This is a genomic window from Gallibacterium genomosp. 3 (assembly GCF_001678475.1).
GTDB classification, from domain to species: domain Bacteria; phylum Pseudomonadota; class Gammaproteobacteria; order Enterobacterales; family Pasteurellaceae; genus Gallibacterium; species Gallibacterium faecale.
This window is the reverse complement of record NZ_JTJR01000044.1, coordinates 1-51,597: the sequence shown is the minus strand read 5'-3', so window position 1 is coordinate 51,597 and position 51,597 is coordinate 1. Positions and strand designations below refer to the sequence as shown.

Annotated in this window: 28 protein-coding genes and 3 tRNA genes; 12 read left to right on the top strand and 19 right to left on the bottom strand. The window is 37.5% G+C overall.

Translation table 11 applies throughout. The features are described 5' to 3' along the window. Positions 1-95 precede the first annotated feature (95 nt). From QV06_RS09965 to wecA, 4 genes are all read right to left on the bottom strand, one after another. Positions 96-172 (bottom strand) — tRNA-Pro (locus QV06_RS09965). Positions 173-181: 9 nt separating this feature from the next. Further along, a tRNA-His gene (locus QV06_RS09960) sits at positions 182-257 on the bottom strand. A gap of 48 nt (positions 258-305) precedes the next feature. Beyond that, a tRNA-Arg gene (locus tag QV06_RS09955) sits at positions 306-382 on the bottom strand. A 201-nt stretch (positions 383-583) separates the two neighbouring features. Beyond that, complete coding sequence (wecA, locus tag QV06_RS09950) at positions 584-1,660, bottom strand: UDP-N-acetylglucosamine--undecaprenyl-phosphate N-acetylglucosaminephosphotransferase (protein ID WP_065234499.1); 1,077 nt, start codon at positions 1,658-1,660, stop codon at positions 584-586. Between the two features lie 163 nt (positions 1,661-1,823). Between wecA and hemL the strand changes: the two genes are divergently transcribed. Continuing rightward, entirely contained in the window at positions 1,824-3,110 is a 1,287-nt protein-coding gene (hemL, locus tag QV06_RS09945) for a glutamate-1-semialdehyde 2,1-aminomutase (RefSeq protein ID WP_065238001.1), read from the top strand. Positions 3,111-3,293: 183 nt separating this feature from the next. Beyond that, positions 3,294-4,682, top strand: a complete 1,389-nt coding sequence (locus tag QV06_RS09940) for a DegQ family serine endoprotease (RefSeq protein WP_065238000.1) — start codon at positions 3,294-3,296, stop codon at positions 4,680-4,682. A gap of 33 nt (positions 4,683-4,715) precedes the next feature. On the opposite strand, the gene QV06_RS09935 is transcribed toward QV06_RS09940, so the two are convergent. The 7 genes from QV06_RS09935 to pntA all read right to left on the bottom strand — a co-directional run bounded on the left by QV06_RS09935 (position 4,716) and on the right by pntA (position 17,077). Continuing rightward, the gene (locus QV06_RS09935) at positions 4,716-6,131 is read right to left on the bottom strand and encodes a PLP-dependent aminotransferase family protein (protein WP_065237999.1); all 1,416 of its coding nucleotides are present in this window, start codon (positions 6,129-6,131) and stop codon (positions 4,716-4,718) included. A gap of 103 nt (positions 6,132-6,234) precedes the next feature. Further along, the gene (locus tag QV06_RS09930) at positions 6,235-7,662 is read right to left on the bottom strand and encodes an FAD-dependent oxidoreductase (RefSeq protein WP_065237998.1); all 1,428 of its coding nucleotides are present in this window, start codon (positions 7,660-7,662) and stop codon (positions 6,235-6,237) included. Positions 7,663-7,725: 63 nt separating this feature from the next. Beyond that, a complete protein-coding gene (gene gltB / locus QV06_RS09925; protein WP_065237997.1) occupies positions 7,726-12,192 on the bottom strand; it encodes a glutamate synthase large subunit in 4,467 nt (1,488 codons plus the stop codon). Positions 12,193-12,508: 316 nt separating this feature from the next. Then, a complete protein-coding gene (locus QV06_RS09920; RefSeq protein ID WP_065237996.1) occupies positions 12,509-13,048 on the bottom strand; it encodes a hypothetical protein in 540 nt (179 codons plus the stop codon). Positions 13,049-13,180: 132 nt separating this feature from the next. Further along, entirely contained in the window at positions 13,181-14,008 is an 828-nt protein-coding gene (gene dapD / locus QV06_RS09915; protein WP_065237995.1) for a 2,3,4,5-tetrahydropyridine-2,6-dicarboxylate N-succinyltransferase, read from the bottom strand. A gap of 152 nt (positions 14,009-14,160) precedes the next feature. Beyond that, positions 14,161-15,534 (bottom strand): Re/Si-specific NAD(P)(+) transhydrogenase subunit beta, encoded by a 1,374-nt coding sequence (gene pntB, locus QV06_RS09910; protein ID WP_065234507.1) that lies wholly within the window; start codon positions 15,532-15,534, stop codon positions 14,161-14,163. 10 nt (positions 15,535-15,544) lie between these two features. Beyond that, positions 15,545-17,077, bottom strand: coding sequence for a Re/Si-specific NAD(P)(+) transhydrogenase subunit alpha (gene pntA / locus QV06_RS09905; RefSeq protein ID WP_065237994.1), 1,533 nt, complete (start codon positions 17,075-17,077; stop codon positions 15,545-15,547). A gap of 324 nt (positions 17,078-17,401) precedes the next feature. Between pntA and QV06_RS09900 the strand changes: the two genes are divergently transcribed. From QV06_RS09900 to arcA, 4 genes are all read left to right on the top strand, one after another. Then, a complete protein-coding gene (locus QV06_RS09900; RefSeq protein ID WP_065237993.1) occupies positions 17,402-19,777 on the top strand; it encodes a TonB-dependent receptor in 2,376 nt (791 codons plus the stop codon). 214 nt (positions 19,778-19,991) lie between these two features. Further along, positions 19,992-21,179, top strand: a complete 1,188-nt coding sequence (gene tyrS / locus QV06_RS09895) for a tyrosine--tRNA ligase (protein WP_065237992.1) — start codon at positions 19,992-19,994, stop codon at positions 21,177-21,179. A 210-nt stretch (positions 21,180-21,389) separates the two neighbouring features. Continuing rightward, positions 21,390-22,979, top strand: a complete 1,590-nt coding sequence (prfC, locus tag QV06_RS09890) for a peptide chain release factor 3 (RefSeq protein WP_065234510.1) — start codon at positions 21,390-21,392, stop codon at positions 22,977-22,979. A gap of 207 nt (positions 22,980-23,186) precedes the next feature. Further along, positions 23,187-23,900: a two-component system response regulator ArcA gene (gene arcA, locus QV06_RS09885; RefSeq protein WP_065234511.1), complete on the top strand. Its 714-nt coding sequence runs from the start codon at positions 23,187-23,189 to the stop codon at positions 23,898-23,900. Between the two features lie 67 nt (positions 23,901-23,967). Here arcA and zipA read toward each other — a convergent pair whose 3' ends face one another. Continuing rightward, positions 23,968-25,029: a cell division protein ZipA gene (zipA, locus tag QV06_RS09880; RefSeq protein ID WP_065237991.1), complete on the bottom strand. Its 1,062-nt coding sequence runs from the start codon at positions 25,027-25,029 to the stop codon at positions 23,968-23,970. Positions 25,030-25,186: 157 nt separating this feature from the next. Between zipA and QV06_RS09875 the strand changes: the two genes are divergently transcribed. From QV06_RS09875 to cysK, 4 genes are all read left to right on the top strand, one after another. Continuing rightward, positions 25,187-26,032: a patatin-like phospholipase family protein gene (locus QV06_RS09875; protein WP_065235321.1), complete on the top strand. Its 846-nt coding sequence runs from the start codon at positions 25,187-25,189 to the stop codon at positions 26,030-26,032. A 12-nt stretch (positions 26,033-26,044) separates the two neighbouring features. Next, on the top strand, positions 26,045-26,785 hold the full coding sequence (gene cysZ / locus QV06_RS09870; protein WP_065237990.1) for a sulfate transporter CysZ: 741 nt from the start codon (positions 26,045-26,047) through the stop codon (positions 26,783-26,785). Between the two features lie 237 nt (positions 26,786-27,022). Continuing rightward, positions 27,023-28,987, top strand: a complete 1,965-nt coding sequence (gene acs, locus QV06_RS09865) for an acetate--CoA ligase (protein ID WP_065237989.1) — start codon at positions 27,023-27,025, stop codon at positions 28,985-28,987. Between the two features lie 188 nt (positions 28,988-29,175). Further along, complete coding sequence (gene cysK, locus QV06_RS09860) at positions 29,176-30,126, top strand: cysteine synthase A (protein WP_065235324.1); 951 nt, start codon at positions 29,176-29,178, stop codon at positions 30,124-30,126. 61 nt (positions 30,127-30,187) lie between these two features. On the opposite strand, the gene QV06_RS09855 is transcribed toward cysK, so the two are convergent. Further along, positions 30,188-30,586, bottom strand: a complete 399-nt coding sequence (locus QV06_RS09855) for a MerR family DNA-binding protein (protein ID WP_082985088.1) — start codon at positions 30,584-30,586, stop codon at positions 30,188-30,190. 73 nt (positions 30,587-30,659) lie between these two features. On the opposite strand from QV06_RS09855, the gene QV06_RS09850 reads away from it, so the two are divergent. Next, on the top strand, positions 30,660-31,265 hold the full coding sequence (locus QV06_RS09850) for a cation transporter (protein ID WP_065235326.1): 606 nt from the start codon (positions 30,660-30,662) through the stop codon (positions 31,263-31,265). A gap of 76 nt (positions 31,266-31,341) precedes the next feature. On the opposite strand, the gene QV06_RS09845 is transcribed toward QV06_RS09850, so the two are convergent. Both QV06_RS09845 and QV06_RS09840 read right to left on the bottom strand, forming a co-directional pair. After that, positions 31,342-31,803: an NUDIX hydrolase gene (locus QV06_RS09845; RefSeq protein WP_065237987.1), complete on the bottom strand. Its 462-nt coding sequence runs from the start codon at positions 31,801-31,803 to the stop codon at positions 31,342-31,344. Positions 31,804-31,817: 14 nt separating this feature from the next. Further along, positions 31,818-32,486 carry an rRNA large subunit pseudouridine synthase E gene (locus QV06_RS09840; protein WP_065237986.1) on the bottom strand — a complete coding sequence of 223 codons (669 nt, stop codon included), beginning with the start codon at positions 32,484-32,486 and terminating at the stop codon, positions 31,818-31,820. A 188-nt stretch (positions 32,487-32,674) separates the two neighbouring features. Here QV06_RS09840 and icd point away from each other — a divergent pair, with 188 nt between their 5' ends. Beyond that, positions 32,675-33,925, top strand: coding sequence for an NADP-dependent isocitrate dehydrogenase (gene icd, locus QV06_RS09835; protein WP_065237985.1), 1,251 nt, complete (start codon positions 32,675-32,677; stop codon positions 33,923-33,925). Between the two features lie 251 nt (positions 33,926-34,176). On the opposite strand, the gene QV06_RS09830 is transcribed toward icd, so the two are convergent. Genes QV06_RS09830 through QV06_RS09815 form a run of 4 tightly spaced genes read right to left on the bottom strand, consistent with a single transcriptional unit; the run spans position 34,177 to position 51,139 of the window. Continuing rightward, complete coding sequence (locus QV06_RS09830) at positions 34,177-36,909, bottom strand: YadA family autotransporter adhesin (RefSeq protein WP_065237984.1); 2,733 nt, start codon at positions 36,907-36,909, stop codon at positions 34,177-34,179. A 15-nt stretch (positions 36,910-36,924) separates the two neighbouring features. Then, on the bottom strand, positions 36,925-40,878 hold the full coding sequence (locus QV06_RS09825; protein ID WP_065237983.1) for a collagen-like protein: 3,954 nt from the start codon (positions 40,876-40,878) through the stop codon (positions 36,925-36,927). Between the two features lie 60 nt (positions 40,879-40,938). Next, positions 40,939-50,301, bottom strand: a complete 9,363-nt coding sequence (locus QV06_RS09820; RefSeq protein ID WP_065237982.1) for a hypothetical protein — start codon at positions 50,299-50,301, stop codon at positions 40,939-40,941. Then, the gene (locus QV06_RS09815) at positions 50,258-51,139 is read right to left on the bottom strand and encodes an ESPR-type extended signal peptide-containing protein (protein ID WP_065237981.1); all 882 of its coding nucleotides are present in this window, start codon (positions 51,137-51,139) and stop codon (positions 50,258-50,260) included. The genes QV06_RS09820 and QV06_RS09815 overlap by 44 nt, the downstream gene beginning before the upstream one ends. Between the last annotated feature and the right edge of the window lie 458 nt (positions 51,140-51,597).

The following is a 51,597-nucleotide window of genomic DNA, read 5'->3' as shown; positions in this document are numbered from 1 at the left end:
TCAATCTTTAAAACTTTTTTCACGTCTTAAATCATTAATCTATCAACGAATGCCCACACAGATTGTCTGATTTGGTTGTTAAAGAACAAAAAAAATGGTCGGCGAGATAGGATTTGAACCTACGACCCACTGGTCCCAAACCAGTTGCGCTACCAAACTGCGCTACTCGCCGTTAGAATAATGGGGTGGCTAATGAGACTCGAACTCACGACAACCGGAATCACAATCCGGGGCTCTACCAACTGAGCTATAGCCACCATTAAAATTTTGTTTGATATTGCGTTACCTTAGCAAATCTACCGAGCTGGCGCGCTCGACAGGATTCGAACCTGAGACCTTTGGCTCCGGAGGCCAACGCTCTATCCAACTGAGCTACGAGCGCTCATCGCGTCGTTGCGGGGCGTATATTAATGACTTTCATTTTGGCTGTCTAGTTTTTTTTTCATATTTTTTTTGTTTGTCGATAATTTGTGCTTTATTAATATTTTTTAGTCGTTTTTCTACTAATTAATGTTCAATTATGAACTTTACTGGTGCAATTCTTAAATTAATACAGCATAAATTTATCCTTATTCAGCCATTTTTATTTGATGATTACACCTTTCGCTTTACGCCAACGGCGTTGAATACGACGAATAAAGCGGGTTACACGCCATGCTCTCGTAATTGAATAGCCATATAAGAAAATTAGCGCAATAAACCCAAAAAACATTAGCCATTCATTTACATAATAAATTTCGCCTAATATTCCAAATCCAGCACAGATAGCTGCCATCAAAGTAATTGCTAAAAATGCTTGTCTTGAAGTTAAACCTGCTCTGACCATTAAATGATGTACGTGTAAGCGATCTGGTCTGAAAGGACTTTTCTTTTTCTTTAAGCGACGAATCACCACACAAATCATATCAATCAGTGGAATTGCAATTAACCATAATGCAGTAATCGGTTTAATTGGGTGTCCCTGACCTTGAGTACTTAGTAGTAAAATCCAGATCATGGTAAAACCGATCAATGTACTTCCAGAATCCCCCATAAAGACTTTATTCTTCACCCCAAAGATTGAGAGATTAAACAAAATATAAGGAATAAGGCAAAGAATTAATGCAAAGCACCATGCTCCCAAATCAACTTGTCCATCCAACATTAATAGGATACCAATCGCGGCAAAGGATACACTTGATAATCCACCTAGCAACCCATCAATACCATCAATCATATTAAATGCATTAACAATAGCAATTGTTGCAAACACTGTAATCACAACACCCGCAGTACCTAATGTTACTTGGAATGGACCAATAATTTCACCAAGATTATTGAGCGAGAGATCACCAATATAAATCATAGATAACGCTAATGCCGCCTGCACAATCGCGCGTAAGAATGGACTAAGGTCAAAGCGATCATCTAATACACCGATTATCAATAAAATTGTCACACAGGTTAGATAAAGATAAGGCAATCGCATATCATGCCATTCAAGGAAGTAATAACACGCATTACTAATAAAAAGTGCAATCCCACCAATTAATGGAATTAATCCTTGATGACGTTTACGATAATTTGGTTTATCTACAAGACCAATTTTGACTGCAACTGGACGCATTAAAATTAATGCAAGAAATGAGCTTAAAAACGTTAATAGAAAACTCAACCACATATAAAAAACACCCCTTAAATACGTGTCGTGACATTGATATATTGGGCTGGAATGGTTGCAGAGAATAGCATAAAGTAATTTCTAATACATTTGTTTTTTTTCATTATTTCTTGATTTCAAGTACAATACTGAGCACTTTTAACAATCATGAGAAAAATAAATTATGACATCTTCAACTACATTATTTGCACAAGCACAAAAAGTCATTCCTGGTGGTGTTAATTCACCCGTAAGAGCTTTTAATGGTGTAGGCAGTACACCTGTTTTTATTCATAAAGCTCAAGGTGCTTATCTCTATGATGAAGAGGGAAAACAATATATTGACTATGTAGGATCTTGGGGACCAATGGTACTAGGTCACAATCATCCCACTATTTTAAATGCTGTTATTGAAACTGCACAAAATGGATTAAGTTTCGGTGCCCCAACTGAACTAGAAATTAAACTTGCTGAGTTAGTCTGTAAACTTGTTCCTTCCATTGAGATGGTCAGAATGGTTAATTCTGGTACAGAAGCAACTATGTCTGCAATTCGTCTTGCCCGCGGTTATACAAAAAGAGATAAAATCATTAAATTTGAAGGGTGCTATCATGGACATGCTGATTCTTTATTAGTGAAAGCCGGGTCTGGTGCATTAACATTAGGCCAACCTAGCTCACCTGGTGTGCCTGCTGATTTTGCTAAACATACCCTAACCTGCACTTATAACGATCTTCATTCTGTTGAAGAAACCTTTAAACGCTATCCAGATGAGATCGCTTGTATTATTGTTGAACCCGTTGCTGGAAATATGAACTGTGTACCGCCAAAACCAGGCTTTTTACAAGGGCTTCGCCAATTATGTGATCAATATAATGCATTACTCATTATTGATGAGGTTATGACAGGATTCCGTGTTGCACTAGCTGGTGCACAATCTTATTATGGTGTACAGCCTGATCTTACTTGCTTAGGTAAAATTATTGGTGGTGGTATGCCTGTTGGTGCATTTGGTGGTAAAAAAGAGATTATGCAATACATTGCCCCTACTGGTCCAGTCTATCAAGCGGGTACTTTATCCGGCAACCCAATTGCTATGGCAGCAGGTATTGCTTGCCTCACAGAGCTAGCTAAACCAGGAAATGAAGCTTTATTAGCAGCAAAAACAAAAACATTAGCTGAAGGCTTAAAAGCACTTGCTGAAAAACACCATATTCCATTTGTTTTGAATTATGTTGGTGGTATGTTTGGAATTTTCTTCACCGAGAGTAAGACGGTCGAAAGCTATGCTGATGTGATGAATTGCAACATTGAGCGTTTTAAAACTTTCTTCCATCATATGTTATCACAAGGTGTCTATCTTGCTCCATCAGCCTTTGAAGCTGGTTTTATGTCACTAGCTCATACTGATGAAGATATTCAAAATACCCTCAAAGCTGCGGATATTGCTTTCCAAGCATTAAAAGCTTAATCACTCTTTATCAAGATACGGCATACTTAATAGTATGCCGTTTTCTTTACCTCAAATGAGGTAATTTGCTTATTTTTTGGCTAAACACACCTTATTTTGGGAACATTCTTTCTTACTTTGTTGTCTTAATCGTCGCAAAAATTATTTCGTAAGAAATTACTTTTATTCATTAGGGATATTTATATGACAAAGAAAAAATTTGTATTAACAAGTATTGCTCTGGGATTAAGTGTACTTTGTGCTTCATTACCTAGCCAAGCTAATGTCCCAGTACCTCTTTTAGAAAATACCGCTAATGCTACGCCAAGCTTAGCACCTGTTATTCAACAAGTATTGCCTGCCGTAGTCACTATTTCTGTAGAAGGCACCAGCGAAGATTCAGCATCCAACAATCCTTTTGCTGATTTACCACCAGAATTTCAATTTTTCTTCGGTGATCAATTCGGCGGACGTACACCTCGCCAATTTAAAGGTTTAGGTTCGGGTGTCATTATTAATGCTGATAAAGGCTATGTTTTGACTAATAATCATGTTGTAGATGGTGCAGATAAGATTACCGTAACCTTAAATGATGGCAGAGAATATAAAGCAAAACTATTAGGTAATGACGCTATGTCAGATGTTGCTTTATTAAAATTAGAAAATGCCAAAGATTTAACTCAAATCAAGATGGCCGACTCAGATAAAGTACAAGTTGGTGATTTTGTAATGGCAGTTGGTAATCCTTTTGGTTTAGGCCAAACTGTGACTTCAGGAATTATTTCTGCTTTAGGTCGTTCTGCTGATGATGGTACAGATAGTTACCAAAATTATATTCAGACCGACGCTGCGGTAAACCGTGGTAATTCTGGCGGTCCATTATTAAATCTCAAAGGTGAGTTAGTCGGTATTAATACGGCAATTATCGCCCCAAGTGGTGGTAACGTTGGTATTGCATTTGCTATCCCGAGCAATATGGCAAATAGTTTAGCACAGCAAATTATCGAGTTCGGTCAAGTAAAACGTGGTGTATTAGGTATTAAAGGTGGTGAACTCAATGCTGATCTTGCTCAAGCCTTTGATGTCAAAGCACAAAAAGGTGCTTTTGTTAGCGAAGTATTACCTGATTCTGCGGCTGCAAAAGCTGGCTTAAAAGCAGGCGATATTATTACTGGTTTAAATGGCCAAACGATTAATAGCTTCTCTGAATTACGTGCCAAAATTGCAACCACAGGTGCAGGAAAAGAAATGGAAATCACCTATTTGCGTGATGGAAAATCAAATACTGTAAAAGTGAAACTGCAAGCTGATAACGAAACTACAGCAAGTGGTAATACTGTAATCCCTGGATTAGATGGTGCAGACTTAAAAAATTACAATGAAAAAGATCTAAAAGGTGTTGTCATCGCTGAAGTTAAGCAAAACTCTAAAGCAGAACAGCTTGGCTTGAAGAAAGGTGATGTCATCGTTGGTATTAACCGTCATAAGATTAATAATCTTGGTGAATTACGTAAAATCCTAGATAGCAAACCATCTGCGGTAGCGTTAAATATCGTTCGTGGCACCAATAACTTCTACCTATTCATTCGTTAATATTCTCCTTAACAAACCAAGCCTATTCAGTTCCTACTGAGTAGGCTTTTTTATTTGCCAGCATTGACATAATGCTTCGATTCCTTCCAGCAATTCCTTTTCCGTGAAATTACCAAACCCTAAAACAAATAAACGACGTTGATAAAAATGAATTGGATACACTTTTATTTGCTGCTGTGTTGCTAACTCAGTAAGTTCTCCAATACTCCTAGATTCATCAAGCAATTCTATTAATAGATAAAATCCTGAACTTTCACCAAAAAAGCGTATTTTCCCAGCATACTGTTTTAAATATTGGCACAACACATCCATTTTACGTCGATAATGTTTTCGCATCCGATTAATATGTTTCTCAAACTGCCCTTGAGCCATAAAATCAGCCAAAACATTTTGATCCAGACGAGATACAGATGGATTAAAAAAATTAATGGCTTGTCGATAACTATGCAATAAAGACTCGGGTAACACCATAAAAGAGATACGAATAGACGGCATCATTAGTTTAGAAAATGACCCTAGATAAATAACTTTATCGTGTTGATCTAAGCTTTTTAATGCAGGAATAGGTTTACCTTGATAGCGAAACTCACTATCGTAATCATCTTCAATTAAATATCTCCCCGCTTTCTGGCTTGCCCAAGATAATAATTGTTGCCGCTCATTAACACTTAATACACTTGCAAATGGATATTGATGTGAAGGTGTAATATACAATAGATCAATATCTTGTTCAGATAAGACCGTTAGATCTACTTTTAACGTTTGATTATCAATAGGCAATTTCAAAACCTGATGAGCATAGCTGTGCCATAGTTTTTCTACTACTGGATAGCCAAATTCCTCCATCGCATATTGTGCTTGTTGATTCGGATAACGGTGTTGCCATAACAACATTAATTGAATAAGACAGAGTTCTACACCTGCATTAATCACGATCTGTTCCGCTGAACATTCCACACCTCGAGCAGAACGCAAATATTCTGCTATTTGTTGTCGCAAATTAAGTTCGCCTTGTTTATCGCCTAAACTTAATAAATAAGCATATTGTCGAGTAAAAAAGTGTTTCTGAATTTTTTTCCATTTATCAAATGGGAATTGCCGTTCATCAATAACATTCGGATTAAAGTCATAACGCCAATTCATTTGCTGCTCACGAATTGGTTGATGATTTATTTGGTTAATCGATACATTGATGGGTAATAATTGTGTTGTCACGAAATATCCCACTCGAGGCTTTGATTCTATGTAACCTTCTGCCAATAATTGGGAATAACAATTTTCTACTGTATTTTGACTAATTTTTAAATATTCACATAATTGTCTTTTAGATGGCAGGACTTCTCCTTGTACCAGTTTCCCTTGATGAATGGCATCTTTAATTTGTTGATAAAGTTGTAAATAAAGAGGTTGAGCTGATGATTTATCAAGTTTATATGCTAAATATTTCATTGAGTTATAAGAATGATTTCTCTAGAAACGTAACGAATAAGAAATAAAAAGAGTTGGCATCGACTAAGAAACCAACTCTTCAGATTGTTTATTAAATCATAATTTAAACATTTAAGTAATCTAAGATACTCTTCGCCGCATCTCGCCCTTCTGCAATGGCAGTCACCACTAAATCAGATCCTCTGGTCACATCACCACCCGCAAAAACTTTAGGGTTTGCAGTTTGTTGCTTAAAGTTACCTTTTACTTCAATACGGCCGCGGTTATCTGTTGTTACACCAATATCTGCTAAGAATGGCATAGCATGTGGTGCAAACCCGAATGCGACAATAATTGCATCACAAGGAATAACTCGTTCGCTACCCTCTACAATTTCTGCCCTACGGCGACCATTTTGATCTGGCTCACCCATCGTTGTTTCAACCACTTTAATTCCAGTTACGTGACCTTGTTCTGTTACTACTGCGATAGGCTCTGCCTCAATGGCAACAGGTTGAGCATTAAATTGGAATTTCACCCCTTCTTCTTTCGCATTAACAAACTCTTTTCTACTACCTGGCATATTGGCTTGATCGCGGCGATACACACAAGTCACTTCTGCGGCTTGTTGGCGTACTGAGGTACGAACACAGTCCATAGCTGTATCACCACCACCAAGTACAACAACGCGTTTTCCAGCCATCGACACATAATTTGCTGGATTTTGTCCTAGTAATTGTTGAGTATTTGCAATTAAGAATGGTAACGCTGAATGTACTCCTTCCGCATCTTCATTTGGAATATCCGCTTTCATCCCTTGATAAGTTCCTACCCCAAGGAATACCGCATCATATTGCTCCACTAATTCTGATAATTGAACATCTTCACTAATCGTTACGCCTAATTTAAACTCAATGCCCATTTCAGTAAAAATTTCACGACGGCGACTCATTACATCTTTTTCTAACTTAAATGCTGGGATACCGTAAGTAAGTAATCCTCCGATTTCTGCTTGACGTTCATAAACTGTTACTGCAACACCATTGCGGATTAAAAATTCTGCACAACCTAATCCTGCTGGACCAGCTCCAATCACGGCAACGCGTTTTCCTGAATGAGGGACATCTTTAACTTTTGGACGCCATCCCATTTCAAAAGCGGTTTCAGTAATATACTTTTCAATATTACCAATCGTCACTGCCCCAAACTCCGCATTTAATGTACAAGATCCTTCACATAAACGATCTTGCGGACAAACTCGACCACAAACCTCTGGTAAAGTATTTGTTTCATGGGCTAATTCTGCTGCCTCAATAATTCTTCCTTCATAAGTTAACTTTAACCAATCTGGAATATTATTGTGTAATGGACAACGGTGCTGACAATAAGGATTGCCACACGCTAAACAACGATCAGCTTGTGCTTTTGCTTGGGTTTCATCAAAAATTTGGTAAATTTCAATAAATTTAGTTTTCCGTTGCTCAAGTGATTTTTTCTGAGGATCAATTCTCGGCAAATCTATAAATTGATATATATTTCCTTGCTGGCTCATGTTCGTTTTCCTTTTATTTATCTTAATATTCGCCTTAACCATTAAGATTAAGGCGATGGAAAATTATTGGGTTACCACACCTAGTTCATTTACGGTACGACGTTGATGTCCTAGTAACGCATTTAGATCATTTGCTTTTGGCTTCACTAACACAAATTTATCTGCGTAATCAGCCCAATTATGCAAAATACGTTCTGCTAAAGGACTATGAGTTTCCTCATAATGACGTGTTAATAAACCACGTAAATGTTCTTGGTGGGTTGGTAAATCGGTAATTGTTAACCCTTCTACTAACTCTGGATTAATTCGACTACGGAATTTTCCATCAGTATCAAGAACATAAGCAAATCCCCCCGTCATACCAGCACCAAAGTTAATGCCAGTTTTACCGAGTACACAAACCACGCCGCCAGTCATATATTCACAACCGTTATCACCAATACCTTCAACAACCGCGGTTGCACCTGAGTTACGTACTGCAAAACGCTCACCAACTCTACCTGATGCAAAAAGATTTCCTCCCGTTGCACCATAAAGGCAAGTATTACCTGCAATCGTTGAAAATTCTGGTTGGAAACTTACCCCAGTATGTGGACGAATCACAATTTTACCGCCAGCCATACCTTTACCCACATAGTCATTTGCATCACCTGTAAGATATAGGCTAACACCACCGGCTAACCAAACACCAAAACTTTGTCCCACAGTACCATTTAAGCGAATATCTACTTTCTTACGTGCATGACCATTATTGCCATATTTATTGGCGATCATTCCTGAAAGTGTTGCCCCCACAGAACGATCGGTATTATTCACATCAAAGGTTAAGTCAAGGTGTTGCTCATCATTGTAATCAAACGCATCGCCAACTTCTTTCAAAATCGCTTTATTCAATAAACCTTGATCCATTGGCGGATTGCTTTGGGTGCAATATCTTGCACTACCCGCCGGCACTTGTGGTGCATAAAGTAATTTTGTTAGATCTAAACCACGTTGTTTTGCAGTTTGTCCTTCAATCACACTCAACAAATCGGTACGTCCAATTAAATCTGTTAATTTTTCTACACCCAATTTTGCTAACCACTCACGCACATCTTGAGCAATAAATTTAAAGTAATTCATCGCTTTTTCTGGTAAGCCGTGATAATGCTCATTTCTGAGTTTTTCATCTTGTGTTGCAATACCAGTCGCACAGTTATTAAGGTGACAAATTCTTAAGTAACGACAACCTAATGCAATCATTGGTCCTGTACCGAAACCAAAGCTTTCTGCACCTAAAATAGCCGCTTTAATCACATCTAAGCCAGTTTTTAATCCACCATCGACTTGTAAACGCACTTTATGACGAAGATTATTTTCAACTAAAGCTTGTTGTGCTTCTGCTAACCCTAATTCCCATGGAGAACCAGCATATTTCACACTGGATAATGGGCTAGCACCTGTACCACCATCATAACCAGCAATTGTAATTAAATCTGCATACGCTTTTGCAACACCTGTTGCGATAGTTCCCACTCCCGGTAAAGAAACTAATTTCACAGAAATTAACGCTTTTGGATTGATCTGTTTCAAATCAAAAATTAATTGAGCCAAATCTTCGATCGAATAAATATCATGATGTGGCGGCGGAGAAATCAAGGTTGAACCTGGCACTGCATAACGTAATTGAGCAATATATGGCGTTACTTTATCACCTGGTAATTGACCACCCTCACCCGGTTTTGCCCCTTGTGCCACTTTAATTTGGATCACATCAGCACTCATTAAATAAGCTGGTGTTACCCCAAAACGACCTGATGCAACTTGTTTAATTCGAGAAACACGTTCTGTACCATAACGACGTGGATCTTCCCCACCCTCACCAGAGTTTGAGTATCCTCCCAAACGATTCATCGCTGTGGCTAACGCTTCGTGAGCTTCTGGACTTAATGCGCCGATACTCATTGCTGCCGTATCAAAACGTTTATAAAGATTTTCTGCTGGCTCAACTTTATCCAATGTAATCGCTTTACTTTCATCAATGTTTAATTTCAACATATCACGAATAGTCGCAATTGGACGGTTATTCACAGTATCCGCATATTTTTGATAAATCTGATAATCACCACTATTTACCGCTTGTTGTAAATAATTCACAACATCTGGGTTATAAGCATGATATTCACCATCTGGCTTATATTTTAACAAACCACCGGTTGGTAACGCTTGACTTGCTCGCCATGCCTGACGTTGTAAATCCTGCATATCTTGATCTAAATCGGCAAATGATGCCCCTTCAATACGGCAAGTAATACGTTTAAAACAAAGTTCTACAATTTCACGGTTAAATCCAACTGCCTCAAATAAATGAGCACAACGATAAGAGGAAATTGTTGAAATCCCCATCTTAGAAATAATTTTGTATAACCCTTTATCAATACCTTTACGGAAATTTAGTAATACGGTGCGTAATGGTTTAGTAATTGCACCACTTGCCACCATTTCACTTAAACTTTCATAAGCAAGATATGGGTAAACTGCGGTTGCACCTAATCCCAACAATACCGCAAAGTGGTGCGGATTACGTGCTGAACCTGTTTCTACAATAATATTGGAATCACAACGTAAGTTTTTCTCGACTAATCGTTGTTGTACTGCCCCGACTGATAACGCAGCAGGAATTGGTACACGTTTTGCTGAAATTTGACGATCAGATAATACAACTAATACTGCACCTTGACGTGCTGCCTCTTCTGCTTGCTTCGCTAAATTTTCAATCGCTTGTTTTAATCCCATTTCTTCTGGGTTGTAAGTCGCATCAAGAATTTGATGTTTATAGTATTCTTGCGGTAACGCGAGTAATTGCTGCATATCTGAATAAAGCAAGACTGGGGATTTAAAATTAACCCGATGTGACATCCCTTCAGTTTCAAAGAACACACTCATTTCTTGCCCAATACTGGTATTTAAACTCATTACATGCGCTTCACGTAATGGGTCAATTGGTGGGTTTGTCACTTGAGCAAAGTATTGGCGGAAATAATCATAAATCACACGTGGACGAGTAGATAATACAGCAAATGGCGTATCATCCCCCATTGAGCCAACAGCTTCTTGACCATTTTCACCTAATACACGAATTAAACTTTCTAACTCTTCTTTATCGTATGCAAATTGTTTTTGGTAAGTTAATAATTGTTGCGCATCAAACTCAGCTTGCCCAATCTTATCATCAGGAATATTTTCAAACGGAATTAAACGATGAACATTACGATTTAACCATTCACGATATGGGTGACGTTCTTTTAATTCTTTATCAATTTCTTGTGAGTGAATTAATTTTCCTTGTTCTGTATCAATGACTAACAATTCCCCTGGTCCAATACGCCCTTTTTCAATCACTTCATCAGGTGCATAATCCCAGATCCCCACTTCACTGGCAATCGTAATTAATTTATCTTGAGTAATTACATAACGCGCTGGACGTAAACCATTACGGTCTAAGTTACACGCTACATGACGGCCATCACTTAATACGATACCTGCTGGCCCATCCCATGGCTCCATATGCATTGAGTTAAAATCATAGAATGCACGAAGATCATCATCCATATCTGGATTATGTTGCCATGCAGGTGGAATAAGTAAACGCATTGCTCGGAATAAGTCCATTCCACCATTTACAAACAGTTCTAACATATTATCTAATGAACTAGAGTCAGAACCCGTTTCATTAACAAATGGTGCGATTGTTTGTAAGTCTGGAATGAGTGGTGTGTGATATTTATAAGCACGCGCTCTTGCCCATGCACGGTTACCTGAAATTGTATTAATTTCACCGTTATGTGCTAAGTAACGGAATGGCTGCGCTAATTTCCATTTTGGCAATGTATTGGTAGAAAAACGTTGATGGAATAGACAAATTCCACTTTCCATACGTAAATCGGCTAAATCCAAATAGAATTTAGGCAAATCTTTTGGAATACATAATCCTTTATAGATAATAATTTGGCTAGAAAAGCTACAAATATAAAAATCAGGGTGATCAATACGATTTTCGATACGACGACGTGCCATAAATAAGCGACGTTCCATATCTTTAATTCCCCAACCAGCAGGCACATTCACAAATACTTGTTTAATGGCAGGTAAACTTGCTGCAGCGATAGATCCCAATACAGAAGGATTAATTGCTACATCACGCCATGCTGTAATCGTTAGCGTTTCTTTAGTTAACTCTTCCTTAATGATCGCACTATATTGTTCAATTAATTCAGGATCTGTTGGGAAAAAGATTTGTCCAACCCCAAAGTTTTTATTAAGCTTAAATCCTTGCTCTTCTGCAATAAAATGGAAAAAACGTTTTGGCATTTGTAAGTGTAATCCACATCCATCTCCCGTTTTACCATCTGATAATACAGCGCCACGGTGTTGCATTCTTGATAATCCCAAAATGGCTGTACGCACAACTTTATGGCTCTGCTCACCTTCAAGATGTGCAATTAAGCCAAAGCCACAGTTCTCCCGAACCTCATCTTTGTTATAAAGCATAATAGATTCCTTAAATGTTGTGTTTATTGTTTTATTATTTATTAGAAGAATTTGAACATACCAAAAAAGGCAAATATTAGTCAAAGCCTTTTTGATAGATTTTACTATTTTTGTTGTTTTATTAATCCTTATATGATTTTTCTCTTTTTTTCTTATACATCTATCAATAAATCTGCTTATATTTAGATGAGAATAATTCTCAAATTTAATAAAAATATTGTGGTTTCTAAAAAAGAAAACCTCATACTTTTTTGTTGAGTATGAGGTTTCTAGTATCAATTATGAATTAAATCTATTGCAGTATTATTGCAACCAATTATTTAGTTTCGCTTTTTAACTCTTCTGCTTTTTCAGATACTGCTTTTGATGCATCTTCTACTTTACTTGCTGCAGCATCTTTCGCTTCAGTAGCAGCTTGTTTTGCTTGTTCTACTTTTTCAGCTGTTGCCTCTTTTGCTGCTTCAACTTTTTCTGTTGCTGCATCTTTTACTTCAGTAGCAGCTTGTTTTGCTTGTTCTACTTTTTCAGCTGTTGCTTCTTTTGCTGCTTCAACTTTTTCTGCTGCTGCATCTTTTACTTCAGTAGCAGCTTCTTTCGCCTGTTCTACTTTTTCAGCTGTTGCTTCTTTTGCAGCTTCAACTTTCTCTGCTGCTGCTTCTTTCATTTCAGTCGCAGCTTGTTTTGCTTGCTCTACTTTTTCAGCTGTTGCTTCTTTTGCTGCGTCAACTTTCGCTGCTGCAGTATCTTTTACTTCAGCTGCAGCGTTGGTGACAGTTTCTTTGGTTTCTTTATCGAAACATCCCGTCAATGCAAGTGATGCAGTTAAAACTAAAGTAGCTAATAATGTCTTTTTCATTGTGACTCTCCTTATTTTTACAACATAAATTTCAACTAAATTTATTAATAATCATTAAATATAATAATTACAATTAAGCCTATTTCTTTTTTGAGAAATAGGCCTTTCATTAAGACGATGGATCAATAATCACTATTCATCAATCGTTCTTAATAACTCGTTGATCCCAACTTTCCTACGAGTTTTGGCATCAACTTTTTTCACGATAACAGCACAGTATAGACTATGAGATCCGTCTTTACTTGGTAAGCTACCAGAAACCACAACAGATCCTGCTGGTACACGACCATAGTGAATTTCACCTGTTTCACGATCATAAATTTTGGTACTTTGACCAATAAATACGCCCATAGAAATGACTGAACCTTCTTCAACAATGACACCTTCAACAATTTCTGAACGAGCGCCGATAAAACAGTTATCTTCAATAATAGTTGGATTCGCTTGTAATGGTTCTAACACCCCACCAATACCTACGCCACCAGAAAGATGAACATTCTTACCAATTTGTGCACAAGAGCCTACTGTTGCCCAAGTATCTACCATTGTACCTTCATCAACATAAGCACCAATATTCACGTAAGATGGCATCAATACTGTATTTTTTGCAATAAATGCACCTTGACGCACAGCTGCTGGAGGAACAACACGAAAACCTTCTTGTTTAAAACGTGCTTCATCATAATTCGCAAATTTCATTGGTACTTTGTCATAATATTTGGTTTCGCAACTTTCCATAACCTGGTTATCATTGATACGGAAAGAAAGTAATACCGCTTTTTTCAACCATTGATTTACGATCCACTCACCATTTACTTTCTCTGCAACTCGGCGCTTACCGCTATCGAGATCAAGAATAACTTGTTCAATTGCTGCTTTGGTTTCAGCATCAACTGTTGTTGGTGTAATTTCTGCACGTCTTTCAAATGCATCTTCAATAATTTGTTGTAAGTTTGACATGGTCTTCCCTAAATTAAACACTCAAAAAGAACCATAGTTTTATCATATTTTGCTAATAAGAAAAAGTCAGCGCACAAAATAAACGCTGCTTTATCGTGCAATTCTTTAGATTTTCTCAATAAAAAAAGGGCTGCTGTTGCAGCCCTAGATCACTAATTTAATGCTTTTAAGATATTATCAACACTCTCTTTTGCATCCCCAAATAACATTTGGGTATTTTCTTTAAAGAAGAGCGGATTTTGTACACCAGCATATCCTGTATTCATTGAGCGTTTAAACACAACAACATTTTGTGCTTTCCACACTTCTAATACTGGCATACCAGCGATTGGGCTGCTTGGATCATCCTGCGCCGCTGGATTCACTGTATCATTTGCTCCGATAACGAGTACCACATCTGTATCGGCGAAATCATCATTAATTTCATCCATTTCTAATACAATGTCATAAGGTACTTTCGCTTCTGCTAATAATACATTCATATGCCCTGGTAAACGACCCGCCACTGGGTGAATACCAAAACGCACTTGAACACCTTTCTCACGTAATTTTTGAGTGATATCTGCAACTGGATATTGTGCTTGAGCTACTGCCATACCATATCCTGGAGTAATGATTACAGAGCTTGCATTTTTCAACATTTCAGCCACTTCTTCTGCTTTAACTTCACGGTATTCACCTTGTTCTTCATCACTCTTCGCCACGACATCATTACCAAAACCACCAGCAATTACGCTGATAAAGGAACGATTCATCGCACGACACATAATATAAGAAAGAATTGCACCTGAAGAACCTACCAAAGCACCAGTAACAATTAATAAGTCATTACTTAACATGAAACCTGCTGCGGCAGCTGCCCATCCAGAATAAGAGTTCAACATAGAAACCACAACCGGCATATCTGCACCCCCAATAGATGCCACTAAATGCCAGCCAAACACTAAAGCAATAATTGTCATCAATACCAATGGGAACAATGCTGGTGAACCTAAGAAAACTAGCATTAATACAAACGATACAACTAATGCCAATAAATTCAATTTATGGCGATGTGGTAGCATCAACGCTTTTGAGTTGATAATGCCGCGTAATTTACCAAATGCCACAATAGAACCTGTAAAGGTCACCGCACCGATAAATACGCCTAAAAAGACTTCTACATTATGAATATTGGCTAAGGTTGGATCAGTGACTTCATGTGAAAGATAACTATTGAAGCCAACTAACACCGCAGCTAAACCAACAAAGCTATGTAGTAACGCCACTAATTCTGGCATCTCTGTCATTTCTACTTTGAGCGCTTTACGAATACCTAAAATTGCACCAATCACCATTGCAATGATGATCCAAATTTGTCCATGAGTATGCGGACCAAATACGGTAGTAAAGAGAGCGATTGCCATACCAACAATACCGTACCAACAACCCGCTTTAGCAGTTTCATGTTTAGATAAGCCTGCTAAACTCATGATGAATAACACCGCAGCAATAATATAGGCGGCATGAACAAAACTTTCAGACATGATCTACTCCTTAACCTTTTTTGAACATCGCTAACATCCGTTGAGTCACTTTGAAGCCCCCAAAGATGTTAATACTTGCGACTAAAATAGCGATAAATGCTAGAACACTCACAATAAAGTGACCATGTCCTATTTGTAATAATGCACCTACAATAATAATCCCTGAGATCGCATTAGTTACCGCCATTAAAGGCGTATGTAGCGCATGACTAACGTTCCAAACTACGTAATAACCAACTACGCAAGAGAGAACGAATACCGTAAAGTGAGATAAGAATGCTGCTGGAGCAACAGACGCTATACACATATAAAGAACAATCGCTGTAGCAATTAATCCATATTTACGGACTGGATTTACTTTAACTTCTTCTTTTTGTTCTTCTTTTACTGCCGCTTTTGGTTTTTGAGGCTGTGCTGAAACCTTAATAGGTGGGGCTGGCCAAGTAACTTCGCCATCACGAATTACAGTGACACCACGTTGTACAACATCCTCAAAATCAATATTGATCGTACCATCTTTTTCTTTACACAATAATTTGAGTAAATTCACTAAGTTAGTACCATATAATTGTGAAGATTGTGTTGGTAAACGACTTGGTAGATCAGTATAACCAATAATTTTGACTTGATTATCTGTAATCACAACTTCATCAGCTTTAGATAATTCACAGTTACCACCTGTTGCAGCAGCCAAATCAACAATGACGCTACCCGGTTTCATTGAAGCAACCATCTCTTTAGTAATTAAACGCGGTGCTGGTTTACCCGGAATCAATGCTGTTGTGATAATAATATCAACTTCTTTTGCTTGTTCAGCATAAAGTGCTAAAGCGCGACGGTTAAACTCTTCTGACATCACTTTTGCATAACCATCTCCGCTACCGCCTTCCTCTTGATAATTAATCTCTAAGAAAGACGCCCCCATACTTTCAACTTGTTCTTTTACTTCTGGACGAGAGTCAAACGCTCTAACAATTGCCCCTAAGCTATTCGCTGCACCAATTGCTGCTAACCCAGCAACACCAGCACCAATAACTAACACTTTTGCAGGTGGTACTTTACCCGCAGCAGTAATTTGTCCAGTAAAAAAGCTGCCAAATTCATGCGCAGCTTCAACAACGGCACGATAACCAGCAATATTTGCCATTGAACTTAATGCATCTAACGATTGTGCACGAGAAATTCTTGGTACTGCATCCATTGCTAATACATTAATTTTCTTAGCCGAAAGTTTTTGCATCAGTTCTGGGTTTTGTGCTGGCCAAATGAAGCTAATTAGCGTTGCACCTTCTTTAATCTGATTAATTTCTTCATCCGTTGGTGGATTTACTTTTAAAATGACATCTGCTTGCCATACTTGATCAGCTTGCCCAATCTTTGCTCCCGCTTCCGCAAAAGCATGATCTTCAAAACTTGCTCGAAAGCCAGCATTTTGCTCAATAATGACATCAAAACCGAGTTTCTTAATTTGTTGCACGGTTTTTGGCGTTGCCGCCACACGACATTCATTATCGAGCAGTTCTCTAGGTACACCAATTAGCATAATTATTCCTTAAAATCAGCTCGTAATTAAACACAAGGTAACATTATTACCCTACCCAAAATTTGAATCTTATATATTTATTTTCTAATAAGAAATCAAGTTCTCTAAATGTATCACTAAATTCAATAAAAAGAAGAAATTTTTATCGCTAAATACTAAATTTAAAATTATGGTAAAGATAGATAATAACTATATAAAAGCTATCATTCTTAATAACACTCTAATAAAAGTACATAATTATAAAAAATAATAATAATTACTATTTACAACATAAGAAACTTTCTCTAAGCTTAAAAATTTTTCACCATACTATCGGGACTAAATATGATTTGTTTAATAAATAAACAATATAAAAATAAAGTTTTCTTGTTGATCTTATTTTTCACAAATATCACTTTTGCTATGGAGTTAGAAGAAATCTCTGTTGTCGGTAATATACAAAATGAAAGCACTTTACTCAGTACAAGTATAAATAAAACACTAGATGGCTTTAAACTTCAACAATGGCAAGCTAATACTCTGGGAAGTACAGTTGATAAATTACCCGGTATTCATAGTAGCCATTTTGGTCCTAATAGTGGGACACCCGTCATTCGTAGCTTACAAGGTTCTCGAGTTCAAGTCTTGAATAATAACCTAAGTATGTCTGATTTAGCTGGAATAAGTGGGAATTTACCACTCCCAATCCAACCTAATTTGGTTCAATCTATTGAGGTGAAGAAAGCAGGAGCTTCTATATTATATGGTGGAAGAGCTATTGGTGGATCAGTGAATATTTATGATGGTCGTATCCCAAGAGAACCTATAGATAAGCCTATTACTGGAAAAGCAGAAATTAAAACAGGTTATAATAGTGGCAATAGCCAATTTATTACATTAAATGGCGGAAAAGGAAGAGTCGCTTGGCATATAGATAGCTCTAATTATTTTACCCCTTATTACCGTATTCCTGGAAATGCTAAGTTTCGAGGTTGTACTGATCCTAATATTATCTATACCTCTGGAGAATTCGCTGGTACAGATAGTACTTTAGCTAATTTATGCCAAGTTCGTGCATCTACGGTTTCAGTACAAAACCCAGCTTACTACCCTTATATAAAAGCCAATTATGATCCGACAAATTCAGAGGATAGCTACTATACATATACTCGTGAATACTTTGATGCCAACTTTAACCTTATACGAAATCAAAAAAACCCCGATTATATTCCAAACTCATCACCATATATCACAAAAACTATGCCGATCGAAAATCGTACTCCTAATAGTAAAGGGAAAATCCCTAATAGCCATCTTAAACGCCAACAATTTGCAGCTGGTGTCAGTTATTTTCTTCAAAATGGTTATATTGGCTTAGGATTTAAGCACTTTAATACTTATTATGGAGTACCAGGCTTTGCCTCATTAAGCACTCGAACCGGCATTGATAATGCTTTTAGTCCTATTAATATTAAAGCTAATGAAGACAAATTTACTTTAGATACTGGCTTTAATATAAAATCAGATTTTATTTCCAAAGTCCTACTCCAAGCTTCCATATCTAATACTAACAATGGTGAATATATTGGTAACGTTCTTTCTAGTAATCTAAAAAATAAAGCACAGCACATCCGCTTAACGACAGATCATCTATTTTGGAAATTTAATGGTACTTTAGGCAGTGAATATAAATCTAAAGATATTTCTGGTACTGGTATAGATCGTTATATGCCAGATATTCAGGCTAAAGAATATGCTCTTTTCTTAGTTGAAAGATTAGACTTAGATCCAGTAATCTTAGAGATTGGCGGAAGATTAGAATCCGTCAACTATAAGACAAATCTAAATAACTATACCCCATCACGTCGCTACGTTGCTGAAAAATATGGGCGACCTCGTCATTTTTATTTAAAAAATGGTTTTACTGGTATATCTTGGTCATTAAACAATCATCTAATACTCATTGCAAATTATACACATACAGAAAGAGCTCCAGAAGCAAATGAACTTTATGCATCTAATACCCATTTTGCTATTTGGGCTGTTGAACTTGGTAATTCTAATTTAAAAAAAGAAACATCATCACATATTGAGTTAGGCTTAAATTATGAGAATCAAGGATTTAATTTATCCGCTTCATGGTATCGAATGAAATTCAAAAATTATACTTATCTTAGTTTATCTAGCTCTGGAGAAGGAAGCGATTATAATTTTAGTATTCCAATTCGCTATTGGAGACAAGACGATAATTTAGTTTATGGAATAGAAGCCGAAGGTAGCTATACATGGTTAGATCACTATCATAATCAATGGACAATACGTTTATTTGGCGATCATGTCATTAATAAACCTACTTCTTCAAATACTCAACGCTCTCGTTTTGCTGGTAATTATCTTCCTGGACTACCGACAGACCGCATAGGGATCGGAATTGAATGGTCTAAAAATAATTGGAAATTTGGTTCATCTGCTACATATTATTTTAAACAGAAAAACAGAGGAAACTATTTCAGAGAATCGCAGGAACTTAGTATGCCAGCTTACACCTTAGTTGATGCCCTATTAAGTTATACTTACTCATTTAAACAACAAAATATAGAGATTTATCTAGATGGACGTAATCTATTAAATGAAGAGGCTCGACCATATAATTCACCAATCAAATACTTATCTCCTTTACCAGGACGATCTATTGCTATAGGAGTTAAATTTGACTTTTAAAGAAATTTTTTAAAATCCACCTTGACATGATAACAATTCTCATTTATATTTAACACATAACATTTTGATAATCACTCCAACACTTTAGCCTCTTCCCCCACAAAAGAGGCTTTTTTTTATCTCAAATCCAGCAATTTCCTGCGATTAGCTTTCCATTTAATGAATAATCCTTATAATGGATGAGTTTTGTATTTGACTAATGTAGGAACTAATTATGAGTGATATAAATCAAGTACTCGCCGAACTAAAACGAGGCGTAGATGAAATTCTTTCAGAAGAAGATCTTATTGAAAAACTTAAAGAAAAACGTCCACTAAAAATTAAACTCGGCGCCGATCCAACTGCACCAGATATTCATCTTGGTCACACTGTTGTATTAAATAAATTACGCCAATTCCAACAACTTGGCCATGAAGTTTATTTCTTGATTGGTGATTTCACTGGTATGGTTGGCGATCCATCAGGTAAAAATAGCACTCGCCCACCATTAACCCGAGAAGATGTTTTACGTAATGCAGAAACCTATAAACAACAAATCTATAAAATTTTAGATCCAGAAAAAACCCACGTAGTCTTCAACTCGTCTTGGTTAGGTGAGCTTGGTACTGAGGGAATGATTCGTTTAGCTTCTCAATATACTGTTGCACGTATGTTAGAACGCGATGACTTCAAAAAACGCTTTGCTAACCATCAATCTATTGCTATTCATGAATTTATTTATCCTTTATTACAAGGATACGATTCTGTTGCGTTAGAAGCCGATGTTGAGTTAGGGGGAACAGACCAAAAATTTAACCTGTTAGTTGGTCGAGAATTACAAAAAGCACGTGGACAAAAACCACAAGTAGCAATGACATTACCATTATTAGAAGGTCTTGATGGTGAGAAAAAAATGTCAAAATCATTAGGCAATTATATTGGTATCTCTGAATCTCCTGACGATATGTTCGGAAAAGTGATGTCAATTTCTGATGAACTAATGTGGCGTTGGTATGATCTACTTTCTTTCCGTTCCCTAGATGAAATCGCACAATTAAAACAAGATGTCGCTAATGGCCGTAATCCACGTGATGTTAAAATTTTATTAGCTAAAGAATTAATTGAACGTTTCCACGATAAATCAGCAGCAGATGCAGCGGAACAAACTTTTATTGAACGTTTCCAAAAAGGTGCGATGCCAGATGAAATGCCTGAATTCACTTTCACAGGTGAAATGCCTATCGCTAACCTATTAAAAGAAGCAGATTTAGTTGCCTCAACATCAGAAGCATTGCGTATGATTAAACAAGGTGGCGTAAAAATTGATGGTGAAAAAGTAGAAGATAGCAAACTCATTATTTCTGCCTCTACCGCAGTTTATCAAGTGGGTAAACGTAAATTTGCCAAAGTAACAATAAAATAATTTTTTACTCTATTAAGAAAACTACTCGCTGTTTGAAATGGTATCTACTTTTGTTCAGCCGTAAATACAGCATAACGATAATATCTGTTATTTCAAATTAGTGAGTAAATAGCGTAAAATAATCACCTATTTGAGTTCATTATAGAAAGAGTCTTATATAAGGCTCTTTCTTATTTATTTAACCACACAATTCAATCACAAAGTTATTTTATGACAACGCAAGCATTCTTAGAAGAAGTCAATAAACGCAGAACATTTGCGATTATTTCTCACCCGGATGCCGGGAAAACAACGATTACTGAAAAAGTTTTACTTTACGGACAAGCAATCAAAACAGCTGGTACCGTGAAAGGGCGTGGTTCTAATCAACACGCAAAATCTGACTGGATGGAAATGGAAAAACAACGTGGAATTTCGATTACTACCTCTGTAATGCAATTCCCTTATAACGATTGTTTAGTCAATTTATTAGATACTCCGGGACACGAAGACTTCTCAGAAGATACTTATCGTACATTAACCGCAGTGGATAGCTGTTTAATGGTGATTGATGCAGCGAAAGGGGTTGAGGAACGTACCATCAAATTAATGGAAGTTACTCGCTTACGTGATACTCCGATTCTCACTTTTATGAATAAACTCGACCGTGATATTCGTGATCCGATGGAGTTACTTGATGAAGTAGAGAATGTGTTAAATATTCACTGTGCTCCAATTACTTGGCCAATTGGTTGTGGAAAACTCTTTAAAGGCGTATATCACCTTTATAAAGACGAAACCTATTTGTATCAAACAGGGCAAGGGCATACTATCCAAGAAGTACGCATCATTAAAGGTTTGAATAATCCAGAATTAGATCAAGCTGTTGGTGATGATTTAGCGCAACAACTTCGTGATGAACTTGAACTTATTCAAGGTGCGAGTAATGAATTTGATCTTGATGCTTTTCTTAAAGGTGAATTAACTCCTGTCTTCTTTGGTACTGCATTAGGTAACTTTGGTGTTGATCATATGTTAGATGGGCTCACTGAATGGGCGCCTGCACCACAACCTCGTCAAACTGATGTTCGCCCAGTTGCAGCAACTGAAGAAAATTTCTCTGGGTTTGTATTTAAAATCCAGGCAAATATGGATCCAAAACACCGTGACCGCGTTGCTTTTATGCGAATCGTTTCAGGAAAATATGAAAAAGGAATGAAACTACGTCATATCCGCATCGGAAAAGACGTTATTATTTCTGATGCCTTAACCTTTATGGCGGGTGATCGTAGTCATGTTGAAGAAAGCTTTGCTGGCGATATTATTGGGTTACATAACCATGGCACTATCCAAATTGGGGATACCTTTACTCAAGGTGAAGATCTTAAATTTACTGGTATTCCAAACTTTGCGCCTGAACTATTCCGTCGTATCCGCCTTAAAGATCCGCTTAAACAAAAACAATTACTGAAAGGCTTAGTACAGCTTTCTGAAGAAGGTGCAGTACAAGTATTCCGCCCATTAGCAAATAATGATCTGATTGTGGGTGCCGTCGGTATTCTACAATTTGATGTAGTGGTATCTCGCTTAAAAACAGAATATAACGTAGAAGCAATTTACGAAACCGTTAATGTTGCAACAGCTCGTTGGGTAGAATGTGCCGATGCCAAAAAATTCGAAGAGTTTAAGCGTAAAAATGAGCAAAATCTTGCCCTGGATGGTGGTGATAACCTTACCTATATCGCACCAACTATGGTCAATTTAAACCTTACTCAAGAACGTTATCCAGACGTTGTCTTCTTTAAAACCAGGGAACATTAATCTTTCCTTATTCAAGGCGTTTTTCTTTCAGAAAAATGCCTTGAAATAATTTATCTATCAACTTCTGACTTAGATCATAAAATTTACCAATAGTGTAACAAATTTAACATTTGAGGTTGTTCTTATAATCTCTGCTCGCTACAATACATCCCAGTTTTTTATAAATTCATCACAATTTTGTTAAATTTTTATATAAGGATAAGTGCAATGACGCCTAAAATTCTGATTGTTGAAGATGAAGCAGTTACGCGTAATACGCTTAAAGATATTTTTGAAGCAGAAGGTTATCGTGTATTTGAAGCCGTTGATGGCGCACAAATGCACCAACAACTTGCCGCACAAAAAATTAATCTCGTGATTATGGACATTAATCTTCCAGGTAAGAATGGATTATTACTTGCTCGTGAGTTACGTGAGCAAAACAATATCGCATTAATGTTCTTAACTGGTCGTGATAATGAAGTTGACCGTATTCTTGGATTAGAGATCGGTGCAGATGACTATATTACTAAACCATTTAACCCTCGTGAATTAACCATCCGTACTCGTAATTTATTACAACGTACTATGATGGATAAAAATTCAAATAATCATAAACATATTGAAAAATACCAATTCAATGGTTGGACGTTAGATATCAATAGTCGTACATTAATTAACCCTGAAGGTGTGGCACAAAAATTACCACGCAGCGAATTCCGTGCAATGTTACATTTCTGCGAAAATCCGGGCAAAATCCAAACTCGTGACGATTTATTAAAGAAAATGACAGGTAGAGATTTAAAACCAAATGATCGTACCGTTGATGTCACTATTCGCCGTATTCGTAAACACTTTGAAGATCATCCTGATACGCCAGAAATTATTGCCACCATTCATGGTGAAGGTTATCGTTTCTGTGGTGATTTAGAATCTATTTAATCAACTCAAATCCATAAAAAATAGCACCTTCAAGGGTGCTATTTTTTCTTCTGCTGAATCTTTCCACTTATGATCTCAATAGCTGTAAATATTCATTACGATTGTCATCAGTAAAGATTTCACGCTTATCATTTAACACAAAACCATTGAGCTTTTCAGCTAATGTTTCTGCCGCACGACATAACATTCTAAAGTTAGCAATATCATTGCCTGGTGATGGTAAACGCATAAATAGCGTTAATCCAATCGTTGCAAAATTATCAAAATTATTTGGATCAAATGTGCCCGGTTGAACCATATTTGCAACACTGAAAATAATTGGACTACTCGCAATAGTGACATCTAAATGGCGATGGTAAATATTATATTCACCAAATAAGAAGCCTAATTCTTCTAATACTTGATTAATATGTGTTCCATAGAATTGACGATTTTCAGGAGCAACCACATACAACATAATAAATTCAGGTTTCTTCTGGCTTTGCTCAACCGTTTCCACAGCAGTTGATTCCACACCACCTTGTTTCACTTCCACTTTAGGTTCTGGCTCAGGCTCTACATAACGTTCTATGGTTGGTTGTTGAACTTGTGCTCGCATCTCTACTGCAGATGTTACTGTCGCTTGATTAGGTTCTACTGACGGTGTTGCTGTCTGAGCAACAGCTGGTTCAGTAGTATAAGTAGCGGTCGTAGCTGTTGGCGAATTTGGCAATGTAATTTTGATATTTTCTACACGTCTTTCCACTGCTGTAGAAATATCTTCTTCTAATGGTAAATGGGTTTGATAAGGTTCTTCTGGTTCAATACGATGCTGCTGTGGCATTTCTCTCGCCATATTATTTTGTGAATAACCATATTGTGCTTGTTGAGTATAGTGTTCTGCTGATGCTTGTGGTGGATACTCTGGAGTTTGTTGCTGATACATACCTTGTTGTTGCGGTGGGTATCCTTGTGCTTGGGTTTCAAAATGGTGATTTTGTTGATGAGAAGAACGAATTTGTTGACGTTCAAATTGTTGCGCTGACTTTTCAAATTGTGCTTTTTCACGACGACTCGACCAAAATCCATGCCCGATTAAGATACCTAATGCAAGTACACCAAGCAGAATTAATATTTGTTGTAAATCCATTGTCATTCACCCATTTTTTTATAGCTATCATGTTGAATATTTTAGCGTAAACGGCTAATAGCTTACCATATTTTTCTGGATTGTTTTCGAAAAACCTACATAGACATTTAGGAAAGTAAAAGATAAGATCTTTTGGCTTTGATCTAGAGAGAAAAATATGAAAGTTGGATTAGTGTTAGAAGGCGGTGCCATGCGTGGTCTTTACACCGCAGGCGTGTTAGATATCTTTCTTGAAGAAAATATTAAAGTCGATGGTATTGTCGGCGTATCCGCAGGTGTCTTATTTGGGGTTAATTACCCATCAAAACAGAAAGGACGTGTATTACGTTATAACTTAAACTATCTTAATGATAAACGTTATATCAGTTTGCATAGCCTATTTACTACCGGCAATATCGTGAATAAAGAGTTTGCTTTTTACGATCTTCCTATCAATATTGATCCTTTTGATGAACAAACCTTTATTAATTCCGGCGTTGACTTTTATGCCACATTGACCAATGTTGATACGGGAGAGGCAGAATACTTCAAATTAAAACATCTATTTGCTGAAATGGAAGTGCTGCGTGCGACATCTGCTATGCCATTTGTATCTAAAATAGTTGAAGTAAACGGTAAACGTTATCTTGATGGCGGGATTGCTGATAGTATTCCTCTCGAAAAATGCCGCCAACTCGGTTATGACAAAATTATCGTGATCTTAACGCGTCCATTAGAATATCGTAAGAAACCCGTTCATCCTTGTCTTTTTAAGGCATTCTATTGGCGATACCCAAAATTAGTCGAAAAATTAAGTCACCGCTATTTAGATTATAATCGTAAAGTGGAACAAATTATCGAAGCAGATAAGCGTCAAGAAATTTTTGTAATCCGTCCATCACAAACACTACCGATTAAACGTATTGAGAAAGATCGGCAAAAAATTCAAGCGATGTACGATTTAGGTATTGCTGATGCAAAACAGATTTTACCTGAATTAAAGCAATATTTATCATCAATCTAAAAGGAGAAAACAGTGAGTTACACTGATATTAAACAAGGCTGGCACTATTTTGTTCTTGGTTGGCATTTAATTAGCAAAAAAGGCTTAAAACGTTTTGTAGTGATGCCAATTCTTTTAAATATCGTGCTACTTAGTTTTGTATTCTGGTTATTAATGCAGCAAATTGGTGACCTCACCGACTGGATCATTTCTTTTGTTCCCGATTGGTTAAGTTGGTTGCACTATCTATTAACCACGTTAGCGGTTGTGATGATCTTACTCGTTTATTATTTTATTTTTATGACGTTAGCTGGATTTATTGCTGCACCATTCAATGGGCTACTTGCAGAAAAAGTAGAATTACTGCTCAGTGGCAAAACCGCCGATTCAGGTGGCATTTTTGATTTTGTCAAAGATCTACCAAGAATGTTTAAACGTGAATGGCAAAAACTCTGGTATAGCTTACCTAGAATGGTAATTCTCTTCTTACTTGGTTTCATTCCTGTGTTAGGACAAACCTTAATTCCAGTGATGTTATTCTTGTTTACCGCATGGCTACAAGCGATCCAATATTGTGATTACCCTTTCGACAATCACAAAATCAGTTTCCCTATTATGCAGCAACAGCTAGCACAACGTCGTTTATTAAATCTCACTTTTGGTGCATTAGTGGCAAGTTGTACCTTTATTCCACTGCTTAATTTTATTGTGATGCCAGTTGCTGTTTGTGGTGCAACAGCAATGTGGGTTGAGCATTACCGTCATCAAAATTAATCATCTTGTACCAATGCCTATTTTTATCATTCTGTGTAAAAAATAGGCATTCTGATTATTTCCTAATTTCCTCACATTTTTTATTTTTTCATAAAAAAATATTCATTTTGTGATCTGTATTACAACATTTAATTAACAAAAAATTGCTTATTTATTAACTTTTATGTAAGTTGTTAATACTTTAGCGATTCGTTAAGCAGTGCATCGCTCTTACCACTCACTAAGGAGAAGATGCTTATGCAGCAATTAGATTCAATCTTAAAAGAAAACCGTATTTTCCCACCTAGCGATCAATTCCGCCAACAAGCCAATATCGGTAATAATGAACAATATCAACAACTTTGGGATTTTGCTGATCAAGATTATTTAAACTATTGGGCTGATTTAGCGAGAGAATTAATTAGCTGGAAAAAACCATTTATGACAATTTTTGATGGTAGCAATGCCCCTTTCTACAAATGGTTTATTGATGGAAAATTAAACGCTTCTTATAACTGTCTAGATCGCCATTTACCTGATAAATCTGATAAAGTCGCTCTCATTTTTGAATCCGATTTTGGACAAGTAAATACCTTTACCTATCAACAATTACATAATCGTGTCTGCCGTTTTGCCAATGCTTTACGTGAGCAAGGTGTCAAAAAAGGTGATCGCATTGTTATCTATATGCCAATGATTGTAGAAGCAGTGATTGCAATGCAAGCGTGTGCCAGAATTGGTGCAATTCATTCTGTGGTATTTGGTGGTTTCTCTGCCAGTGCATTGCGGGATCGGATTGAAGATGCCGGTGCAAAAATAGTTATTACCGCCAATGGAGGCTTACGTGGCGGTAAAATTATCCCATTGAAAGAAACCGTAGATAGTGCGTTAGAAATGGGATGTGAAACCATTGAAAAAGTGATCGTTTACTATCGATTAAATATTGATACACCTTGGAAAGCAGGTCGTGATCTTTGGTGGCACGAACTGTCAAAAAATCAGCCTGCTTTCTGTGAACCAGAATGGATGGATGCAGAAGATCCGCTCTTTATCCTCTATACTTCAGGTTCTACTGGCAAACCGAAAGGGATTGTACATAGTACCGCTGGTTATTTATTAGGTGCACTCAATACTTTCCGTAATATCTTTGATAATAAGCCTGATGATGTCTATTGGTGTAGTGCAGATGTGGGTTGGATTACAGGCCACTCTTATGTCTGTTATGGACCATTAGCCAACGGTGCGACCCAAGTTATTTATGAAGGCGTACCAAGTTATCCAGATGCAGGACGTATTTGGCGGATCATTCAACGCCACAAAGTCAATGTCTTTTATACTTCCCCAACATTAGTCCGTTCCTTAACACGTTTTGGCGATCATATTCCACAAAAATATGATCTCTCCTCATTACGTTTACTCGGCAGTGTCGGTGAACCAATTAACCCTTCGGCATGGATGTGGCTCTATGATGTGATTGGTCAAGGCAGATGTCCGATTGTTGATACTTGGTGGCAAACTGAAACAGGTTCGATTATGTTATCTCCGCTACCGGGGATTACCGCATTAAAACCAGGCTCTTGTACCCTACCACAACCAGGTATTATGGCAGATGTTGTTGATGAAACTGGGCAAAAAATTACCGATTGCAGTGGTGGGATTTTAGTCATCAAACGTCCATTTCCATCTATGCTACGTACAATCTGGAATGACGATAAACGTTATCAAAAAACCTATTTCCCAGAAGAATTAGGCGGTAAATATTATGTTGCCGGTGACTCGGCTCACCGTGATGAAGATGGCTATTTCTGGATTCTCGGTCGTACCGATGATGTTCTCAACGTTTCTGGTCACCGTTTAGGGACTATGGAAATTGAATCAGCACTTGTCGCAAATGAAAAAGTCGCAGAAGCCGCTGTGGTTGGTAAACCAGATGAAATCAAAGGTGAAGCGATCGTTGCCTTTGTGGTATTAAATCGAGCCATTCCAGACGACAATGAAGCCAAACAGGTGGCAGAAGAACTTAAACAATGGGTGGCACAAGAAATTGGTAAGATTGCCCGTCCAGAAGATATTCGCTTTGCTGACAACTTGCCAAAAACCCGCTCTGGTAAAATTATGCGTCGTTTATTACGTTCAATTGCTAAAGATGAAATGATCACTCAAGATATTTCAACTTTAGAAAACCCACAAATTATTGGCCAATTACAACGTCAAATCTTATAACCGATTATCACTCACACTCCAACAACCTCTTTTTTTGTTGGAGTGTTTTTTTATTCATAATTCTTGCGTTTCCTACGGCTGAAATTCCATCCAGTTATAAAATATAGCGAATAAGCATTGTTCATCTTTTTAGCTTGGGAGTAATCTATCTCCCATATTAATTAATGAACACATCATTAGGAGAAATTATGACTATTTATGCAGATAACACATTAAGTATTGGACATACCCCACTCGTACGCTTACAACATTTTGGCCAAAACGGTAACCTTGTGGTGAAAGTAGAAGGAAGAAACCCAAGCTTTAGCGTAAAATGCCGTATTGGTGCAAATATGGTTTGGCAAGCAGAAAAAGATGGGATTCTTACTAAAGATAAAGAAATCATTGATGCTACCAGTGGTAATACTGGGATTGCATTAGCATACGTTGCAGCAGCAAGAGGCTATAAAATTACAATTACTATGCCTGAAACCATGAGTAACGAACGTAAAAAACTATTAAAAAGCCTTGGTGTAAACTTAATCCTTACTGAAGGTGCTAAGGGAATGAAAGGGGCGATTGCCAAAGCCGAAGAAATTTTAAATTCAGACCCGAATCGTTACGTAATGCTAAAACAATTTGAAAACCCAGCTAACCCAGCAATTCACCGTCAAACCACAGGTCCTGAAATCTGGAATGATAGTGAAGGTAAAATTGATGTTTTAGTTGCTGGTGTAGGTACTGGCGGTACTATCACTGGTATTTCTCAATATATCAAATTGGATCAAAAGAAAAATATCGTATCTGTTGCGGTTGAACCAGAAGAATCACCAATTATTACCCAATACCTTGCTGGCGAAGAATTAAAACCAGGTCCACATAAAATTCAAGGAATTGGTGCAGGCTTTATTCCTAAAAATCTCGATCTTTCATTAATTGATCGCGTGGAAAAAGTGGATAGTGATACTGCAATTAAGACCGCTCGCCTCTTACTTGAAAAAGAAGGTTTATTAGTTGGTATCTCTTCTGGTGCTGCGGTTGCTGCTGCGGATCGCATTGCGAAACTACCAGAATTTAAAGATAAATTAATTGTTGCTATTTTACCGTCTGCAGCGGAACGCTACCTCAGTACTGCGTTATTCGCAGATATTGAGATTTAATTTCTCTTTCTCCTGTGTGTAAATCAAACGCTTGTCTTACTACTATAGGCAAGCGTTATTTTTACCCCTTATCTTTCAAGGTATTAATTACTAAACACTGCTTAACTGTATGTTGATCACACTGCACCATGCTCTCTAATAACTCACGAATTTTTTGTAACTCTTTAATTTTCTCATCTACTAACAATAGATGATGTTCTGCAATCTGATTAGCATCTTGGCAATCTGTTTCTGGAGAATTTTGTAACATCAACAACGTTTTAATTTCTGATAAATCAAAACCTAACGTACGACAAGATTTAATAAATTTTAATTGCTGCAAATGCGTTACAGTAAATTGTCGATAACCATTACTTGCTCTTTGAGCAGGAAAAATTAGCTGTGATTTTTCATAAAAACGAATTGTTTCAATATGAATGCCACTTTTTAAACTCAGTTGTTTAATTGTAAAAAATTGCATAATACGCTTGACCCTGTAATGACTACAGGCTTTATAGTCTAGTCCTATTTCTTTTCAAGTAAAGGAGTTTATTATGGCGTGTGAACATCAACATTGTTGCTCAACAACCATACAATCGGAAAAATATCGAAAAATACTTTGGTGGGCATTCTCTATTAATGCACTTATGTTTATTGTAGAAATTATTGGAGGTATTAAAGCAGGATCTGTATCACTCCTCTCCGATAGTTTAGATTTTTTAGGTGATAGTGCTAATTATCTCATCAGTCTATTTGTATTGGGCAAAACGCTAAATTTACGAGCAAAAGCATCATTATTAAAAGCCTATACTATGGGAATTTTTGGTATTTGTATTGTATTCTCTACCCTCTACCAACTATGGCAGGGAGAAATACCTAACTATCACGAAATGGGAATTATTGGTATATTAGCCTTTGTTGCCAACCTGCTTATTGCATTTCTACTTTATGCTTTCCGAGAGGGAGATAGCAATATGCGAAGTGTTTGGCTTTGCTCTCGGAATGACGCGATTGGTAACTTAATGGTTATTTTAGCCGCAATCGCTGTATTCTATACTCAAAGCAATTTACCTGATCTGATCGTGGCGGCTTGCATGTCTTATCTCGCTCTAAAAGCGGCGTGGTTAATCTACAAACAGGCAAAACAAGAGTTGCAATAAATACATTATTTCCTTGAAAACGATTCCCTCTCTTCACTCACACTAAATTAACAAGAGAGGGAATTTATTAGATAGCTTAAACAAAATTAAAACTCTGTAACACCGATAACGGATAACGTTTTCCTGCTAAATAATCTGACACCGATTGCCAGACTAACGGATTACGTGCAGCATTTCCCTCTTGTTGAATATAGTGTTGAAACTCCTCTACTGTAAGCCATAATGCACCACTAATATCACTATCATGCGGTTGTGGCTCAACACACTCATCTAATTCAACAATAAACACAAAACGAAAATAATCTTTTCCTGAACGAGGTGCGTGCCACTGATAAACACCCAATAATGCCTGCATATCCGCAACAATCCCTGTTTCTTCAAATAATTCTCTTTTTGCCCCCTCCAACAAGGTTTCATTTTCTTCTAAATGACCTGCTGGCTGATTAAGCGTCATCTTGCCGTATTCAAATTCCTCAACAAATAAAAATTTATCTTGGCAATGTACGACACAAGCCATAGTAATACGTGGATTTAGCATCCTCCCTGCCCCTCCTATATCTTCAATTTTAAACGAGCCAACAATGCCCGCTTTTCATCATCATTTAACTGATAATAACTTCCTAATGTTAAACAAGGAAAATCAAATAAATGAAATCCCGCTACCGCAACCCGCACCAACCGCAGCGTTGGAAAACCAATATGTGCGGTCATTCTGCGTACTTGTCGATTACGCCCTTCATGAATGGAAATTTCTAACCAACTAGTTGGAATATTTTTCCGTTCTCGAATTGGTGGATCACGTTGCCATAATTGTTGTGGTTCATCGATCAATCTTACTTGAGCTGGCAATGTCTTACCATCATTCAGCTCTACTCCAAGCCGTAACTTTTCTAAATCCTCTTCGGTTGGCACTCCCTCTACTTGTGCCCAATAGGTTTTCATCAATTTAAATTTCGGCGTGGTTAAACGATGCTGAATTTCGCCATGGTTTGTGAGCAGCAATACCCCCTCACTATCTCGATCTAAACGCCCACAAGGATATACCTCTGCAATAGGCACAAAATCCTTTAATGTTTTCCGCCCCGATTCATCACTAAACTGACTTAAAACATCATAAGGTTTATTTAATAAAATCACCTTTGTTTCTGCAAATGTTAGTAACGGTTTAGGCTTAACCACTCGTTGTCGTGGCTTACGTGCTGTTCGGTTAAAATTTCTCATTAAATTATTAAAAGAATGTTAAAAATGTGATGTAGATACCTGTTCTGGGTAGGTATTTATTTTATACTAAAACTACTTTGATTGCTGATTATCACTTACTTTGTTAATGATAAATTTCTTAGAAAAATCAGTGCTCAATCAAATTCTTTTTTCCTTTATTTTATTATTTTCTTATTGAAGGACAACTCATGCAAACTCAGATTAAAAAACCAACTCACGGTGAAGCTATCCAACTTAACGCAAATGGACAATTAATTGTGCCTGATCAGCCAATTATTCCATTTATTGAAGGTGATGGTATCGGGGTTGATGTCACGCCAGCGATGCAGAAAGTGATTGATGCAGCAGTTACTAAGGCTTACGCAGGTAAACGTAAAATCCACTGGATGGAAATTTACGCAGGTGGCAAAGCAAATCAAATTTATGGTGAAAATACCTGGTTACCAGACGAAACCATTGCAGCAATTCGTCAATATCACGTCGCCATTAAAGGTCCATTAATGACGCCCGTTGGTGGAGGAATTCGTTCACTCAATGTCGCAATGCGTCAAGGCTTAGATCTTTATAACTGCTTACGTCCTATCCGTTATTATGAAGGGACACCAAGCCCAGTAAAACATCCTGAATTAATTAATATGGTAATCTTCCGTGAAAACTCCGAAGATATCTATGCTGGGATCGAATGGGTCGCTGGCTCAGATGAAGCCAAAAAAGTAATTCAATTTTTACAGCAGCAAATGGGCGTAAGCAAAATTCGCTTTACCGAAGATTGCGGAATTGGGGTAAAACCAGTATCTAAACAAGGTACACAACGCTTAGTTCGTGCCGCATTACAATATGTAATTGATAATAATCGTGACTCACTGACCCTAGTACATAAAGGGAATATTATGAAGTTTACCGAAGGGGCATTTAAAGAGTGGGGTTATCAAGTGGCAGCTGAATTTGGCGCAACCTTAATTGATCAAGGCCCTTGGATGAAATTAACCAATCCAAAAACAGGTAAACAAATTATCATTAAAGACTGTATCGCCGACGCCTTCCTCCAAGAAATCTTACTCCATCCAACCGATTATGATGTCATTGCTACCTTAAATTTAAATGGTGACTATATTTCTGATGCATTAGCCGCACAAGTTGGCGGAATCGGTATTTCTCCGGGCGCAAATATCGGTACAGATTCAGCTATTTTTGAAGCAACTCACGGCACGGCACCAAAAATCGCAGGCAAAAATATCGGTAATCCAGGATCATTAATTTTAAGTGGCGAGATGATGTTACGCCATTTAGGTTGGTTTGAAGCAGCTGATTTAGTTGTGAGTGCGGTATCCAAAACGATCGCTAATAAAACCGTAACAGCTGATTTTGCTGATATGATGGAAGGTGCAACATTACGTTCTACCAGTGAATTTGCTGAGGATATTGTTAGTAATATGTAGCTGTTTCTTGTACAGTTTATTTTTGAAAATATCTAAACCCTGTTTAATCTTTAAACAGGGTTTCTTATTATTAGAAAATCATACCGTATATTTTGCTGACAAAAACTATCATTAATATCTCCACGTTCCTAACAAACCTAAATTTAAAGTAAAATGCTAATAAGCCAATTCAATAATGGTTAAACATCCCCCCACTAAACTAACGAAAAAATAGCACCCCACTGGGTGCTATTTAATTTATACTTCAAAAGTTACCAAGTATAACCTACGCTAACGCTACCTCCTGCATCGCCATTGCTAGTTGTCATACCAGAGATACGGATTCCTACTTTACCGCTATCAGAAAGCTTTGAAAAACCTATCGCCACAGCACTTTCACCTTTGAATGTTGCAGTACCTACTGAAACAGTTGTGCGTCCAGCTACGCTAGTTTGTTGTAAACCTGCTGTTGCCATTGCTCCCGCAATACCTGCTCTAGATTCTCTGGTTAAATCGCTAATACGCTTATTCACATTGTTAATTACTTTAGTAGTATCCGCTGCAAAGGCTCTGACTTGTCCCATCGTTGCAACATCCGAGTCTTGCACGCCATTAGCAACCCCTGTGATTCTAGCATTATTCACATTTAAAGCTGGTGGTTCATCAGTCCCTTCAGTCGCTGATTCTGAAGTTAACTTCACCTTACCTTTACCAACAGTAATAGAGTTTCCCACTGTAATATCTTGTTTTAATTTAACGGTATAAGTTTTCTTATCCTCAGTTTTGTTTGTTTCAACTGTAATATTATTATCACCCATTACCTCAATATTGGCTCTCTTCACAACTTCCTTAAACGCCTCACTAATCGTTGTCTTACCAGTACCACCGATACCATCTGTGCTATTCTTAACTGTAACTTTGCCATCTTTATTTTCAAAGTCATTGCCAAGAACCACTGCAACAGATTGTGCTGTAGCATGAAGTTGTCCACCATTAACAGCTTGTTTGCTGCCTTGTGCAACTTTACCATCAGCAATATTATCAATGGTAAGTCCTGGATCTTCGTTGTTATCTTTAGGATCAGAATAATTCGGGTTAACTACTCTCAAGCCTGCGATAGTAGTATCTTTGATAGTTGGGTCGATTTCTCCATCTTTATTCACACCAATGAATTTATCACCCACTTTCACCAAGGTATCCCCATCTTTATTCACATAGCTCATTGGAATACCATTAACTTCGATAGTGTAACTAATCACATCAGGCGAACCTGAATTGACCTTAGATACTTTGGTATTTTTACCATCTACCATTACTATCGTTGTATTTGGTTTTACTTGTCCAACATTACCTGTCTCTTTGACGACAACTTTTCCATCAACAACTTCTTGTGTACCAGTATTAAGAGTGAAGCCTGTATTTACTGTGTCTGACAATTTATCAACCTTAGTATCAACATCACTAACTTTGCTATCAACATAGCCTTTGTTAGCAACATCATTCTCTTGAGTTGGTGTACCAATATTGGTAATTACAGAACCGCCGGCATCAATAATTTTCTCCTTGACCTTTTCAGGAATTTTATTTCCATCATTATCAAGAATAAACTCACCATTATCATCTTTCTTATAGACAATATCGCCGTTAGTATCTTTCTTGATAATTTGAGTATCACGGCTACCAAAGTCTAAAGAGCCTTCGCCATCTTTACCACTGATAGAATCAATGTTTTTCAATTTGTCATTCAAGTCAAACTTGACTTCACCATTCTCACCAATAGAGGCTGTGGTATTATTACCATCGACAAAGTTTAGACCCTCACTAAGTTTAACAGTAGCCGCTTTGTCGTCATAAACAATGTTGCCTTTATCATCTTCCTTCGCAAGACCTTTACTATTTGCCTTGTAAGCGAGATTAACGCTAACACCATTTTCACCTGAAGTACCGTCAATATCTGCTTCGGTAATCACACGAGAAGCCCCGTTTTTACCATCTTTGCCGTCTGTACCTGCAAGACCGTTAGCACCGTTTTTTACAACTACATTACCGTCTTTATCCACACCGATATAACCGTCTTTACCTTTTGTGCCGTCTTCACCGTCTTTACCATCTAAGACAATGCCGTCAAAGGTTGGGGTTCTCTTCATCTCAATACGAAGCGTATCATCACCATCTTGATGGGTAATTAAGTTGCTTGCACTATATTGACTTGCATTAGCGGTTTTTGTCCCCTGAGAGGCATTAGCGACTGCTTGAGTAACATATTCAGTATCGCTACCTTTAATATGTAAAGTAGTCCCTAAAGCACGATGAATACTTACCCCATCATTCCCCATAAAAGTTAAGCCAGCTTGAGCCACTGTTTGTAAGTCACGTAAGGTAACAGCTTTAGACAGCGATGCATCAGTCAACTCTGTAGCTATAAGAGCATTCACTACTTCATTCACACGTGTTTTGTAGTTTCTATCTATTAGAGCATTTTTTGCTTTAGTTAATTCTGCTACTAACTCTTCTGGCGATAATTGTTCAAAAGTCTTATCGTTATGCTCGCTTGGTTTGTAATCTGCTTTTGCCTTAGCTAAAGTTTCCTCAGCAGTAGGTAATACAGCAAGATTATCTTTCAAGTTAGCGATTGTTACAGGCGAGGTTGTTTCACCATCTGGGTTCACCGCAGAAAGTAGCACTTTATCATTGCTTAATGATTTATCACCATTTGTTGGATCTACCAATTTAGAAGCATCATTCAACTGTGCCAAAGATTTACCCTCAAGCAATGCTTTAGCCGTCTCTTTATCTGTAACACTATTATCGGCATCAATAGCCTTTTTCGCATTCTCAATAGCTTGGGTATCTACCGAACCATCAGCTGTGACGTAAGTTTCGTCATACCATAAGCCATCATTCGCTTTGACTTTATTACCAACAACACTTGTATCATAGTACTTACCATTTTCAGCTAAGACACGATTACCATTTGTATCGGTGTAAACCAATGTACCTGCCACACCATCACGTAAACTTTAGACTTTGTTGACAATCGTTGTGCCATTTAAGCCATCTTTACCAGCTGGGCCAACTAATGGAAGTCCATCAGCGCCATTCAGACCATTTTGACCTGGAACACCGCGTTGTCCTATATCGCCAGCTTTTCCAGCTTTACCATCATAGCCATCAATCCCATTGATACCGTCTTTACCATTGGTTGTAATACCAATTTGAGCAGCTAAGGCATCTAATTGCCCCTTGTTCACGGCATCATTGGCTTGAGTACCCGTTGCTACATTCGTTACTCGTGCATTATTCACGCTAATAGCAGGTGTAGTTTCATCAACATCTTTGGTATCAGGATCATCTTGCGCTTTACCATTGATAAAGGTAATACGCGCTTCCTTTGTATCCGTTGATGTACCACCACCAATCGACTTGATATTGTTCAATACATCGTTAAGGTTATATTTCACGACACCATTAGCACCAATTTCTGCGGTGATATTCGTACCGTTATTAAAGTGTAAGCCGTCACCGAGTTTTACTTCACCTTTTTGAACCGTTTTCTTCGCTTTAGGGTCAGTAGTTGAATCAGGATCTTCTACCTGATAGCCAGTACCATCTGTCGCATAAGCAAGTTTTACGGTAGCATTTTCGCCAGAGAGGTCTTTTTCAGTAATAATCTTAGAACCATCTTTACCATCTAAGCCTTTATCACCATTTTTACCGTTCTTACCGTCAATACCGTTGATAATAACAACTTCACCTTGATCATTTACACCGATAAAGCCATCTTTACCTTGCCTATTAGCGCCATCATCACCATCTGTACCGTTGATAACGATCCCTTCAAAATGAGGAAGTTTCTTCATCTCAATACGAAGCGTATCATCACTATCTTGATGGGTAATTAAGTTGCTTGCAGAATAATCAGATGCATAAGCCTTAGTATTTTCTACAGTATTATCTGTTGGTTTATCTTCTGTTGTATAGGTTAATCCAGTAGCACCAATAATCTTAAAGGTAGTACCCAATGGACGGTGGATATTAACATTATCATTCCCCACAAAAGTAAGTCCTGCCAAGGCTACCGCTTGTAAATCACCCACGCTAGCTGCATGGCTAAGCCCCGTTGTTTGAGCTAATAGACCACCCTTGCCATCTAAGTTATCACCTGCGACAGCTTTACGCACTGCCTCAATACGAGCAAGCTCTTTGTCCTTATCTGCTTTTACCTTGGCATCAGCAATCAGATTATCCACTGTCTCTGTGGCTTTCGCTGTTTTTGCTGCATCATCTCCCTCTGTTAATGTCGCTTTAATTGCATTAATTAAAGCGTCTTTCGTATCCGCAGAAAGAGCGTCTGGATTCTTATCCTTATATTGTGCAATAACTTTAGCTAAAGCAGCTTCATCTGTTGTCGCAGTAATCACTTTACCTACATCATCAAGGTTACCCTTGATATTAGCTAAAGTTGTTGTCTCTGAAACCGTACCATTTGCATTGACAGCGGAAAGGATAACTTCATTAGCCAGGACTTTACCCCCATTCTTGAGTTTCTTCTCAGTACCTTCTGCTAATGCTGTATTTTCTGTCGCAAGCTCTTTTAAAGTCTTACCTGTCCCCCCTATTGCATTACCATTGGTATCAACATCACTTTCTGCATACCATAAACCATCATTAGCTTTTTCCAAACCTTTGACAAGTTTCGTATCATAGTATTCACCGTTTTCTGCTAATAGACGGTTACCCGCTTTATCAGTATAAACAACTGTACCCGCAATACCATCACGCAAGCCTTGGACTTTGTTGGCTATCGTTGTGCCATTTAAACCATCTTTACCAGCTGGACCAACTTTACCATCATCACTATTACTACCTGGCACACCACGACCATTATCAATGGTTAATCCATTTTTACCATCTTTACCATCAACACCATTAGTTGGGGTTAAACCAATCTTACCTTCAAGCTGTTCTAATTGCCCTAGATTTACAGCAGAATCTTTGCTCTTACCAGCTGCTACACCAGTAATCACCACATCATCAGCGATCATATCATTTGTAATCTCCGCACCATTAGATAGGTTCAATACCGTTTTGCCTGCATTGGTATCACCTGTCGCTGGTTTGTTAGGTGTTAAAATGATTTTGGCAGCAGTAGTCGTATCTGTCTCACCATTATCCAAAGTTACGCCAGTGAAACTTGGATTTTTCAACATACCAATGCGGATAAGGTTATTGGTCTTATCCACAAAAGTGGCTAGGTTATCACTAGAATAATTATCTGCGGAAGTCACAACAGCCCCTGCTGTCTCAGTCTTATTAAGTTTCCCCACGATATTAAGTTGTGTACCTAAAGGACGATGTACTGTAGTGGTATCCGTTTTAGACGTTGGATTAGCACCAAAGTCTAAACCTGCTTGTGCGACAGCCTGTAAATCACCAAGTGTAGTCACTTTATTTAAAATAGCTCCTGATAAAGCATAAATACCTGATTTACCCTCCTGATCCACGATAATCGTATCTTTATCTGCACCAGTGCCTCCTTTCTTCTTACCTGCAACAACTTTTTGTGCTGCTTCTAAGCTTATAGCTTCAGGCGTTTTCAAGGCATTTTCAGTATTTATCCTAATCTCTTCATCAGTATTACCAGTCGCTTTTGTATTATCTGCCTTACCAGTCAGCCCTAAAGCGCTTCTTACATTAGCTAACGTGGTTGGTGTTTGAGTCTTACCATTTGCCTCTACCGCTGATAACATCACATCAGCTGGATCAATTACAGAATCAGCTTGTCCTTCTGATAAGGTCGCTAATGTTTTACCGTTACGATCAACTTCTGCTAAGGTTTCTAATGCCGATTCATTCACAGTACCATCATTGTTTACTGCTTCTGCTTTATACCACAAGCCATCATTCGCTTTCTCGTAACCCTCTACAATACTGGTCTGGTAGTATTTACCATTTTCGACTAATAAACGGTTACCAGAGGTATCAGTATAAACTACGGTACCTGCTGCACCATCACGCAATGCTTGGACTTTATTAGCAACAGTTGTACCATTTAAGCCATCTTTGCCTGCTGGACCAACTGCACCATCTTTGCCTGGAATACCTTTTGTACCTGAATCGGCAACTGCACCATCTTTACCATTCTTACCATCAATACCGTTCACAGGATCAGCTCCAATCTTATCTGCTAATGCATCCACATAAGATTTCACGGCTTTTTCTTGAACCAGTTTGGCGGTTGGGTTAGCGCTGATTGTTGCTACCCCTACATGCGTACCAAATTTTTTAGTATCTGATACATCAATGGTAATAGTATCAGTAGATTTATCAGCAACGGTGGTGATACCGCTATCCACTTTACCATTAATCGTTAAGGTGTCATTTGGAGCAACACTACCTGTGGTATCTTTACCCTCTTTCTGTGCAGTTGAGTTACCTGCGATATTAAAACCGCTTGCTGCTGTTGTTGCTGATTCTTGCAAACTTGCAATGGCTTCTTCAATCGTATTTTTACCTGTTCCACCAATATTATCTGCACTCAATTTACCATCAGCACCTTGGGTAAAAGTTGAGCCCAAAATGTTTCTGATATTGCCTACATAATCATAGAGTTGGCTTCCGTTAATCGCATCTTTACTCGTTGAACTCACTGCACCATTAAGTACCCCTGCGACTTTCGCATTATTCATAGAAATAATCGGATCAACTGCGGGTTCTTCATTACTAGGTTCCCCCTCATTAGCTGTATTTAGCTTAGCGGGTTTTCCAGCGGTAAAGGTAATCCGTGCTGAATTTGCCTCATCAGATTTACCAGTACCAATAGACGAAATATCGGCAAGATTTTGCGCAAGTTTAATCACTAAACCAGTTGGTGAGGTAGTATTATTTGCAACCACATCAATATTGCCTTGTGCGCTTGCTCCAAATGTATTATGAGCCGTCCCCTCGCCTGTTAAAGTTAAGGTTTCGGACAATGCACGCTGTACATTTTGACTATCATTACCCTGGAAAGTTAAACTAGCTTTAGCAAGAATTTATAAGTCTGCCACAGTGACTGCACGACTCATATCTAACTTATCAGTTGAAGTTGTAGTTTTACCTGCTTTACCCTCAAGCAAGTTCGCCACAATAGCATCTGCATCCGCACTGGTCGGTACTGTTGTCTCTTTTTGTAATGTACTGGTTAACGTTGCACCTAATGCACTCGCCAAATTTGCTAATTGGATTGGTTTGATGGTTGTACCATCAGCATTTACCGTAGAAAGGATAACATCTGACGCATCAACAAGTTGTGATTTATTCCCTTCTGCTTTTCCAATATATACAGTATCCAAATCAGCTAAAGTTTGACCGCTATTTTCTTTACCTGCTTTTGGTATGCCATTCTCTACATCACTAGCGAGATACCACTTACCATTATTCGCTTTTACATAACCCGCTGTAATAACATCGCTATAATAATAATTACCATCACTTGAGATTAGGCGTTTACCGTCTTTATCCGTATAAACCACCGTACCAGCTAAACCATTACGTAACGCATCGACTTGGTTAAAAAGGCTTTGACCGTTAGTGCCATCTTGACCTGCTGGACCTTGATTACCATTAACTCCATTTTGTCCTGGCTTACCAACGACATTTTCTAAAGCTTTTAATTGAGCTACATTAACTGCATCTTTATCATCAACACCAGCTTTAACGCCTTTAATGTTTTTATCATTTAAAGTTAAGCCTGCATCACTAATATTTAATGTTGTAACTCCTGTTTCATCTACTTTAGAACCATTAGTAATATTAGTTATTCCAGTTAAAGTATCTTTTAATGCAAATTTAACTTTTCCTTCATCTTCTATTGACGTTGTAATATTTTTATCACCAATAAAATCAAGTCCTTTATCGAATGCTACAGTTTTAGCATTCGCATCTGCTGTTGAATTAGCTCGATATGTTAATGATGACGTATTAGAAACGTTTTCTATGGATAATGCTTTTTTCCATTTTGCTATGTCATCATCACTTAATCCAGTCGCATCTTTTTTAGCAAATGTATCTGCTAAATTAGTTACTAAGTTTTCCTTAGTTAATGATACTTTAAAGGTATCTTTAGCTATTCCAGTTCCAGCAACTTTTTCTACTTCTATTAAGTTATCTGCACCAGCTACATCAGCTTTAGCTTCAACTACCGCTTTAGCAGCTAATATTGCATCATAAACTGCTTTTGTCGTTGCAACTCTTGTGCTTGTTTTATTTGTTTCATCAATTACTGTATTTTTATTGATACTTAAATCAACTTTAGCACCACTAGCATTAGTTGCTATATCATCATTACCATTAATAGCAAAGGATATTCCACCCTCTTGCCCTAAAGTTTGATCATCAGTTTTACTATCAGAATCGCCCGTTAATGTAATTTTTTGATCTTTTAAAGCTATTGCTTTTTCTACATTAGTTTTAAATTCTGGAGCTAACTTCTCTGCTGTAATTGCTCCGTTAGCTATTTTATCTCCAGTGACAGCGCTATTTTTAATCTTAGAGGTTTCAACAGCATCATTAGCTAACTTATCTTTAGTTACAGCATCATTAGCTAGTTTAGCGGTTGTAACTGCGCCATCTTTAATCTTAGAGGTTTCCACTGCATCATCAGCTAATTTATCCTTAGTAACAGCATTGTTAGCTAATTTAGCTGTATCGATTCCACCGTCTTTAACCTTAACTTTAACTGTGCTTGTAGTAGCATCCGCTTCAGTGACTATGGACTCATCACCATTAGCGATTTTTAATTTAATTCCGCCATCAACATCTAATGTTTGTGTTTTTGAAGCTGTTCCTGTTTGATCAACCAAAGCGATAGTTTGATTTGTATTAACAGTTTTTCCATCACTGACATTATCTAACTTGGTCTTAGCCGCGTCTGTTAATTCAACTACTATTTTTCCATCTTCAGATTTAGTTTGAATATAGCCACTTTGGCCCTTGATAGCTAAAGTTTCTCCTAATTTACGAGTAGTCGCTGTTCCACTATCAGCGGCAAAAACTAATCCTTTATTAGTTAATTCTGTTTTAGCATTATTTAATGCTGTATATACTGCTCCTGAAGTTACTACTTTATTTTCTCCATCACTAACTGTAGTTGCTTTTGCTAATGATATACTAACTTTATTTTCAGAAGCTGTAGTCTTAATATCAGTTCCATCTCCTAAAATATCAAACTTAATTCCACCTGCTTGATCTAAAGTTTGATTGTTAGTTGTACTATTTGAGTTTCCACCTAATGCTATGATTTGTTTAGCATTAGCTGTCTTCTCAATAGATGTATCAATCTTATCTAATTTAGTGATAGCATCATCTGATAAGCCAACAACTATTTTCTTCGCTGCTCCATTTGATCCACCCGTATTTTCTACTGTTAAATATTTGTTTGAATTTCCTGATTTAAGTTCTCCTGAAACTAATCCTGTTATAGTATCTTTTGCAGTATTATCTATATTAGAAAGAGAGATATTTGCATAATTACTATCATCTAAATTAATTTCAAAAGTTTTAACTTTACTTGTTTTATCTACCTTAGAGCTTACTGTTAATTTTTCTGATGAACCCGCTTTTCTTACAATATCTACTAATCCTGTTATTACTTCTTTTCCTGCATCTGTTAAATTACCTAATCCTGTATCTGCTTTTGCATCTACGTCAGTTTTATTCGCTTTCTTATCAATTTCCTTAAGTTTATTGGTAATCGCTTCAGCTAATTTAATCGTTAGGTTTTGTCCAGTTGCAGTAGTTTCGATTTCATCCTTTGTACCTTTCACAGCGAACCGTTGTTTTTTTAAATCCACAGAACCACTAGTAGGAGTAGAATCAGTAGAAGATTTATTATCCCCATCAAAGTTCAAAGTACTGCTTAAGTTCTTAATCTCATCTTTAGTTGCATAAGTCCCATTAGCATCGTCTGCAAGGTTATCTAGCTTACCTAATTTAGTCTTTAAGGTTTGCGCAAGATCAATCGTAACCGCTTGGCTATTTTCTGTAGTGGATGTAGTAATGTATCCGTCTGTGCCATTTAACGCCAGTGACTGTTCGCTCAGTTTTACTTTACCTTTCACAGCCGTTGTAGTATCTGTAGTACCCGTTGTTTTACTATCTGTTGTGAAAGCCAGTGTAACATCGTTTACTTGTTCAACTGTTGCGGCATCCTTATCTTCCACCCCTTTGGTTAAATTGGTAATTTTTGCACCATCACTTACTTTAATATTGCCGTTATCGGCAGTTAATGTCGGTGCATTATTAGCATTACCTAGCTTGAAAGTAGTTGCTGCAACAGTATCTGCTGTAACAGTACCTAAACCACTCAGGTTTTTCGCAAGTTGGATAAATAAGCCATTCTCTCCACCAAAGACTTGGATATTATTTTTGGTGTAATCCTGTTGAGCATTTTCAGAGCTAGATTGACCATAAATTTTAATTGCTTCGCCTAATTTGACTGATTTACTTTTATCATTATTATCACCCGTAAATTGAATTGCGCCTAACTTGTCTTGCCACTTCGTTATATTGCCATTGCTGATATTAGAGGCATCCGCTTTAGCATAGTCAGTCGCTAAATTGGTCGTACCGGCTGCTTGTTTAATCGCCTCCTCAGTAATTCCTACTTTAAAGGTTTTCTTTTTAGTTGCATCATCTACTGATGATTCAATCGTTAGCCCATCGATTGAGCCATCTTTTTTCTGAATATCAACTAAATCAGTGATAACTGTTTTACCCGCATCAGTTAAATTATCTAGTGTCTTATTCGCTTTCTTCGCTAACTCGTCTGTCACATTTGCAGGTAAGTTATCAATCTTCGCTTTTAAGTCATCGTTAATCTTAACGGTATATTTCTTCGCACCACTTGTTTCATCAGATGGAGTCACCACTAAGCCACTATCCGCCGCAGCTTCAACCACTTCTCTAACTGCTTTTATGGCATCATTAATATTATCTTTATTTGTTTCTCCGATATTAGTAAATGTAACTCCTCCAGTATCAACATCAAGCTCTACATTTCCTCCAAATTTATCTTTAACTGATTTAGCTAATTTTCCTAATATAGAATTTGTTGCATATAGTTGTGACCCATTAATTGCATCTGTTGAATCTTTTGTTACTCTACCTGCTGCTACATTAGTTATAGTTCTTTCTAAACTAGCTCCTCCAATACTCACTGTACTACTTGGACTTGTTCCTGCAAAGTTTTTAAAGTTTAATCCTTCTATAGTAGCTTCTTTTGTTGATACTGCTTTTGCTGTAGTAGATCCACTTCCTAATGCTATTGATTGTTCGTCAGCTGCTACTGCACTTGCTCCGATTGCAATTGCATTATTTGCTTGAGCTCGAGCATTAGCACCAAAAGCCAATGCATACGAAGCCGTTTTTGTTATGCTACCATCTTCTCCTTTAGTTTCTATAACTCTAGCACCACCAATAGCCACAGAGGACAAAGCCTCTGCTATTGATTTTGAACCTAATGCAGTAGCATCTTTCCCACTCGCAACTGCTCTTGAACCTAATGCTGTAGCAAAACTGCCTGTTGCTCCTGTTGAAGCACCTAACGATACTGTCGCTAATTCGGATGCATAACTATTTGCACCAATCGCAATCGCATTAGAACCAAGTGAATTTACTTTCCCATCACTCGAACTTCCTGCTTGTCGCCCAATTGCAATAGTGAATTGGCGTCCTTCTTTGTTTTCTCCTGAATTTGGTAGCGCTGTTACTGTTGCTGTAATATCACTACCTATTGCAATCATATCTAATGCATTTGCCGCCACATTATTACCAATAGCGATACTATTTGTTAGATTAGCTTTTGCCTGATACCCTAATGCAAGACCTGCTGTGGCATCTACTGCTACACTAGCATATGGACCAATAGCAATACTCTTATCTCCTAATGCCCCTGTATGTTCCTTATCATAGTTAGATCCTGCTAAGTCTGTTGGTTTCTCTTGTTTTACATTAAACCAATTTACCCCATCACCAATTCCTAAAGCAGTTCTCCACGTATTATAGGCAGTTGTATTAGTTGTTTTATCTGGTAAGTTTGAGCCATCTACTTTGACAAAGGTATTACCTAAACCATCATTCTCTTTGAGAGATTCTAGTAGTTTTGCTTTACTAAAGGTAAGCGTGAATGTATCACTCTCTAATCCTGATGTTTTTGTACCGTTGAGAGAAAGAATATTCTCATCATCTGTTGTCAACTTAACATCCGCTTTTGCACCAGATACCGCACTATACACCGCTTGAGCAGTAGCAAGTTTGTTTAGATTTCCATTGGCTTCATTAGCAATGGTTGAAGCGACATTAGCACTAATAAGATATTTAGTTGCACCATCAGTTGTTGTGCCGGTAGAAACACTGATAAGAGGATTTGTAGAATCGGCTACTGCTACCTCTTCTTGAGATGCTTTGATAGCCTCCTCAATAGTTGATTTGCTTGTACCTGCAAAGTCACTTCCTAAACTAATTGTACCTACATTATCGCCTGTTTTAGTAAGCGTTGCACTTGTACCAATTTTACTTTCCAAGCTAGTTGCTAGTAAGCTTAATATCTTGTTCGTTGAATATAATTGCGAACCGTTAATTGCATCGGTAGAAGTTTTAGAAATCGTACCAGCTGCTACCCCTTGAAGAATACGGGCGTAGTCATCTCGACCAATAGAAACAACACTCACAGGAGAAGGTCCTGCAAAATTACCAAAGGTAATACCATTGAGAAGAATAGAAGCATAAGGGATAGCTTTACCTGTTAATCCATCAGCACCATCTAAGACTTGACGGCTACGTGTTGGGTTTCCTTGATCATCTTTTCCCGTGTCATCTGTCAAAGGTTGTGTAGTATCAATTCGCACACCAGATACTAAGCGAGTTTTAATACCTAAATAAACAGACTCTGCAAGACCTGCCGTCAATAATTTCTCATTACTATCTTCCCCACCACCAAGTACAAAAACCTTATCAGCAGTAACCTTAACATTCCTACCAATCACAAATGAACCGTATGCATCATTGTTTGTTGTCGAATCATCACCAATAGTAATATTATTACCTATGGCATAAGAGTTGCTGTAGTTAATTATATTCGGATTACCACCAAAGGTACCTGAATTATTTCCTCTCACCGTATGGTTATAACCAATCGCAACAGATTGAGTACCAGAAACATTAGTTGTTCGGCCTATTGCAATAGTATCCGATTGTGTGGCTATTGCGTTTTTACCAATCACAATGCTATTTGATCCTGTAGCCCCAGAGAAATCTTTACTATAGTTGTCATTACCAGGATTTGTAGCTTCACGAGTACTATTGACGTTAATCCAACGACTTTCTTGGCTTAATTTTTTCGCTACAGAATATAATTGCGAACCATTAATCGCATCGGTAGAGGTTTTAGAAATCGTACCTGCGGCAACGCCTTGAAGAAGACGGGCGTAGTCATTATGACCAATAGAGGCAACACTAATAGGAGATGCTCCATTAAAACCATCAAAGGTAATACCATTGAGAAGAATAGAACCATAAGGGATAGCATTACCTGTTAATCCATTAGCACCATCTAAGACTTGACGGCTACGTTGTGCATCTCCCGTGTCATCTGTCAAGGGGTCTGCGGTATTAATTCGAACACCACCTACGGTGCCTGTTCTGTAACCTAAATAGACTGATTCAGCAAGGTTTGCTGCCAATCGGCTAGTTGTTGCTGATCCGCCACCAAGAACAAACACTTTATCGGCGGTAACATCAACATAATTACCAATGACAAACGAGCCATCTTTGCTATTATCTGCCTCTGCACCGCCACCAATAGTAACATTATTACCTACAGCATAAGAGTTACTGTAATTGATAACATTCGGGTCACCAAAGGTACCTGAATTATTTCCTCTTACCGTATGATTATAACCAATGGCGATAGACTTGTTACCTTCTACCGTATTCGCTGTACCGATAGCGATAGCATTTTGAGCATTTGCTTTTGCTTCAAAACCTATTGCAATAGCGCGTTTTCCACCTAATTGGCTATCTTGATTCCCAGTAGTTGCTGCTGTTGAAGCTTTCCAACCTAACGCAATACTATCATCACCTTTAGCGCCATCGTTAAGATAGTTGTTACCTTGTTTTTTAGCTGCAATCTGTTCTTGTGTTAAACCACCAATATTTCTTCCGCTATCTTGTATTGCAGCGGTAACAATACGCTCAAGAAAATCGTCAAGTTTTTGTTTTTTCTGTGAAGCTGTTAAATTTGATGTTTGTAATTGAGTTAACTCTCTTTCAATCGCTTTTAAAGAAGTGGCTGTATTTTGTGCTAGATTATTATCAGCGCTACCTAACTCTGAAATCTTATTATTTAAGTTATTTAAAGCTTCCTGATTAAAGTTTTCATCATTTAATTTGGCTCTTGCTGCAAAGAAAAGGGACTGCTCTTTAAGATTGACATATTTTTCATAATTACCTGATCGTTTTAGGATAGCTGATAACTTCCCAGCCTCACCTGTTGGATTTGTTTTTTCCAATGATAAGTATTGTGAGCCACCGCCTCCTTGTAAGGCATCAAGCGCAGTATCAAATTTTTCATCAACTGCCCGTAATTGTGCCACATTCACAGCATCAGTATCTTTATACCCTGAAGCAACGTTAACAATACGTCTTTCATAACCTTTAGAACCTACAGAAATTACCCCTGTTCTTCCCGAAGTTGGTATCGAAATCGCACCTCTAGCTACCCAACCAGGTTGTGCTAAATCCTCAAGAGAATAGTCAGTTTGAGAAGATACCCCTAATGCCATTGAATTAACTAAATTTGCTTCAGAAAAATTACCGAATGCAAGTGCATTTACTGCTGTCGCTTTAGCTAATTTACCAACTGCTGCGGCATTACGGGCATTTAAACGGTAAATATCCTGACCAGAAACTGTTTCCTTAATAATACTTGGGCTATCAGTAGTATCTATATCATTTCCAGTAATAATTTTATACCGACTACCCTCAGGTAAATTTCTAGTATCAGCAACCAATTTATCTGCTTCTGCTTTAGTTAATTTCTGACCAACACTCGCACCAGTACCAATAGCTAAAGAATCTTTAGAAAATGATTTAGCCGAGTAGCCACCAACAAAAGCATTAGCTGCATCAACATAAGCATTTACACCTAATGCTACAGCATTTTCAGATCGCATAGTAGTATGTGAATAAGAACCGATAGCCAGTGAAGATCGTGCATCCGATACAGTTGCATATCCCACTGCTAATGCATTTGAACGCAAAGCAAAAGCATAACGACCGATAGCAATTGTATTTTCTGCAGAATTAGTCTTATCATCCTGCAATGCAGCTCCACCTACTGAGGTTTTCTTAATTGATTTACCACCTACTGTTAAATAAACTTCATCGTCATACTGAAATAAACCACCTGTATCAATCCATGTATCCACACCAACCTGAGCACGTTCAGCCGCAGTAAGTGTTTGACCAGATTTTAGCTTCGTATTTGCTGCATCTTGCCCTTGAATGAGAGTTTCAACTTGTTGCCGAAATAAGTTTTGATTATCAGAATTTGTACTACCGTCTTCATTAAATAACTGAATACTATGGATACCCGCTAATCTTTGTTCAAAACCTCGATAAAGAGTATCATCTAAACGAGCAGCTGCTACTGAACCATAACCAAAAGCAATAGAACCGCGACCTACTGCTTTAGCGTTATATCCGTAAGAAAACGAGCCTTGAGCAGAAGATTCAGTATTATTCCCTACGGCAATAGAGTTCACAGCAAAGACCCGCGAAGATTCCCCAATAGCCGTACCACCAATAGCTGATTTTTCAACAAAAGAACGTAAACCAATGGCAGTAGATTGATCTGCTAATGCAAAAGATAGAGTCCCAACTGTAGTCGAACCATTACCATAAGCTACTGCTCGAGAACCAATCGCAATTGCCCCTACACCTCGCGAATAGGTCGGAGAATAAATCCTTTTATTATCTGTACCACTCTTTGCAACATAAGTGCGATCAAAATATCCATCATCAAGAACAGCCCTTAATTCTTTAAACAGATCATTTTCATTTGCCCTACCGTTAATATTTGCTAATAAATAACGATCTGATAACTCATCTCTATATTGCGAAGCAATATCATCATTACCAATAGCAATTGAAGACTTTCCAATCGCAAAAACATCACTCCCTAATGCAGTAGATTGAGAGGATGCTTGTGTATTATTACCTATCGCAACCCCTTGCACGCCTACCGATGTAGCTCCATCACCTATCGCAACAACTTTTTCTCCACTATTATTTTTATCTTTTTCTGCTTTTGCGCTATGACCAATAACAACTGACCCAGTTCTTAGATTCAGCTGCATTACCTAAAATAACATTATTCTCTGCCCCACTTCCAGCAGATGCTGACTTACCAATAATAATAGAAGCTCTAGTATTTTGTTTAGATGATGCATTATAGCCAATAACAATGGTTTCGTTCGTGTATGCTTCTGATTCAGCTCCAATCACGATTGCTTGTGCAGCAGAGCCCAAGACCTCTGCCCCATGACCAATAACTATAGTTTGTTGAGCTCGTGCCTTAGCTTGATAACCTAAGGCAACGGCGTTAGTAGTAGCGCTAGATTCTCTACCTACTGCGGTCGCTGCTTTCCCACTAACTACAGCTGCATTCCCTATCGCAACAGATCCTATATATCCTGCATTCGCATTATAGCCTAAAGCAGTTGCTTCTTGAGCTGCAATAGAACGTGTACCTATGGCAACCCCACCTATACCAGTACCTGAATCAGTCCCACCTATAAAAGCCCCAGCGCCAATTGCCACAGTATATTGTGCTGCTGGACACTGTGTATCCTCGGAAATTTGTCCACTATCTCTAATAGGAACAGCTAAATCTACCCCATAAAGATTATTGTTATTACAATCTCGACTCGCAATAGAGGTATATGCAGAGCGAATATCAGGTCCTGCTATTGCATTAGGGGATATAAGAAAAGAATAAGTTAAGCCTACTAATATCGCGCTATAACTAGGACGCCACGAAAATACAGCGGATGTTATGTTATGAGCTACCCCCCTATGAATATCACTTGATTGTTTTTGAATGGATTTTTCTTTGCCATGCCTTTTTGTTAATTCTGATACTGCAACAAAAACTCCTCTAGTTTTATCAAAAACTACTCTAAAAATGTGATTCATAGATACCCTCTTAAGATTTTAACAACTTGAAATTAAAGGCTTTTTTATTGAACAACTCATAAATAATAAATAATTACCCTATAATGCTAACCGAAATTCTAACAATTCTATAAATTTATGTAAACTATAAATCCACTTTTTATTTGATAATTGATATTAAGAAAAAGAAAACAACTTTTTGTCAGTTATTTTTTTTCAATTAAACAATTTAACAAACATTATAAAAAATTAAAAAAAACAAATATACCACACCATTAATAAAAAATTTCAAGCTATTGATAAATAATAATTTTTAATTAAATTTAATGCTAAATAACAGTTTTATTCTCAATCTTTATGCTGATATTTTCTTTTAAAGAATAATTTATTACAGAAATTAACTTAAATTCCATTTAGATTATTTTTTATACTTTTTTTGGGAGGGGGGGGGGGGAATTTAAAGAAAGCTAAATTTTTAG

Coding starts and splice junctions, on each gene's coding strand:
- tyrS (WP_065237992.1), top strand. CDS start 19,992: ATGAGTGATATAAATCAAGTACTCGCCGAACTAAAACGAGGCGTAGAT.
- QV06_RS09935 (WP_065237999.1), bottom strand. CDS start 6,131: ATGAAATATTTAGCATATAAACTTGATAAATCATCAGCTCAACCTCTT.
- QV06_RS09900 (WP_065237993.1), top strand. CDS start 17,402: ATGATTTGTTTAATAAATAAACAATATAAAAATAAAGTTTTCTTGTTG.
- QV06_RS09940 (WP_065238000.1), top strand. CDS start 3,294: ATGACAAAGAAAAAATTTGTATTAACAAGTATTGCTCTGGGATTAAGT.
- wecA (WP_065234499.1), bottom strand. CDS start 1,660: ATGTGGTTGAGTTTTCTATTAACGTTTTTAAGCTCATTTCTTGCATTA.
- zipA (WP_065237991.1), bottom strand. CDS start 25,029: ATGGATTTACAACAAATATTAATTCTGCTTGGTGTACTTGCATTAGGT.
- QV06_RS09930 (WP_065237998.1), bottom strand. CDS start 7,662: ATGAGCCAGCAAGGAAATATATATCAATTTATAGATTTGCCGAGAATT.
- QV06_RS09845 (WP_065237987.1), bottom strand. CDS start 31,803: ATGCTAAATCCACGTATTACTATGGCTTGTGTCGTACATTGCCAAGAT.
- pntA (WP_065237994.1), bottom strand. CDS start 17,077: ATGCTAATTGGTGTACCTAGAGAACTGCTCGATAATGAATGTCGTGTG.
- prfC (WP_065234510.1), top strand. CDS start 21,390: ATGACAACGCAAGCATTCTTAGAAGAAGTCAATAAACGCAGAACATTT.
- pntB (WP_065234507.1), bottom strand. CDS start 15,534: ATGTCTGAAAGTTTTGTTCATGCCGCCTATATTATTGCTGCGGTGTTA.
- QV06_RS09875 (WP_065235321.1), top strand. CDS start 25,187: ATGAAAGTTGGATTAGTGTTAGAAGGCGGTGCCATGCGTGGTCTTTAC.
- QV06_RS09820 (WP_065237982.1), bottom strand. CDS start 50,301: ATGCAGCTGAATCTAAGAACTGGGTCAGTTGTTATTGGTCATAGCGCA.
- QV06_RS09815 (WP_065237981.1), bottom strand. CDS start 51,139: ATGAATCACATTTTTAGAGTAGTTTTTGATAAAACTAGAGGAGTTTTT.
- QV06_RS09840 (WP_065237986.1), bottom strand. CDS start 32,486: ATGAGAAATTTTAACCGAACAGCACGTAAGCCACGACAACGAGTGGTT.
- cysK (WP_065235324.1), top strand. CDS start 29,176: ATGACTATTTATGCAGATAACACATTAAGTATTGGACATACCCCACTC.
- dapD (WP_065237995.1), bottom strand. CDS start 14,008: ATGTCAAACTTACAACAAATTATTGAAGATGCATTTGAAAGACGTGCA.
- QV06_RS09920 (WP_065237996.1), bottom strand. CDS start 13,048: ATGAAAAAGACATTATTAGCTACTTTAGTTTTAACTGCATCACTTGCA.
- hemL (WP_065238001.1), top strand. CDS start 1,824: ATGACATCTTCAACTACATTATTTGCACAAGCACAAAAAGTCATTCCT.
- QV06_RS09855 (WP_082985088.1), bottom strand. CDS start 30,586: ATGCAATTTTTTACAATTAAACAACTGAGTTTAAAAAGTGGCATTCAT.
- acs (WP_065237989.1), top strand. CDS start 27,023: ATGCAGCAATTAGATTCAATCTTAAAAGAAAACCGTATTTTCCCACCT.
- icd (WP_065237985.1), top strand. CDS start 32,675: ATGCAAACTCAGATTAAAAAACCAACTCACGGTGAAGCTATCCAACTT.
- gltB (WP_065237997.1), bottom strand. CDS start 12,192: ATGCTTTATAACAAAGATGAGGTTCGGGAGAACTGTGGCTTTGGCTTA.
- QV06_RS09850 (WP_065235326.1), top strand. CDS start 30,660: ATGGCGTGTGAACATCAACATTGTTGCTCAACAACCATACAATCGGAA.
- arcA (WP_065234511.1), top strand. CDS start 23,187: ATGACGCCTAAAATTCTGATTGTTGAAGATGAAGCAGTTACGCGTAAT.